Annotated in this window: 53 protein-coding genes (2 of these 53 only partly in view); 33 read left to right on the plus strand and 20 right to left on the minus strand. The window is 36.2% G+C overall.

What is annotated here, in order from left to right; all coding sequences use genetic code 11:
• On the plus strand, positions 1–184 hold the end of the coding sequence (locus ACNFU2_RS21445) for a family 20 glycosylhydrolase (protein WP_418123087.1). 2081 nt of this gene lie to the left of the window's left edge; only the last 184 of its 2265 coding nucleotides appear in the window; its start codon lies off the left edge, out of view; the stop codon is at positions 182–184.
• A gap of 6 nt (positions 185–190) precedes the next feature.
• Here the strand turns inward: ACNFU2_RS21445 and ACNFU2_RS21450 are convergent, their stop codons facing one another.
• Positions 191–1213 (minus strand): serine hydrolase domain-containing protein, encoded by a 1023-nt coding sequence (locus tag ACNFU2_RS21450; protein WP_418123089.1) that lies wholly within the window; start codon positions 1211–1213, stop codon positions 191–193.
• Positions 1214–1441: 228 nt separating this feature from the next.
• On the opposite strand from ACNFU2_RS21450, the gene ACNFU2_RS21455 reads away from it, so the two are divergent.
• From ACNFU2_RS21455 to ACNFU2_RS21470, 4 genes are all read left to right on the plus strand, one after another.
• Positions 1442–2434: an isoaspartyl peptidase/L-asparaginase family protein gene (locus ACNFU2_RS21455; protein ID WP_418123091.1), complete on the plus strand. Its 993-nt coding sequence runs from the start codon at positions 1442–1444 to the stop codon at positions 2432–2434.
• 48 nt (positions 2435–2482) lie between these two features.
• Positions 2483–3145 (plus strand): copper homeostasis protein CutC, encoded by a 663-nt coding sequence (locus ACNFU2_RS21460; RefSeq protein ID WP_418123093.1) that lies wholly within the window; start codon positions 2483–2485, stop codon positions 3143–3145.
• Between the two features lie 164 nt (positions 3146–3309).
• Positions 3310–5790 carry a beta-mannosidase gene (locus tag ACNFU2_RS21465; RefSeq protein ID WP_418123095.1) on the plus strand — a complete coding sequence of 827 codons (2481 nt, stop codon included), beginning with the start codon at positions 3310–3312 and terminating at the stop codon, positions 5788–5790.
• Positions 5791–5908: 118 nt separating this feature from the next.
• Positions 5909–6820, plus strand: a complete 912-nt coding sequence (locus ACNFU2_RS21470) for an AEC family transporter (protein ID WP_418123097.1) — start codon at positions 5909–5911, stop codon at positions 6818–6820.
• Here ACNFU2_RS21470 and ACNFU2_RS21475 read toward each other — a convergent pair.
• Positions 6817–7566: a sulfite exporter TauE/SafE family protein gene (locus ACNFU2_RS21475; RefSeq protein ID WP_418123099.1), complete on the minus strand. Its 750-nt coding sequence runs from the start codon at positions 7564–7566 to the stop codon at positions 6817–6819. The two genes, ACNFU2_RS21470 and ACNFU2_RS21475, sit on opposite strands and share 4 nt — an antisense overlap.
• 104 nt (positions 7567–7670) lie before the next feature.
• Here ACNFU2_RS21475 and priA point away from each other — a divergent pair, with 104 nt between their 5' ends.
• The 10 genes from priA (at position 7671) to ACNFU2_RS21525 (ending at position 25706) form a co-directional block, all read left to right on the plus strand.
• Positions 7671–10118, plus strand: coding sequence for a replication restart helicase PriA (gene priA / locus ACNFU2_RS21480; protein WP_418123101.1), 2448 nt, complete (start codon positions 7671–7673; stop codon positions 10116–10118).
• Positions 10119–10280: 162 nt separating this feature from the next.
• Entirely contained in the window at positions 10281–11753 is a 1473-nt protein-coding gene (gene dacB, locus ACNFU2_RS21485; protein WP_273647425.1) for a D-alanyl-D-alanine carboxypeptidase/D-alanyl-D-alanine-endopeptidase, read from the plus strand.
• 84 nt (positions 11754–11837) lie between these two features.
• On the plus strand, positions 11838–13766 hold the full coding sequence (locus ACNFU2_RS21490; protein WP_418123103.1) for a M1 family aminopeptidase: 1929 nt from the start codon (positions 11838–11840) through the stop codon (positions 13764–13766).
• Positions 13767–14008: 242 nt separating this feature from the next.
• Positions 14009–15634 carry a T9SS type A sorting domain-containing protein gene (locus tag ACNFU2_RS21495; RefSeq protein ID WP_418123104.1) on the plus strand — a complete coding sequence of 542 codons (1626 nt, stop codon included), beginning with the start codon at positions 14009–14011 and terminating at the stop codon, positions 15632–15634.
• An 8-nt stretch (positions 15635–15642) separates the two neighbouring features.
• Positions 15643–18906, plus strand: a complete 3264-nt coding sequence (locus ACNFU2_RS21500; protein WP_418123106.1) for a hypothetical protein — start codon at positions 15643–15645, stop codon at positions 18904–18906.
• Between the two features lie 6 nt (positions 18907–18912).
• Complete coding sequence (locus tag ACNFU2_RS21505; protein WP_418123107.1) at positions 18913–22383, plus strand: DUF6443 domain-containing protein; 3471 nt, start codon at positions 18913–18915, stop codon at positions 22381–22383.
• Positions 22380–22913, plus strand: a complete 534-nt coding sequence (locus ACNFU2_RS21510) for a hypothetical protein (protein ID WP_345987751.1) — start codon at positions 22380–22382, stop codon at positions 22911–22913. Before ACNFU2_RS21505 ends, ACNFU2_RS21510 begins: the two co-directional genes overlap by 4 nt.
• 269 nt (positions 22914–23182) lie before the next feature.
• Positions 23183–24262, plus strand: a complete 1080-nt coding sequence (locus ACNFU2_RS21515; protein WP_418123109.1) for an RHS repeat-associated core domain-containing protein — start codon at positions 23183–23185, stop codon at positions 24260–24262.
• Positions 24262–24654 (plus strand): hypothetical protein, encoded by a 393-nt coding sequence (locus tag ACNFU2_RS21520; protein WP_418123110.1) that lies wholly within the window; start codon positions 24262–24264, stop codon positions 24652–24654. Before ACNFU2_RS21515 ends, ACNFU2_RS21520 begins: the two co-directional genes overlap by 1 nt.
• A 476-nt stretch (positions 24655–25130) precedes the next feature.
• Positions 25131–25706 (plus strand): dihydrofolate reductase family protein, encoded by a 576-nt coding sequence (locus ACNFU2_RS21525; protein WP_418123112.1) that lies wholly within the window; start codon positions 25131–25133, stop codon positions 25704–25706.
• Positions 25707–25874: 168 nt separating this feature from the next.
• Here the strand turns inward: ACNFU2_RS21525 and ACNFU2_RS21530 are convergent, their stop codons facing one another.
• The gene (locus tag ACNFU2_RS21530; protein ID WP_418123114.1) at positions 25875–26744 is read right to left on the minus strand and encodes a cupin-like domain-containing protein; all 870 of its coding nucleotides are present in this window, start codon (positions 26742–26744) and stop codon (positions 25875–25877) included.
• 160 nt (positions 26745–26904) lie between these two features.
• Here ACNFU2_RS21530 and kbl point away from each other — a divergent pair, with 160 nt between their 5' ends.
• The 4 genes from kbl (at position 26905) to gldG (ending at position 31254) form a co-directional block, all read left to right on the plus strand.
• Positions 26905–28101 carry a glycine C-acetyltransferase gene (gene kbl, locus ACNFU2_RS21535; protein ID WP_172277525.1) on the plus strand — a complete coding sequence of 399 codons (1197 nt, stop codon included), beginning with the start codon at positions 26905–26907 and terminating at the stop codon, positions 28099–28101.
• Positions 28102–28242: 141 nt separating this feature from the next.
• Positions 28243–28797, plus strand: a complete 555-nt coding sequence (locus ACNFU2_RS21540; RefSeq protein ID WP_172277528.1) for a CopD family protein — start codon at positions 28243–28245, stop codon at positions 28795–28797.
• 56 nt (positions 28798–28853) lie between these two features.
• A complete protein-coding gene (locus ACNFU2_RS21545; RefSeq protein WP_172277531.1) occupies positions 28854–29582 on the plus strand; it encodes an ABC transporter permease in 729 nt (242 codons plus the stop codon).
• 4 nt (positions 29583–29586) lie between these two features.
• Entirely contained in the window at positions 29587–31254 is a 1668-nt protein-coding gene (gldG, locus tag ACNFU2_RS21550) for a gliding motility-associated ABC transporter substrate-binding protein GldG (RefSeq protein ID WP_273647434.1), read from the plus strand.
• Positions 31255–31316: 62 nt separating this feature from the next.
• Here gldG and ACNFU2_RS21555 read toward each other — a convergent pair whose 3' ends face one another.
• The 4 genes from ACNFU2_RS21555 to ACNFU2_RS21570 all read right to left on the minus strand — a co-directional run bounded on the left by ACNFU2_RS21555 (position 31317) and on the right by ACNFU2_RS21570 (position 33810).
• Positions 31317–31763, minus strand: coding sequence for a DUF1801 domain-containing protein (locus tag ACNFU2_RS21555; protein ID WP_273647435.1), 447 nt, complete (start codon positions 31761–31763; stop codon positions 31317–31319).
• Between the two features lie 56 nt (positions 31764–31819).
• Positions 31820–32311 carry a hypothetical protein gene (locus tag ACNFU2_RS21560; protein ID WP_273647436.1) on the minus strand — a complete coding sequence of 164 codons (492 nt, stop codon included), beginning with the start codon at positions 32309–32311 and terminating at the stop codon, positions 31820–31822.
• Between the two features lie 116 nt (positions 32312–32427).
• Positions 32428–33165: an SDR family oxidoreductase gene (locus ACNFU2_RS21565; RefSeq protein WP_273647437.1), complete on the minus strand. Its 738-nt coding sequence runs from the start codon at positions 33163–33165 to the stop codon at positions 32428–32430.
• 75 nt (positions 33166–33240) lie between these two features.
• Entirely contained in the window at positions 33241–33810 is a 570-nt protein-coding gene (locus ACNFU2_RS21570) for a Crp/Fnr family transcriptional regulator (RefSeq protein ID WP_172277549.1), read from the minus strand.
• Positions 33811–34041: 231 nt separating this feature from the next.
• Here ACNFU2_RS21570 and ACNFU2_RS21575 point away from each other — a divergent pair, with 231 nt between their 5' ends.
• Complete coding sequence (locus ACNFU2_RS21575; RefSeq protein ID WP_273647438.1) at positions 34042–34560, plus strand: thermonuclease family protein; 519 nt, start codon at positions 34042–34044, stop codon at positions 34558–34560.
• Between the two features lie 172 nt (positions 34561–34732).
• On the opposite strand, the gene ACNFU2_RS21580 is transcribed toward ACNFU2_RS21575, so the two are convergent.
• Positions 34733–35161, minus strand: coding sequence for a DUF4268 domain-containing protein (locus tag ACNFU2_RS21580; RefSeq protein WP_273647439.1), 429 nt, complete (start codon positions 35159–35161; stop codon positions 34733–34735).
• 314 nt (positions 35162–35475) lie between these two features.
• Between ACNFU2_RS21580 and ACNFU2_RS21585 the strand changes: the two genes are divergently transcribed.
• From ACNFU2_RS21585 to ACNFU2_RS21595, 3 genes are all read left to right on the plus strand, one after another.
• Positions 35476–35883, plus strand: a complete 408-nt coding sequence (locus tag ACNFU2_RS21585) for an RrF2 family transcriptional regulator (RefSeq protein WP_172277557.1) — start codon at positions 35476–35478, stop codon at positions 35881–35883.
• Positions 35884–36089: 206 nt separating this feature from the next.
• Entirely contained in the window at positions 36090–36977 is an 888-nt protein-coding gene (locus ACNFU2_RS21590) for a sulfite exporter TauE/SafE family protein (protein ID WP_273647440.1), read from the plus strand.
• 83 nt (positions 36978–37060) lie between these two features.
• Positions 37061–37351 carry a putative quinol monooxygenase gene (locus tag ACNFU2_RS21595; RefSeq protein WP_273647441.1) on the plus strand — a complete coding sequence of 97 codons (291 nt, stop codon included), beginning with the start codon at positions 37061–37063 and terminating at the stop codon, positions 37349–37351.
• Positions 37352–37432: 81 nt separating this feature from the next.
• Here the strand turns inward: ACNFU2_RS21595 and ACNFU2_RS21600 are convergent, their stop codons facing one another.
• A complete protein-coding gene (locus ACNFU2_RS21600) occupies positions 37433–38704 on the minus strand; it encodes a T9SS type A sorting domain-containing protein (RefSeq protein ID WP_273647442.1) in 1272 nt (423 codons plus the stop codon).
• A gap of 207 nt (positions 38705–38911) precedes the next feature.
• Positions 38912–39715, minus strand: coding sequence for a T9SS-dependent choice-of-anchor J family protein (locus tag ACNFU2_RS21605; RefSeq protein WP_306611465.1), 804 nt, complete (start codon positions 39713–39715; stop codon positions 38912–38914).
• Between the two features lie 93 nt (positions 39716–39808).
• On the opposite strand from ACNFU2_RS21605, the gene ACNFU2_RS21610 reads away from it, so the two are divergent.
• From ACNFU2_RS21610 to def, 9 genes are all read left to right on the plus strand, one after another.
• Entirely contained in the window at positions 39809–41911 is a 2103-nt protein-coding gene (locus tag ACNFU2_RS21610; protein WP_273647444.1) for a TonB-dependent receptor plug domain-containing protein, read from the plus strand.
• Between the two features lie 12 nt (positions 41912–41923).
• The gene (locus ACNFU2_RS21615; RefSeq protein WP_273647445.1) at positions 41924–43036 is read left to right on the plus strand and encodes an HmuY family protein; all 1113 of its coding nucleotides are present in this window, start codon (positions 41924–41926) and stop codon (positions 43034–43036) included.
• A 21-nt stretch (positions 43037–43057) separates the two neighbouring features.
• Positions 43058–43939 carry a heme/hemin ABC transporter substrate-binding protein gene (locus ACNFU2_RS21620; RefSeq protein ID WP_273647446.1) on the plus strand — a complete coding sequence of 294 codons (882 nt, stop codon included), beginning with the start codon at positions 43058–43060 and terminating at the stop codon, positions 43937–43939.
• On the plus strand, positions 43923–44963 hold the full coding sequence (locus ACNFU2_RS21625; RefSeq protein WP_172277579.1) for a FecCD family ABC transporter permease: 1041 nt from the start codon (positions 43923–43925) through the stop codon (positions 44961–44963). Before ACNFU2_RS21620 ends, ACNFU2_RS21625 begins: the two co-directional genes overlap by 17 nt.
• A complete protein-coding gene (locus ACNFU2_RS21630) occupies positions 44963–45736 on the plus strand; it encodes a heme ABC transporter ATP-binding protein (protein ID WP_273647447.1) in 774 nt (257 codons plus the stop codon). The genes ACNFU2_RS21625 and ACNFU2_RS21630 overlap by 1 nt, the downstream gene beginning before the upstream one ends.
• A gap of 2 nt (positions 45737–45738) precedes the next feature.
• Complete coding sequence (locus ACNFU2_RS21635; protein WP_273647448.1) at positions 45739–46389, plus strand: class I SAM-dependent methyltransferase; 651 nt, start codon at positions 45739–45741, stop codon at positions 46387–46389.
• A gap of 5 nt (positions 46390–46394) precedes the next feature.
• Positions 46395–47423 carry a hemin-degrading factor gene (locus tag ACNFU2_RS21640; protein ID WP_273647449.1) on the plus strand — a complete coding sequence of 343 codons (1029 nt, stop codon included), beginning with the start codon at positions 46395–46397 and terminating at the stop codon, positions 47421–47423.
• A 194-nt stretch (positions 47424–47617) separates the two neighbouring features.
• On the plus strand, positions 47618–48490 hold the full coding sequence (locus tag ACNFU2_RS21645) for a ChaN family lipoprotein (protein ID WP_273647450.1): 873 nt from the start codon (positions 47618–47620) through the stop codon (positions 48488–48490).
• Between the two features lie 248 nt (positions 48491–48738).
• A complete protein-coding gene (gene def, locus ACNFU2_RS21650; RefSeq protein ID WP_273647451.1) occupies positions 48739–49356 on the plus strand; it encodes a peptide deformylase in 618 nt (205 codons plus the stop codon).
• A gap of 32 nt (positions 49357–49388) precedes the next feature.
• Here def and ACNFU2_RS21655 read toward each other — a convergent pair whose 3' ends face one another.
• Both ACNFU2_RS21655 and ACNFU2_RS21660 read right to left on the minus strand, forming a co-directional pair.
• Positions 49389–49823, minus strand: coding sequence for a MarR family winged helix-turn-helix transcriptional regulator (locus ACNFU2_RS21655; RefSeq protein WP_172277597.1), 435 nt, complete (start codon positions 49821–49823; stop codon positions 49389–49391).
• 29 nt (positions 49824–49852) lie between these two features.
• Positions 49853–50485, minus strand: a complete 633-nt coding sequence (locus ACNFU2_RS21660) for an NAD(P)H-dependent oxidoreductase (protein WP_273647452.1) — start codon at positions 50483–50485, stop codon at positions 49853–49855.
• Positions 50486–50664: 179 nt separating this feature from the next.
• Between ACNFU2_RS21660 and ACNFU2_RS21665 the strand changes: the two genes are divergently transcribed.
• Positions 50665–51420, plus strand: coding sequence for an SDR family oxidoreductase (locus ACNFU2_RS21665; protein WP_273647453.1), 756 nt, complete (start codon positions 50665–50667; stop codon positions 51418–51420).
• An 8-nt stretch (positions 51421–51428) separates the two neighbouring features.
• Here the strand turns inward: ACNFU2_RS21665 and ACNFU2_RS21670 are convergent, their stop codons facing one another.
• The 8 genes from ACNFU2_RS21670 to ACNFU2_RS21705 all read right to left on the minus strand — a co-directional run.
• On the minus strand, positions 51429–51704 hold the full coding sequence (locus ACNFU2_RS21670; protein WP_273647454.1) for a hypothetical protein: 276 nt from the start codon (positions 51702–51704) through the stop codon (positions 51429–51431).
• A 105-nt stretch (positions 51705–51809) separates the two neighbouring features.
• A complete protein-coding gene (locus tag ACNFU2_RS21675; protein ID WP_273647455.1) occupies positions 51810–52772 on the minus strand; it encodes a protein-glutamine glutaminase in 963 nt (320 codons plus the stop codon).
• 273 nt (positions 52773–53045) lie between these two features.
• The gene (locus tag ACNFU2_RS21680; protein ID WP_273647456.1) at positions 53046–54080 is read right to left on the minus strand and encodes a serine hydrolase domain-containing protein; all 1035 of its coding nucleotides are present in this window, start codon (positions 54078–54080) and stop codon (positions 53046–53048) included.
• Positions 54081–54259: 179 nt separating this feature from the next.
• Positions 54260–54634, minus strand: a complete 375-nt coding sequence (locus ACNFU2_RS21685) for a hypothetical protein (RefSeq protein WP_273647457.1) — start codon at positions 54632–54634, stop codon at positions 54260–54262.
• 17 nt (positions 54635–54651) lie between these two features.
• On the minus strand, positions 54652–55380 hold the full coding sequence (gene lipB / locus ACNFU2_RS21690) for a lipoyl(octanoyl) transferase LipB (protein WP_273651040.1): 729 nt from the start codon (positions 55378–55380) through the stop codon (positions 54652–54654).
• A gap of 75 nt (positions 55381–55455) precedes the next feature.
• The gene (gene trpA / locus ACNFU2_RS21695) at positions 55456–56190 is read right to left on the minus strand and encodes a tryptophan synthase subunit alpha (protein ID WP_273647458.1); all 735 of its coding nucleotides are present in this window, start codon (positions 56188–56190) and stop codon (positions 55456–55458) included.
• Positions 56191–56312: 122 nt separating this feature from the next.
• The gene (trpB, locus tag ACNFU2_RS21700) at positions 56313–57491 is read right to left on the minus strand and encodes a tryptophan synthase subunit beta (RefSeq protein WP_273647459.1); all 1179 of its coding nucleotides are present in this window, start codon (positions 57489–57491) and stop codon (positions 56313–56315) included.
• Positions 57492–57502: 11 nt separating this feature from the next.
• Positions 57503–57671: the end of a hypothetical protein gene (locus tag ACNFU2_RS21705; RefSeq protein WP_273647460.1), read on the minus strand. It continues 371 nt past the right edge of the window; only the last 169 of its 540 coding nucleotides appear in the window; the start codon falls outside the window, past its right edge; its stop codon occupies positions 57503–57505.

The raw sequence follows: 57671 nt of genomic DNA on the forward strand, positions 1-57671 counted from the left end.
AATGATCAAAGAAATTGGAAAAGATGAAATTCAGAATGTAAAAGGAAAAGTAAAACTCAATGTTGGTAATCAGAACGCGGCATATATTAAAGTTAAAATTGAAAATGCAGGAATTATTCCTGCCGGAAATCCGGGAGCTGATTCTAAAGCCTGGCTTTTTGTAGATGAGATTGGGATGAATTAATCAAGATCAGAAAGCATTCTGTATCGACTTTTTCTCAGCTTCCAGAAATTGATACACCGGAAAGGCATCTCCCTGATTCGTCAAAGCAATAATACAGGTATTGTTGCTCAGGTCTCTCCAGATGATACTTCTGAACCCGTTGATTCCACCTGTATGCATTGCGGTATCGTCAGAAATGTACCATCCGAATGCATAATCACTCGTTTTTCCATTTTTTAAAACGGGCAGTTCATACATAATTTTTGTGTTTTCCTTAGTCAGTAACTGATGCTTTCTTAAAGCCTGGTCGAATTTATATAGATCCCATGTCGTAGAATAGATCCCGCCATCCCCCAATGTTAAAAGAAAATAATCATCCGGTTTTTTATCTATATCATACGCTTTGGCAATACCGGAAGGCGGTACCGTTTGAGCATCAAAAACAAATGAATTCTGCATATTCAAAGGAGCAAAAATTCTATTTTGAATAAAATTTTTATATGACTGTCCGGATACAGCCTCTATAATTTGTCCAAGTATGATATATCCACTATTACAATATTCGAATTGACTGCCGGAAGGAAATGTTAATCCGGGTTGCTTTTTTAGAAAGGCCAGGACATCTTCATTGGTGATCCTGTTGTCTGAGATCAAAACATTCTCATAATCCTTTAATCCTGAAGTGTGGTTAAGCAATTGTCTGATACTGATATTTTGTGCATATTCCGGAAGGTCCATTAGATATTGGCTTGCTTTATCATCAAACGACAACTTGTACTCCTGCTGTAAAAGCATAATCGCTGTTGCAGTAAAAGGTTTGGTTACAGACGCAATACAGAACGGCGTATCCTTGGTCAGAAGTTTTTTGTCTTCAAAATTTTTATATCCCAATGCTGTATCACATATTATTTTTCCTTTTTCAACTATGAGAACGGTACCATTAAATTTTCCTTTTTTGTAAAAATTTATAAGAATATCTTTTTCTGATTTTTTGTTGCAGGAAAATAAAATGAATAAAACACAACTTAAAATAACTGAAATTCTGATCATGGTTGAAAAAGTTTAACATACAATAGGTCAGTAATGTAAATGAAAAGTTACAGGGGTGAATTTCCATCTTGCTGATATGAATTCCGAAATATTCCGATCAATGATATGAAGATTGTTTTTAAGACTTTTTGTAATTAGGATTGCTAAACGCGATGAAATAGGATCTGTTGTTTTTTTACTTTTGTACCAGCAGGAAAATTGCTAATTTGTAAGCCTAATAAACCTGATATGCAAAGCAGACGAAACTTTATCAAAAAGACAGCAGTTGCTTCTTTGGCTCTTGCCGTAAATCCGCTAGATCTAATGGCCAGTCCATTACCTGAAAGTCATAAAACCATAAACAAACCGATCGTCCTGTCAACCTGGAATTTTGGTTTAAAGGCCAATGAGGAAGCATGGACGATTCTTGGCAAAAACGGAAGAGCGTTAGATGCTGTTGAAAAAGGAGTACGTTTGGTAGAGTTGGATCCCACGGAAAGAAGCGTGGGATATGGCGGACGCCCGGATAGAGATGGAAGAGTAACACTTGATGCCTGTATCATGGATGAAAACTACAACATCGGATCGGTTGCCTGTATTGAAAATATTAAAAATCCAATTTCTGTAGCCAGAGCCGTGATGGAAAAGACTCCGCACGTTATGCTGGTAGGAGATGGTGCTTTTCAGTTTGCCCTATCTCAGGGATTTAAAAAGGAAAACCTATTAACGCCCGAATCTGAAAAAGAATGGAAGGAATGGCTTAAAAACAGCAAGTACCAACCTATCGTAAATATTGAAAACCATGATACCATCGGAATGATTGCATTGGACGCTCAGGGAAATCTTTCCGGAGCTTGTACTACCAGCGGTATGGCCTTTAAAATGCACGGAAGGGTAGGAGATTCTCCCATTATCGGAGCCGGATTATTCGTAGATAACGAAGTGGGTGCCGCTACAGCAACGGGACATGGTGAAGAAGTAATAAGAACTGTTGGAACTCACCTGGTTGTGGAACTGATGAGACAAGGAAGAAATCCGCAGCAAGCCTGCAAAGAAGCAGTTGAAAGAATTGTAAAGATTACACAGAGAAGAAATAAAAATCTGAAAGATATTCAGGTAGGTTTTATTGCATTAAATAAAAACGGGGAATATGGATCTTATTGCATACAGGACGGGTTTAATTTTGCGGTACATGACCAAAAAGGAAACAGGCTGGAAACTCCTGAGTTTGCCTTGAAATAATAATCAGAAATCAGAAATTATTTTTACTAATTCCTAAAAAAATTAAAAATGTCAAAGATAGAAATAGCATGTTTTAATCCTCATTCTGCCATCGTTGCTTTTGAAAATGGGGCAGACAGAATAGAATTATGTGATGGTTTAAGTGAAGGAGGAACTACACCAGATTTTGAAACGACTAAAAAACTAAGAGAAAAGATAAACATTCCTGTTTTTGTCATGATCCGTCCCCGTGGAGGAAATTTCACTTATACAAATGAAGAATTTGAACAGATGAAAAGTGAGCTTACCCAGCTTAAATCTCTTAATGTCGACGGCTTTGTTTTCGGAATTTTAGATGAGAATGATGAGGTTAATATGGAACAAAATAAAACCCTGGTTGAAATAGCATATCCGTTACCTTGCACTTTTCACCGTGCCTTTGACAGGGCAAAAGGTTTAGAAAGCTCATTGGAAAAAGTGATCAGCTGTGGTTTTAAAACGATTCTTACTTCCGGACAGAAACCTAATGTTTCCGAGGGTAAAGAAAATCTGAAAAAATTGGTAGAGCTTTCAAATGGGAGAATAGAAATTCTTGTGGGTGGCGGACTAAGATCAACCAATATCCAGGATATCCGTGAATTTACAAACGCAGCCTATTTTCATTCTTCAGCTATTACGGATGGCGGACAGTTTGCCGATGCAGATGAGGTAATTGCTTTGAAGAATAAATAACAGAATCTGATACTGTCAACCACGGTTCCTGATAATGATCATTAAATTTTTAATATAAAGATTTAAAAACAATTAACAATCTGCCATTTAACCAGGCCTGCCCATTCATTCTGATGAACTCCTTATAAAAGACGGAATTCTTAGAATTGTAAATAAACTCATCAATGAATAAAACCATACTTTTTACGTTTTTTCTTATTCACAATTTTCTTAGTGCACAATTTTCCGAGCGCAGTTTATCATCCGAAAAATGGCAGTTTAAAAACTCAAAAGAAACTCAGTGGCTTTCTGCAAAAGTACCGGGAACCGTGCATCAGGATTTGATGGATAATAAATTGATCCCCGATCCATTTAAAGATGAAAATGAGAAAAAAGTCCAATGGGTAGAAAATGAAAACTGGGATTATCAGACCCGTTTTAAAATTTCATCACACGAGTTGAAAAACCAAAATATAGATCTTGTATTTGAAGGCCTGGATACCTTTTCTGAAATTTACCTTAATGGAAAACTTCTTCAGAAGACGGATAACATGTTTAGAAAATGGAGTATTCCTGTTAAAAATTATCTGAAACCGGGCGACAATATTCTAAAGATTTCATTCAGGTCTGCTGTAGAAGAAGGTAAAAAGCTGGCTCAAAAAGTTCCTTTCACGATGCCTGAAAGCCCTAGAAGCTTTGTAAGAAAGGCACAGTATCAGTTTGGTTGGGACTGGGGGCCGAGATTGGTTACGGCAGGAATATGGAAAGAGGTAAAACTGGACTTCTGGAATGATGCTAAGATTAAAAGCATAAAGGATTTACAAAATGTATCGGGGGAACCTAAGGATAATTTTAGCTTTGAAGTTGATATTGAAGTACAGACACCAGGTAATTATGCCTTAAAAATCAATAATTCCCAAAAGATCTTTTCTCTTGGAAAAGGTGAAAATAAAATAAGATTTCCCTATCAAATCGATGGATTGAAAATCTGGCAGCCAAATGGTTGGGGAGATGCCAACCTTTATGATTTTAAAATTAATCTTTTAAAAGGAGGAAAAGAGATTCATGCAAAAAGCCTGAGAACAGGATTCAGAACTATAGAACTGGTTCAGGAAAAGGATGAAAAAGGGAAGTCTTTCTATTTTAAGGTCAATAATCAACCGTTATACATTAAAGGGACGAACTGGATTCCGGGAGATAGCTTTTCACCAAGGATTACGAAAGAAAAATATCAGAAACTGATAAAAGATTGCAAAGAGGCAAATATCAACATGATCCGCGTTTGGGGTGGTGGGATTTATGAAGATGATGAGTTTTATAAGGCATGTGATGAGAATGGAATTCTCGTGTGGCAGGATTTTATGTTTGCGGGAAGTTTTTATCCCTCTGATGAAGATTTTCTGAACAATGTAAAAGAGGAGGTAAAAGATCAGGTAACCCGTTTGCAGAATCATCCTTCCATAGCTTTATGGTGTGGAAACAATGAAGTAGACGAAGCTATTGTCAACTGGGGATACCAGAAACAATTTAAATATTCGAAAGAAGATTCTTTGCAGGTTTGGAAAGATTACAGAAAGGTCTTTCATGAATTAATTCCCAATACATTAAAAGAAAAGCTGGCCTCTGATAAAAATATGTATTGGCCAAGCTCGCCATCGATCGGCTGGGGCCATATGGAAAGCCTTACAGAAGGTGACTCTCATTACTGGGGCGTGTGGTGGGGTGAACAGCCCTTTGAAGTGTATAATGAAAAAGTAGGGCGTTTCATGTCTGAATATGGATTTCAGGGAATGCCAAGTCTTGAGACCACGAAAACTATGTTTTCCGGAACTCCTCAACTCGATCTGAATAATGGTACTATAAAAGCACATGAAAAGCATGCAAGAGGTTGGGAAATCATCAATACATATATGGAACGGGATTATCCTGTACCTGCTGATTTTATAAAATACAATTACATCTCACAACTGCTGCAGGCACGTGGAATGCAAATCGCTATTGAAGCACATCGAAGAGCAAAACCTTATAATATGGGAACGTTATATTGGCAGCTTAACGATTGTTGGCCTGTGGTCTCGTGGTCTTCTATCGATTATTCCGGAAATTGGAAAGCTTTGCACTACCAGGTCAAAAGGAGTTTTGAGCAGCAGGTTATTCTGGCAGAAGAAAAGGACAATAAACTGAATTTATTTGCTGTTAACGATCTTATACAGGACTTGAACGATGTAAGTGCAACCATAGAAGTAACCACATTTAAAGGGGAGATTATTAAAAGGATTCATTCCGGGAACAGGAATTTAAAAGATATTATATCCTTTGATCCGATAGAAATTGAAAAGATACTTGGCCGGTTTTCTAGGAACGAGGTATTTCTAAATGTGGTTTTAAATGATAAAAGTAACAAAGAAGTAGCACAAAATACTTATTTCCTTGTAAAGCCTAAAGATCTGAAGCTCTCAAAACCTGCGGTACATATCAAAAAAATATCTTCTTCAGAGATCGAAATATCTACGGATGTTTTAACTAAAAATATTTATCTGATGGGAGATACTCATTTCAGTGATAACTTCTTTGATTTGCTTCCCAAAAAACCAAGACGTATTAAACTTTCAAAGCCATTGGATAAAATAGAAGTGATGAGTTTATGGGACGTCATTAATCCCTGATTATAGTAAAATCCAGAGAAAAAGATAGTCCATGCATAGTTTTCGGTTAAAAATCGATTCAATTTCTATGTCCGGCTGAAAAATCAATCTTACATTTGCAACATATTTAGACACAATTATGGTGAATTTTGTTTTGATAGCGGTATGTATTTTGGCTGGAATGGTATTCAGATCAACCAAGTCAATTCATCCGGATGCCCATAAAGGAATCAATACCTGGATTCTTTATCTCGCCCTGCCTGCCGTTTCATTTAAATATTTACCTAAAGTTCACTGGACACTGGAAATGCTTTTTCCTATTGTGGCGACATTTCTTATTGCGGTATTCAGTTTTGTGTTTATGTCGTTTTATAGCAAGAAAAAAGGTTATTCAAGGCGTTCACAAAGTACAATGGAGCTTATTAGCGGATACAGCAATACTTCCTTTATCGGTTTTCCCTTAATAAGTGCTTTTTATGGAGAAAGCCTTTTGAGCATTGCTATTATTTGTGATCAGACCATGTTTTTCAGTCTTTCTACCTTGGGAATTATTGCCGCAGTAAAAGGAGGTAGCAGGTCGGGGAAGGTAAGTGCTGTATTCATTTTGAAAAGACTGATCACATTTCCTCCGTTAATTGGATGTATCAGCGCGCTGATCCTCTCTCAGTTTATTGATTTTACAGCTGCTGAGCCCTTCTTTGATAAATTAGCTGCGACAGTAAGTCCATTAGCTTTGTTTTCCGTGGGGTTACAGTTGAAATTTAATGGCTGGAAAAAACTCATTCCCCAAATGTCTGTATCTATGCTGTATAAGCTGATTCTGGCACCGGTGATTGTTTTGGGACTGGCTTTGCTTTCAGGCATTAAAGGAGATATTGCTAGAATTACCATATTCGAAGCTGCAATGCCTACTCTTGTAACTTCAAGTATTATTGCCGAACAGTTCAGGCTGAATACCAAACTCACGAATTTAACCATCGGATTCAGTATTATCGTCGGATTCTTAACAACCGCTATCTGGTATAGAATAATTGAGATATTTTTTAATTAAAAGTAAGTTTTGACGAAAAAAACCGCAGTAATAAGGAAATTGAAGATAACTATTCCTGTACGCAGTTTTACAGGATCCAGCTTTTTTGTAAAATGAGCTCCAAAATAACCTCCTGAAATTGTGGCAACCATCATGGTGCAGGTTTCCGGCCAGTAAACCTTCCCTGCAAAAATAAAAAGTACAACAGCCACCGCATTGGCAATTCCTGTAAACAGGGTTTTATTGGCATTGATTACTTTAATATCCGATAAACCAAATAACGCCCAAACGGCCATCATCATTATTCCTACGGCTCCGCCAAAGTAACCGCCATATATTCCTAAAAGAAACTGAGCACCCAGTACTAATCCCGCTCCTATATGCATTTTCTTTCTCAACCAGTTACCGGCCTGCCTCCCAAATGCAAAAGCCATGGAACCTAACAGAAGCAACCATGGAACCACCAGATTGAATCCACTGGATGGTGTATATAGCAATAACAGACCTCCGGCACAACCTCCCAGCAGAGTCAGTATAATCATCGCTACGATTGAAATAGCAGGGAAAGGTTTAATATATTCTCTGAATTTCCATGCACTGGCTAAGCTTCCCGGAAACAGGGCAACGGTACTTGAAGCATTGGCCTGAATCGGGGGAACACCGGCATATACAAGTGCGGGAAATGTAATAAATGATCCACCGCCAGCTGCTGCATTAATCGCTCCGGCCAGGAGTCCAATAAAAAAAAGCAGGATATAATTTTCCATGAATCAAAATTGAATAACAAATATAGGTTACAAAATGGCGAACAACTCATAAAAAATTGCAGTTCTGTGAAGAATGATTTAATTTTACACTTTAATCATTTCTCTTGCGATACGCCCAAATTGTTTTACCATTAAATTTAAAAGGTTCTTTTACTTACAAAGTGCCTGAAGAACTAATGTCGTTACTACAAACCGGAATGAGGGTTTTAGTTCCGTTTCGTGGAAAAAAAATTTACACAGGAATTGTTTTTGAAATTCATGATACAGAACCGGAAGGGTTTATTCCAAGGGAAATCATTAGCATTCTGGACGAATCTCCTATTTTGCCTCAGGAGCAGATCGGTTTCTGGAACTGGCTTTCTGCCTATTACCTTTGTAATTTGGGTGAAATCTATCGTTTTGCATTTCCTTCCTCATTAAAGCTTGAAAGTGAAACATATCTGAAATTAAAGCCGAACGTAACAGTTAATTTTGAAAATCTGGATGTTAATGAAATGTATCTCATTCAGGCACTTGAAGTCCGGCAACTTATCAATCTTACAGATCTTGAAGCTTTTATTCCTAAAAAAGATATTATAAAAACAATCAATTCGTTGATTGATCTGCAATACATTGAAATTGATGAAAAGATTGGCGAAAAATACAAAGCGAAAGAAGTTGCTTACGTCAGGATCAACGAAGAACTTTTAAACAATGAAAGTCTTACTGTAATTCTCGGAAAACTGAACAAAGCACCTAAGCAAAAGGATCTTTTTCTTCTCATCTTATCACATCAGACTGAGAATCCGGATACTTTTATTAAAAAGTCAGATCTTTTTGAAGATGGAGTGTTTGGGCATTCCCATTTAAAGCCTCTGGTAGATAAAAACTTCATCGAAGAATATTATCTGCAAAAAGACAGGCTGGAAAGTTATGATGGGGAAATAGAAGAAATAGAAGCGCTTTCCGAGGCTCAGAAAGAAGCAAAAGAGGCAGTTGATGAAGCTTTTGAAGAAAGAAGAAATGTATTGCTTCATGGGGTGACTTCATCGGGAAAAACCCATATTTATTTAGAGAAGATAGAGGAGTGTGTTCAGCAGGGCAAAAATGTTTTGTTTTTGCTTCCTGAAATTTCTCTTACCAAACAAATTACGCAGAGGCTTGAAAAAAAATACGGTCGGAAATTGGGCTTCTATCACCAGAAGCTAACGGATTTTGAAAAAGTAGAGGTCTGGAGAAGAATCAAAAATAATGATATCCAAATCCTTATAGGAACAAGAAATGCACTGTTTCTGCCCTACCAGAATCTTGGGTTGGTCATTGTAGATGAAGAGCATGATTCTGCTTATAAAGCACGGGAGGTTTCCCCTTATTTTAATGCAAAAGATTCTGCCCTGGTATTTGGTAATTTTTATGATGCCCGTGTGATTTTAGGTTCTGCCACTCCTTCCGTGGAAAGCTATTATCTAGCCCGTAAGGAGAAGATGAAATATGTTTTCCTTAATGAAAGATTCGGAAATGTTCAGCTGCCGGAATTTGAACTTATAAATTTTAAAGAAGCTCAGGATTCTAAAAAAGTTTCAGGAAATTTTTCGTTACAACTGATCGATGAAATAAAAAAAGTACTGGAAGAGCGGAATCAGGCTATTATACTTCATAACCGCCGTGGTTATGCCAATGTTCTGGAATGTGAATCCTGTGGATATGTTAATTATTGTTCCAATTGTGATGTGGTAATGACATATCATAAGGCTGCGAATGAAATGAAATGCCATTATTGCGGACAACGGGCTTCCAGGCCTAAAGTATGCCCGAAATGCCATTCAGAGAATCTGAATGAAAGAGGAGTTGGTGTTGAACAGATTCATGAAGAAGTTTCCAAATTATTTCCTGAAAACGAGGTAGATCGTATGGATGTCGATTCCATGCGGAAAAAATTTGCCTATGAAAAACTTTATGAAAAGATTGAAGACAGGGAAACTGATATTGTAGTGGGCACACAGATGATTTCAAAAGGATTGGATTTCGATCATATTGAACTGGTCGCTATTCCTAAAGCGGATTCTTTATTATATGTACAGGACTTCAGAGCTGAAGAAAGGGCCTTCCAGCTGATTACCCAGGTTGCGGGAAGGGCAGGACGGGTGTCTGGAAAAGGAAAAATCTATATTCAAACATTTAATCCTGAACATTCAGTCTTTCAGCTGATCAAAATGAATAAGGTTTCCAAGATCTACTACTATTTTTTAAAAGAGCGCCAGAAATTCCATTATCCGCCTTTTACAAAGCTTATTATGATTGAGCTGAAACACAGGAGAGAAGATAAAGTAAACAGGGCTTCCCAGTTTCTGGGTTCTGTTCTAAGAAAATACCTTCCGGAAGAATGTGTTTTAGGTCCGGAAAGGTCTCAGATTGCAAGGATTAATAATCTGTATCAGTTCCAGATATTACTGAAACTTCCCCGTGGAAAAAACTATGAAAAATACAAAGAGCAGGTTTTGCTAAGTTTAAAAGATTTTGATGAAATAACTGCTTATCAGAGCATCAAAAAAGACGTTTTCGTTGATTTTTAACAATTTTTAACAAATTTTATAGCCTTTTATCAGACTATAATGGTCTGATTTCTAACAATATTTTCTACTTTTGGTCGTTGATTAATTGTTTGGTGCCTTTATTGGATGATTATTATGAATCGTTTTTTATGGTTTCCAGACATAGAAACAAAACTAAGATAGATGGTAAATTTCAGAAAATATATTTCAAGCGTGGCGGTACTGGCTTCTGGGTTTTTCCTTGCTCAATCTACCGTTTCTACCGTTCTTTACTCTCAGGCTTATGACAATCAGAAAACGAATTTAAACTTACCTTCTCCTATAACTTCTGTTGTGGAGAAAACAATCCTGTCGGCTAAAGAACTCGTAGATATTAATGTAAACACTCTGGTTTCCGATCCTGTGCTGAAAAATGCATCGTGGGGATTTGTAGTGTACGACCCGAAAACAAAGAAAGTAATTTCTTCATACAATGAAAACACTCCTTTGGTTCCTGCTTCTACAACAAAACTTTTGACCACAGAAACAGCTTTGAATCTGTTGGGAGAAAACTATCGTTGGATGACTCAGCTGGAATACTCAGGAAGTATAGATGAAAACGGGGTTTTAAATGGTAATCTTTATGTCGTAGGAAGCGGGGATCCATCGCTTGGAACAAACAAAGGCGGAGCGTTATCCTATAGAGAGATTGTTTCAGATTTTCTTAGTGGAATCTCTCACGAAGGAATCAAAAGGGTAAATGGTGATATTATCATCCAGACAGCGCTTTTCAAAGGTAATATTTCAAGACTTCCGGAAAATGTTGTTTGGTTGGAAAATAACAACTATTATTTACCGGTTGGAACCACCCGTGAGATTAATCCGGCTAATGAAAAACTGATTGTAAAGAAATCAGGTAATTTCTCTACTGAGAAAAAGTATTTTTATGTATCTCCTTATGCCAATCAGATGGTATATGCGGATAAATATGAAGGAGATGGTGTTCTTACCACTAAGCTACCTGATGCCCCGGCATATCTTGCCAATACTTTAAGGGCGACCATGGTGAAAAGTGGAATTGCAGTTAGTGGAAAAGTTACTCCGAAAATGACAGATCCTATGCCGGAGAGCAGAAAGCTGATTTCAGCATACAAATCTCCGACTTTGAGCGATATTATTTATTACACCAACCAGCATAGCGATAATTCTTTAGCAGAAGCACTGTTAAAAACAGTAGGATTCCAGAAACTGGGAGATCAGACTTCAGAATCAGGAAGAATTGTTGTAACAACTCACTTGAAAGAAAATGCTTTTGATATCAATGGTTTAAACTATATGGACGGAAGTGGGCTTTCAAGAAGCAATACCGTCACTCCTATTTCACAGGCGAAGTTTTTAACTTCATTAATGGATGAAAAGTATTATAAAGCTTACCTGACTTCACTTCCTGTAGGAGGACAATCGGGAACATTAAAGAGAATGTTTATCGGAACAGGAAACGGACAGATATTTGCTAAGACAGGAACTTTAAATAAAGTAAAAACTCTGGCAGGGTATATGAAGACCAATTCCGGGAAGACCCTTGTGTTCTCGCTGATGGTTAACAACTATGCAGGATCTGTGGATATGGTGAAGAAAAGAATGGAAAGGCTGCTGGAACCGGCATTAGACCTTTAAAAATATTTATTTAATATCATAAGAACCTTTTAATCAATGATTAGAAGGTTTTTTTTATCTTTGGTCATTATTATAAAAATAAAAATGAAAAAACTTTATCTTGTAGTTTTATGCATTATTTCATTTGGATCATTGCATAGTCAGAATCAAAATATTGAAATGAAGGGATTAATAGCAAAAGAGATGAAAGCTTTTGCCCAAAAGATGACGGCACCCAACATCAATCCCCATACATTAAACTATGATCTGCAATACCAAAGGATGGATGTAAGCCTGGATCCTGCAGTTTACAATATCTCCGGTTCGGTAACATCACATTTTAAACCTAATCAGAGTATGAGCAGTATCTATTTTGATTTGGCCAATACCTTAACGGTTTCACAAGTGAAATACCATGGAAATAATTTGACCTTTCAGCAATTACCGACGAAAGAAGTGAAAATAGACTTCCCATCTTCTCTTCCTGCGAATGTGCTTGATTCATTAACAATACAGTATGCAGGCCCGCCGGATACGGCAAATAATGCTTTTTCCACCGGTTCCCAAAACGGGGAGCTTATTCTCTCAACCCTTAGTGAACCTTATGGCGCGCAGGATTGGTTTCCGACAAAACAAAGTTTAAATGATAAAATTGACCGTTTTGATTTTAAAATTACAACACCAAATCAGTATAACGTAGCTGCCAATGGAAAGCTGATGTCTGAGACAGCACTTCCGAATAATAAAAAGCTGACATTCTGGAGAACAATGTACCCAACCAGTGCATATTTAGTAGCCCTTGCTATCACTAATTTTGTTAAGCTTAATGATACTATGGGAAATCCACCTTTCCCTTTTGTAAATTATGTATATCCTACAACTGTAAATAATACGGCAGTAATGTCCAATATAGAATGGACCAAACAGATCATGAACACTTTTGAAACTTATTTCGGTCTTTATCCTTTCCGTAATGAGAAGTATGGACATATGGAGTTTCAGTACGGAGGTGTGTGTATGGAGCATCAGACGATGTCTTCAATGAGTTCCTGGGGAAAAAGTGTAATAGCTCATGAGCTGGCTCACCAATGGTTTGGGGATAAAGTAACGTGTGGTTCGTGGAATGATATCTGGCTGAATGAAGGATTTGCCACATTCGGGGAGCATCTTGCCAATGAAAAGTTACTGATGACCCAACCTGAATTTATGAATTACTTATCAGGTCAGAAAGATTATATTACCAGTTCGCCAGGAGGAAGCACTTATGTTGCTGATGCTAACCTAGGGAATCAGGGGGCTATTTTCAGTGGAAGATTATCTTATGCGAAAGGAGGCTATATTCTGAGAATGCTAAAATGGATCTTAGGAGACGCTGCTTTTTATCAGGCAATTCAGGAATATCATTCCAGACCCAACTTAGCCTACAGCTACGCAAAAACAGCAGATCTTACGGCTTCTTTACTACAATCTACCGGTAAGGATTTTTCGGGATTTTTCAGTGATTGGGTGTATGGTGAAGGGTATCCTACCTATGATATCAGATGGAGGGAGTCTTCTAATCAAACCATTACGATTAAAGTTAGCCAGACTCAAAGTAATTCTTCCGTAAGCTTTTATGAAATGCCTCTTCCGATAAAGGTAAACGGAACAGCAGGACAGGTCGCTTATCTTACTTTAAACAATACCTCAAATAATCAATATTTTGTAGAACCGGTACCGTTCCCGATTGCCAATGTTCAGTTCAATTATGAATACCAGATTTTGGAAAGAAATTCTACTGTAGCAAAAGATAATAGCCTGAGCGTTGAAAATATTGAGAAAGATCAGTTTGCACTATATCCAAATCCGGCTAAAAATGAACTTTATCTCAAAGGAATGGAAAAATCAGCAGAATTTGTCATCTATTCCATAGACGGTAAATTGATAAGATCCGGAAAATATCAACCCGGAAAGTCTATCCATATTGCTGAGCTTATTCCCGGAGTATATATCTTTAAAATCGATGATAGAAATGTGAAATTTGTCAAAGAATAATTTTTTATATCAGCATTATCAAGAAACCGGTTTATTCTAAAATACTTGGAATAAACCGGTTTTTTATGTGGAATCAGATTATAAACTTTTTTAAGCGACGGGTTTTGTCGCAATTCAAAGCTAACTTTGTACAAATGAAAAAGATGAAGTCAAAAATTTTAGATAAGTCTTTTCGTTGTGAGATAAAAAAGATTACTTTTGCGGCAATTATAAAAAATGAATTTAACAATTAAACACAAGGCATGAAAAAACTCTACTTGAGTGTACTTTCTATGTGCATTATTTCCGGGTTATCAGCCCAGGAAGTGGTTTGGCAAAAAGATATCAAATCCTCAACCCAGGATTTCCTAAGCCAGGTAACCACAACAATCGATCAGCAGTATCTGATAACAGGAAGTGTCATACAAGCAGGAAACCAGAAGAAAGATGCAGGAAGCAATACCCAGCAAAACAATGGCTACGACTTTCATTTGGTGAAACTCAACCAACAGGGAGATCAGGTTTGGGAAAAGTATTTCTCAGGAAACAATCATGATTATTTGTCTTCTACCGTAGCAACCCAGGAAGGAGGCTTTCTAATTTCAGGAACCTCATATTCCGGAAAGGGAATAGATAAAAAAGATGACTCCAAAGGAGGATCAGATATATGGCTCATTAGAATTAATGAATTTGGAGATGAATTGTGGCAAAAGACTTTGGGAACAAGTGCTGATGAAGAAGCCAGATCAGTTATCCAAACCACAGATTTAGGACTTGTTGTAGCCGGAAATGTTCAGAATGCATCCAAAGGCTATGGTTCAAAAGATATCCTGGTGATCAGACTTGATAAAAACGGAAAAGAACTTTCACAACTTATTTTAGGGGGAAGAGGATTAGACGAAGTGGAAAAGATGATACCCACAAGAGACGGTGGAGCACTTCTGGGAATCTATTCAAGAAGCTCTGAGTTTCGTGTTTCCGATTCCGGGAATCAAAACTCAGCTACAGGAACCTCAGGTTCCGTATCCCGCTATGCAAAAACCACTGAAAACTTTGGTGAAGGAGATTACTGGATCGTAAAACTAAACAAAGAAGGAAAGGTAGAATGGGAAAAGAACCTGGGAGGAAAAGGAGATGATCATCTAAGAACACTGGCTTTAACGTCAAACGGGTATATCATCGGAGGAGAATCAAGAAGTGAGAGATCCGGAAACAAGACGGTAGGAATAGAAGAAGGAACAGATTTGTGGTTGGTTTCTTTAAATGAAAGAGGAGATGAACAGTGGCAAAAATCCTACAATTTCAAAAACAGGGATGTTTTGATGGGTATGACTGCCCTAAATCAGCTATCAACTGACAACTCTCAACCCTCAACTAAAGGAATATTGTTGGGTGGATATACTCAGGCAGAAGGAAGAATAGAAACAGATGATGAAACATTCTGGATACTGTATTTGGATGCTAATGGAAATGAACAGTGGAGAAAGCATGTGAAGGGAGAATCCAGAAAGAGAGAGGAGAGATTATCAGATATTAAACTGAACAGGGATGGCTCCATCATTTTAGCAGGAACCAGTGCAGAGGAACTAGGGAAGGAGAACTGGAAGATTGTGAAGCTGGGAGATAAACAACTGGATCAGTTAATTGAAAAACAGGATATCAAGATCTATCCGAATCCGGTATCAGATTATGCTTATGTAGAAATAGGCTTTGATTTCAGGGAAGCGGATATTACTATGTATGATATGGGAGGAAGACAGCTTCAGAATCTAAAAACCAAGAATAAGGTAACGAAGATTAATGCACAGCCGTTGATACAGGGAGCTTACCTAGTGGTGATCAAGACGGATACTAGTAAAACGGCTAATGCTAAATTAATTAAGAAATAAAGATTACAATGAGAAAGTATATATTAAGTTCATTACTGACTTTAATAATAATATCGGGATCTGCTCAATTATCAACATCCAATATAAATAAATTTGAAATTACTCAAAAAACACCTGATGCAAGCCAATTATCTAAATTTACAGATATTCCAAATGCGACTTTCACAGGTACAGCAGGAGTAGATATCCCAATTTATACAATAAATACTGGTGAATATCAGCTTCCAATTGATTTAAAATATCACATGTCAGGAATAAGGGTAAAAGAAATTTCTACAAAGGTAGGTTTAGGCTGGTCATTAAGTACGGGTGGGATTTCCCTTTCTAAACAGATATTTGGACAAGATGACCGAGGATGGATTCCATATATAAATCCATCTTCATTCGATCCTAACGGGAATGAAGCGGATAATAATATTGCCGCAAATATTACTGGCTTTGATCCTCTAAAACCAGATAATACAGCAAAAAAGAAATATGACTCTCAACCGGATATATATACTTATTCCATTGGTAAGTTTTCTGGTGAATTTTATTTAAGTAGTACCGGTCAGGTAATTCAGGTACCTTACAATAATATTAAAATTACATTACAAGGAGGCTTATTTGAAATTACAGATGATCAAGGTATAAAGTACTTATTTTCTCCTGCTAATCAAACCCGTAGTCTTGGCGGGTCAATTCCTGAAACAGAAGATTACAGACTAATAACCACAGATTATAAAGTTGATAAAATTCAGCTTCCATCGGGAAAAGAGATCAAATTTAATTATTCAAAAACTCAATATGATTATTTAAGCAACAATAATAAAAGGTTTGAAATTTCTGAGAATTGCCAAAACATAATTGAGAGTACTGTATACAGAGAATATGTAACCACTACTTATGTTTTTCGCGAAGATGTTTTAGACAATATCGAATTTGGAAATGAACGGGTAGAATTTATTTATTCTAGTGATAGACAGGACATTGTTAATGGACTGTCCTTAAATGAAATAATTGTCAAAAATGGAACTAATCTTGTTTCAAAATTCAATTTAATAAAGGAATACTTTACGGATAATGGAAACTGGGGATCCAATCCGCAGGATGCTTCCCTATCAAAAAGGCTAAAATTAAAAGAAGTCATAAACGCCAATGACGGATCAAAATATAAGCTATTCTATTATGAGCAGTATAATCTACCTAACAGATTTTCAGATGCAACAGATGATCTTGGATTTTATAATGGCAGCGAATCTAATAGAGGTGTCCCAAATACATATTATAAAGGATCTGTATATGGTTATCCGGATAATAAAGAACCTAATATTCAATATGCTATTTCAGGAAGCTTACAAAAGATCCAGTACCCTACTGGTGGAAGTATGGAAATTGAATATGAAAACGACGATTATTATGCTGAAAAACAAATTGTTAAATTTGATAAAAAAAATGGTGGAACATGGAGCGATGTGCCTGGATACGCTGAATTTCAGGTTGATTTAAGTAAAGTTGTAAGCCCTTTCGATAATAAAATCCTATTCGAAACTAATTTTGAAAGTGAGGTGAATCCACCCAATACTTCGGATATGCTCCCTCAAGGGTCTCACTTTGTGGCTGATCTTCTTGATGCAAATAATGTAGTTCTGACAAGTTTTACATTTACAGGTACAGGTACTGCTTTGGTAGACAAAAAACCATTGTATAGAGTAAGAATTAGAAAAGTCAAAAGACCAAGTGAGTTTCCAATTAATTTAGATAATTACATTGCTACTATTGTACTATCATGGTCTGAAAAAAGTACGGAAATAAAAAAAGGAAATGTTAGTGTAGGAGGCCTAAGAATAAAAAAAATCACAAAAAGAGATGAAAAAGGACTTGTAGCAAGTAGTGTTCAATATAAATATAAAGATGAAAACGGAAAGTCAACAGGTCTATATGTAGGGGATAATATTGATTACACCTATTCTTCACCAGTAAAAAGGAATGCAAATGATTTAAGTAGTACAGTTTGTTCTGTATCAATTATAAGCAACACGGGGAAATTTAACACAAGTACTATAAACGGTAAACCTGTAGTGTATAATAAAGTTGAAACTGAATATGTAGGAAAAGATGAAAGTTACAAAATTGTTGATACTTATTCAAACATCAATGGCCAAAATCCAATTAGTAACTCCGCTTCCATGTTTACCTACTTTGATAACAAATTTAAGTTGGGATTATTAAGCAAAAAAGAATATTATAATTCCTCCAACGTTCTTCTCAAAAGCATCGATACGGAATATGATTATGATACTTATTTTAATCAATTTTCTAATGATTATAGCCCCAATTATCCTGAAGTAGTTATCATGCCCTACATGATTTTAATTCAAAATTATATATTAACAATGGCCGTAACAGGTTATCCATCTACCTATAAAGCCAATTTTTTTACAGACCGTTATCAGATTACTTCAGCTTGGGTAAAACAAAAGAGTACATCATCAAAAACCTATTTTAATAATCAGATGCTTTCAGAACGTACCGATTTTTTTTATGATCCTACTTATAAACATTTAAGTCCAATAAAACAAAAAGTTACTTTTTCAGATGCAATAAATAATGAAACAAACTATCAATATGCCTACGAAAAAGGTAATCAGTTCATGATAGATAAAAATATGATAGGCATTCCGCTGGAAACGACTACGAGTAAAACCGTTGGAAATAATACTAAAATTATATCCAAAGTGGAAACGATTTATCCAAAAACACAGACTGAAGCGAATACTAAAACATCAGGATTAGCCTTACCCATGTCTGTACTTTCTTATGATATTTCCAATCTTTCGTCTCCAGGGCTTACAGAAGTCACTTACGATAGATACGATTCTAAAGGAAATATCCTGCAATACACCACCAAAGACGGAATTCCTACAGCTATCGTTTGGGGATATAATAATACCAAGCCTATTGCCAAAGTACAAGGGGCCACTTATGCTCAATTGGTAAGCTTAGGACTGATTGCAGCGATAGTAGATGCTTCGGATCAGGACGCTGCTAATCCAGCTAATGAACCTGCCTTAATCACAGCCTTGGATAATTTCAGAAAGAACTCCGGATTGTCTGCATATCAAATTTCCACGTATACTTACGATCCTTTAATCGGAGTTACCAGCATTACTCCTCCATCAGGAATCCGGGAAGTTTATATCTATGATACGGCCAATAGATTAAAGGAAATAAGACAGGATTCTAAAACAGGTAGTTTGGTAAAAGAATTCAAGTACAATTACAAAAACTAACACACGATGAAAAAAATAATAATTCCAATAGGAGCTTTGCTAATAACGGGTATGGTTCATGCCCAACTTTCTCCAACGGAAAACTATGTATATTCAAAGACCATTCTTGATTATAATACCAGCAATGTAGCCACCAAAACCTCAGAAACCGTTCAGTATTTTGATGGGCTTGGAAGACCCAAGCAGATTATAAATATAAAAGCATCTCCAATAGGAAAAGATGTAGTTACTCCTATTGAATACGATGGATTTGGGAGACAGGTAAAGGATTATTTACCTATCCCACAGGGACAGACCTTAAACGGAGGTATTGTTTCAAATCCTTTAGCCAATGTAATAAATACTCCTTACGGACAAGAGAAGATCTATGCTGAAAAGACATTGGAAAACTCTCCTTTGGACAGACTTCTTGAACAAAAACAAGTAGGAACAGCGTGGAATGATAAACCTGTAAGGTTTCAATATGATGCCAATATCCATGAGGATTATGTTAGAAAATATGAACCCACAACGATATGGGATCCTGCAGGAAAAATGACTGTAACAACTCTTGAGTTGCTTGAGTATTTTTTACCGAATACACTTTATAAAAATACTGTTACCGATGAGGATGGAAATAAGACCATAGAATTCAAAAATGGAAGGGGACAAGTTGTGTTGGTTCGAAAAGTCATTAGCTCTACTGAAAATGCAGATACTTATTATGTATATAATGAATACGATCAATTAGCATTTGTTATTCCTCCAGGCTCCCCAGCTACACCAGATGATACAGCATTAAATAATTTCTGTTACCAATATCGATATGATGGAAAAAGTAGGCTGGTTGAGAAAAAACTGCCGGGCAAAGGTTGGGAATTTATGGTCTATGATAAAGCAGACCGGTTAGTCATGACTCAAGATGCTAATATGAAGCCTTCAGGAAACTGGCTCTTTACTAAATATGATAAATTCTCAAGGGTTTTATATACAGGTATTGCTGCTATAGGCGCTCAATTTAGTAGAGGACAGGTTCAATATAGTACAGATTATTATATTGATCAAGGGCAACCTTCTAATGAAGAACGTAATACAACAGGCTTTACCAATAGTGGAATGACAATTTATTATGGTAATACCGTATATCCTACTACTTTAGATAAGGTTTTAAGTGTAAATTACTATGATACTTATCCATTATACAGTTTTAATCCTGCTTTTCCGGCTAATGTTTTTGCCCAACCAGTTCTAACGGATAATGCTACGGGAAGTAACATAAGTACAAAAGGTTTTCCTGTAATGAGTTTGGTGAAGAATATAGAAGACGACAACTGGACAAAGAACTATACCTATTATGACAATAAAGGGAGAGTAATCAGTACTCATTCAATTAATTATTTAGGTGGATTTACCAGGACCAGTTCGGATCTTAACTTTTCGGGAATAGCTAAGCAAACTTTAGTAAGGCATAAAAGGTTAGCCACAGATACGGAAAGATCGATAAGAGAAGTATTTACTTATGATAATCAAAACAGACTTTTAACCCACACCCATCAAGTAGGTACCGGAACCATTGAGTATTTGACCCAGAACAAATACAATGAGATTTCCCAGTTAGAATGGAAAAAGGTTGGAGGAGTAAATACTACAACTCCATTGCAGCAGGTGGATTATAAATACAATATCCGAGGTTGGATGACTAAAATTAACGATCCTTCAAATCTCAATGGAAAATTTTTTGGGTACGAGGTTAGGTATAATAATCCAGTTAATACGTTATTTGCTATTTCAAGATACAATGGAAATATTGCAGAAGTAGACTGGAAAACTTCTGTAGATAGCGTATTAAGACGATATTCTTATTCCTATGATACTTTAAACAGACTTAATTACGGACATTATTCTGAACCTAATAGTACAGTACCACAGGAAAATCATTTCGGGGAATCTTCGGAATATGATTTAAATGGAAATATTACACGATTATACAGAAATACAAAAAACACAACCAATGGCCTTGCCATGCAGATAGATAATCTTACGTATTCATACACTGGAAACAGATTATCAAAAGTCGCAGAAGCTTCTCAGAATTCATCAGGATATCCTTATTTTGCAACTCCAAATGAAATTACTTATGATAATAATGGGAATATGACAAGCCATAAGGATAAGGACATTACCAAGATTGGATATAATTATCTGAACTTACCCAATAGTATAACAAACGGAATAGGTAAATTCAGTACAACAAATAGTTATCTTTATCGAGCAGATGGAGTGAAACTTAAAAAGAGTTTGTCAGGGAGTTTGGTAATAGGAATAAACCAAACAGAATATTTAGATGGCTTTCAATATAACTTAGTAAACGGAGAAATATGTACGGGCTGTACTCCTCCTAGTCCTATACTACAGTTTATTCCCACTTCAGAAGGTTATTATGATTTTGTAAAAAATAAGTACATTTACAACTATACAGATCACTTAGGAAATATAAGATTGAGTTATCAGAAGGGTACAACAGGGATAGAGGTTATTGAAGAAAATAATTATTATCCGTTTGGGTTGAAACATGAAGGATATAATGGTTTAGCTGGAAATCCAGCTTATCAATATAAGTACAACGGCAAGGAGTTGCAGGAGACGGGGATGTATGACTATGGGGCAAGGATGTATATGCCGGAGATTGGTAGATGGGGTGTTATTGATCCGTTGGCGGAGAAATTTCACTCATATAGTCCTTATAATTATGTAATGAACGATCCTATTGCCAACTACGATCCGGATGGTATGGATGTGAAAAATGATTATAAATTATTACAAAATGGACAGGTTAGACTTATACGGGAAACAAATGATAACTCAGACACTTTATATGCTACAGATAAAAACGGAAAAGTTGATAACTCCAAGAGCGTTACTGTAGCAAAAGCAAAAGCGTCGGATAGTTCTATTATCGGAGACTTAGCAACAGGAGGTATCCCAGATAATACAATGCATTATACTGGAAGCCGAAAAGCTTTTCCTTTAGGAGTGAACAGAGCTCGTACTACTGATGCTTCTGATGCATCTAATGTATTTTTATTTGCTGCCAACAATTCTAATGTTGAATGGGGACTTGCGGGATACAATACGGGAAAAACTATGACTTATGCTCTTTGGACAGGGCACTCTGAAGATACGACACCTAACAGCGTTCTATATCAAGGTATATCTAAATTATCTTTCGAGATCCACACCCATCCTGGAAGTGTAACTTTTCCCACTCCTGTTAATAGTATGACAGAGGGTGACTATGGTTCTGCTGCCTGGATTGATTCTGAATTTGCAAAAAATAGAAATTATCCAAGACATTTTCTGTATTCACAGCAAGATAAACATCTTTGGGAATACAATTATTACAATGAAACATCGGCTAAATTTTATCCAGGTAGGCCTGGTGTAAATAAACCAATGCCCATTAATAGTAAAATTAATTTAAAGACATTAAGAAAATGAAAATAATAGTATTAATGCTAATGTCTGTATTATTATATTCTTGTAAAAAAGAAGTAAAAAATCCCTACTTTACATCTGACGAAGTTTATAATAAAGTTTTACAGAGTACTGATATTATCCATCAAGAAATCTCAAAAACTGACGGAATTTTTTATGTATTAAATAGATATGATACACTAATTATAATGTCTGTAAAATATGAGAATGTTATAAAGCCTTCTTTTATGATAAAAAAAGAAGGCACATTTTATACAAATTGCTGTAAAATAATTGTTACAAAACCCTATCATCCTATGTTTCAAATTATACAACAGCCTAATAGTTTGAAGAAGAATGATTTTGATAAAAATTTAAGTCATTATAATGGTAATGATTATCAAAAAGGAGTAATGTATAAGATAAAAGATTTAAACCATCTAGAATTGATTGCAAAAGGAGATTTAAGAAAGTATTTTTATCCCATTAAAGAATATAATTTACCAATTATAAAGCCTCCAAAAGAATATTTAGGAAAGCCCTATAAAAAATAACTTGCTCGCGGATACAAATCCGCGAGCAATAATAAAGAACCCACCGCTTTGCGGTGGGTTCTTTATTATAATGCCGCAATATTTTTAATTTTCAAAGCTTGAATAAACCCAGCTACAAAAGAGAGCAAATGCTTTTTATTTTCAGGGTCAAGTTTTTCGATGTCATTAAAACGGTGAGCATTGCAGGATCTTTAAAAATATTTACCTCTTCTATCTCTCCCAAAAGATACCGACAGTAGTGTCTACTGGAAACGAGCAAGGCTTTGGAAATGGAGGCTTATTCTGCAGAGACTTTAAATGTTGTTCCCGGTTTAGGGGCAAAGAATCCTGAGCTTCAGTTTTTCCCAACCGCAGAAGGATTTTATGATTATGGAAAAGATCAGTATATTTACCAGTATAAAGATCATTTAGGAAATGTACGGATAAGTTTCGCAAGAAACAGCACAGGCGCTCTTGAGACTACAGATGCTAATGATTATTATCCATTTGGAATGAACCATTTAAAAACGGGATTCTCTTTTTTTAGCCCAAGTGCCTATAAGAATTACAAGTACAATGGAAAGGAATTGCAAGAGACGGGAATGTATGATTACTGGGCAAGGTTTTATATGCCGGATATTGGAAGATGGGGTGTAATAGATCCACTGGCGGAGAAACATAGAAGACAAAGTCCGTATAATTATGCTGTTAATAATCCAATTCTTTTCATTGATCCGGATGGGAGAGATATTAGATTTGGTGATAATGTTTATTCATATCAAAAAGACCGAGATTATAGTAAAATTGAAAATGAGTTTGATAGAAATACTTATCAAGCATTGGATAAGTTATATTCTTCAGGTGCGCTTAATGTTACTATTGGCGAAGGTGATAATGCTAAGACAGTCAATCTTATGGATTCATTAATAAATGATTCTAAAAATACGGTAACCATAAACGAACAAACTGAAAGTGGAAAAAGTAATGAATTTAATCCTTCTACAAATTCAATAAATTTTAATCCATCTGAGGGCATATCCTTTAGAAAAGACGCCACAAAACCAACCACAGAAGATAATAAAGGGTACAATAGTCCTGCCTCTCGATTAGGACATGAGTTAATTCATGGATACAATAAATTTAACGACAGTGAATATTCTAATAGAAAAAAAGATGTATCAACCAAGGGAGATAAATCAATGATTACTCCGGATGGAAGAGATTTATCATTTAAAAATAAGGAGGAAGCATATACTACAGGTGTTGCAAATCAAATGAATGTTAAATTAGGTGAAGATAAAAGAACAAATTATGGTATAATACCTTATACCGTAGAAAGTGTAACATCAACTAAGAAAAAAACGCCATAATGAACAGAATATTTTTATTATTAGTTACAATGATAGTTTTATCTTGTACCTCTAAGGAAGTTCTTATATACAAACATGATAATACCAAAAATGATGATGGAGAAATTTTTGGTTCTAATTTAAAGCCTTTTTTTAATAAGAATCCTAATATATATACAGTTTCAATTAATTCTAAAAAAATCTCGAAGAAACTTTTACTGATAAAAGAAGAAATAGAAACTGTAAATAATAATGTTAATCCAGATGATAGCTATTATGAGTATGCATTTATAGTAAATAAAAATGATACTTTGTATACAGATTATAGGTTAGAATTTTGGAGATATGGCAACAATGGGATATCATACAAATTAGATGATGCGACAAAAGAAACAATAATAAGTAGTCATTGAAATGCCAAAGCCACTCAAACGAGTGGCTTTGGTTTTACATAATGCTTTGCAGCTTCGTTTGTTTTAAGAACGCATCCAGAAGAGCGAAGATATGTTGTCTTTCGTTCTCTTTTAGTTTTTGGATATCTTAAATTTTAGAGACAATATTTTTATCCAGTAAAATATCCGTATCCTACGAGATAATTTAGGGATACTTCCAGGGCTTCTGCCAGCTGCGTGGCCATCTCAATCGATGGTTTTACTTCCCGCGCTTATATCTACCAATGACAGCACCGTTAACACCTCCCAGCTTAGCTATGCCTTCCTGCGACATCTTTTTATTCTACCTCTTTAAGATGCTTAGCAAAATCTATGTTATTTAAAAAACTAATTTTATTACGTTTTAAAAATGACAACTCTCTTACTTCAGAAAAACACTAAATTTGTAATACATTGAATAACAACTTACACTAACACAATCACCATAAACAATTACTATGAGAAAATTAAAATTACAGATGCAGATGACTATCGATGGTTTTGTAGCCGGACCGGAGGGCGAGCAGGATTGGGTATGGCTAAGCCCGCCGGATGAGGTGGGATTTCAGAAAATCGTTGATCTTGCTGAGAGCAGTGACACACTTTTACTGGGAAGGAAAATGACACGACCATTCATTGATCACTGGGAAAACGTGGCAGATAATATGCCGGATCATCCTACCAACCATTTAGCAAAACTGATCGTTAATATGCGTAAAATTGCTTTTAGCCGGACAGAAAACAATATAGCCGGCAGAAATCTGGAAGTAGATAATAATGATCTTATAACTTCAGTAGAAGCTCTTAAAAAGGAGGAGGGAAAAGATATCCTTGTGTATGGAGGCGCTGATTTTGTAAGCTCGCTGATCGATCAGGATCTTGTTGATGAATATTATATTGTTGTGAATCCGGTGGCAATTGGAAAAGGTCTTCCTATTTTTAATGGCCGGAAAGTTTTAAAACTGGAAAGTTCTCTTGCTCTTAAAAGTGGAAAAATATTTAATAAATATCTTCCGGTTAGGGAAAATCAATAATTTATTGAAAAATAGAAAAGTTGGATACGGAAATAATAAAACTGTCTCAAAATTCAGATAATTATCTTTTCTCAATTTAAGCGTGACGGAAAATATCATAAGAACAAATATTTTATATCCTTCATCATATATTCGCTCAAAATGATATTTTGAGACAGTCTTTTTTTGTTATTTCAGAATCCTTGCAACTGCTCTTTTTGCTTTCCTGTGGGCTTTCCTTACTTTAAATTCGAACCATTTTTCTTTAAATAAATTTCGCATAGCGTTATCGAAATGCCTGATCATGACCAGATTTTTAAATCCTCTCCATTTTTCGAGCCAGCTGGAAGGAAGAGCTCTGACAGAGACGGAATATCCTTCTGTTTCATATTGGATATAGTGCCACCATCCGGAAGGGATGTAAAGTGTTTCTCCGGGATGGATAACGGCTTCGTAACCGTTTAGATACTTTAAAGCAGGAAATTCTTGATAATCGGGTTCCTTAATATTAGCTAAGCTGTGAAAGTTATAAGGTAATTTGTACATCAGACTGGATTGTTCCCAGGGAAATAGCCATATCTTTTTAATGCCTTGAAACTGGGTGATGAAAACATGGGACATATCAATATCAACGTGGCTTCTGGTAATGGAGCCTTTACCACCAAAAAACATAAAGGGAAGCCACTTTAGAATTTTTCCATTGGTAACATCATTATAGTGGATATCACTTTTCATTTCAGGTTTTATAGTGAGCAGGTTAAAAAGAAAAAGCCTGTGTTCTGTTGGTTTTGTGCTGATCAGGTCCAGATATTCAGAAAAATGGCTCTGAGCAATAGGTTTACTCGCAACCCTATCCAAAGATTCAAGGTCACTGCCATAAATATTGACCTTATGATTACCTGCTATTTCTTTAAAATAATCATAGCTCCACTTTTTAAAAGCCGGGCTTTCTGGATCTGCAAATTCTTCGATTATAACCGGAAGGCGAGGTTTCATGTAGAGATTCAGAAAATTTATTGATGGTATATTCCTAACTTTTTGTACAGATGATAACTTCATTTTTAGAATTTAAAGGACAAATATAAAATTATTATCCTACTAAATTAGTAGACTAGTTGTTAAAATGAATGTTTCTGCTCATTTTTTTAGAATAAGAATCATAAAAGAGGATAGTTTACCGCCTTTTTACTAAATTAGCGCATCTAAAAAATTACTAAAAATGATCTCTGAAAAATATCTTCAAAATTTACAGAACGAGCTTAAAAATATTGAAAACGACGGGCTTTATAAGAGAGAAAGAATCATTACTTCCCAACAGAGTGCGGAAATAGAAGCTAACGGTAAAAAGTTGCTGAACTTCTGTGCTAATAATTATCTGGGACTTTCCAATAATCCTGAAGTGATGAAAGCATCCCAGGATATGATCGCTTCTCACGGATATGGAATGTCATCCGTTCGTTTTATCTGTGGAACCCAGGATATTCATAAGCAGCTGGAAGAGAAGATCGCTCAGTTTTTAGGATTGGAAGATACGATCTTGTATGCAGCATGTTTTGATGCTAACGGTGGTGTTTTTGAACCGCTTTTCACCGAGGAGGATGCTATTATTTCAGATGAACTGAACCACGCATCAATTATTGACGGGGTTCGTCTTTGTAAAGCGGCAAGATACCGTTATAAAAACAATAATATGGAGGATCTCGAAGCTCAGCTGAAAGCAGCTTCTGAAAAAAATCACCGCTTTACGATCATTGTTACCGACGGGGTTTTCTCTATGGACGGTATTGTAGCTAACCTGAAGGGTGTATGTGATCTTGCGGATAAATATGGTGCTTTGGTAATGGTAGATGACTCTCACGCAACTGGTTTTATTGGAAAAACAGGTCGTGGAACACATGAAGCGAATGAAGTAATGGGTCGGGTAGATATTATCACCTCAACCTTAGGAAAGGCACTGGGTGGAGCTTTAGGAGGATTCACTTCGGGTAAAAAAGAGATTATCGATATGCTGAGACAACGTTCCCGCCCTTATCTGTTTTCCAATTCATTAGCTCCGGGTATTGTAGGTGCAGCATTGAAGGTGTTGGATATGATCTCTGCTGACACATCACTTCGTGATCAGGTGATGGAAAATGCAGAATACTTCAGAAGAGAAATGAAAGCTAAAGGTTTCGATATTCCTGACGGAGATGCTGCGATCGTTCCGGTAATGCTTTATGATGCGCCATTGGCTCAGAAAATGGCAGAGAAACTTATGGACGAGGGAATTTACGTAATTGGTTTCTTCTATCCTGTAGTTCCTAAAGGAAAGGCAAGAATCAGGGTTCAGCTTTCTGCTGCTCACACCAGAGAACATCTGGATAAAGCTATTGCTGCTTTTGAAAAAGTGGGGAAAGAGCTTAGTGTGATCTCTTAAAAATATTAAAAAATAAGAATTGAAAACTTGGGATTGTTCGGCTGTTTTTGTGGCTGATGATCCCAAAGTTATTTCAAAGGTTGAAGTGAGAGACGGAAGTATGGTATCGTATTGTTTTATAAAAAATAGAAAGTTTTTAAAATGCTTTACACAATAATCAAAGCGCTGCACATTATTTTTATGGTCAGTTATTTTGCAGGGATTTTTTACCTTGTCAGGATATTTGTTTACTATAAAGATACCGATGAATTCTCTGAAGAAAAGAAAAGTATCCTAAGAGAACAGTATACCTTCATGGCAAGAAGGCTTTGGAATATCATTACAGTTCCTGCAGGAGTGATCATGGCGGTTTGCGGACTGGTGATGATCTTTCTCAATACAGGATTGATGAAAATGCCTTGGTTTCATTTAAAACTAACATTTCTTGTCGGTCTGGCGATCTACCATTACTGGTGCTGGAAAAAAGTTCTTCAATTAAAAGCACTTCACGGAAATACATTACAGACAGCTAACATAAAACTGAGACAGGCGAATGAGATTGCCACATTCATTTTATTCCTCGTCGTTTTTACCGTTATTCTGAAATCTTCAGTAATTGAGTACTGGTGGCAATTAATTGCCGGATTTTTCGTTCTTGTATTTTTAATCATGATGACCGTGAAACTGGTCAATAAAAACAAAAAAAAGAAACAATAGAAAAAGGGTATCGTGTGTACATCAATACAATCCCTTTTACATTTTACTAAAAAACTATGATTGCAATTTTAAAAAAAGAACTTTGGAGTTACTTCGGGAACTGGAGTGCGTGGATCATTATCGCAGCTTTCAGTCTGATAGCGACTCTTTTTTTGTTTTTTTTCGACAACGACTCTAATATCTTTGAGATCGGAATGGCCTCATTACAAAGCTATTTTGTTTTGGTCCCATGGCTACTGATGTTCATTATTCCGGCGCTTTCCATGAAAACTTTTGCAGAGGAGCAGCAAACGGGAACTTTGTACTGGTTGTTTTCCCAGCCTTTAAAAATATCGGACCTAGTATTAGGAAAGTTTCTTTCCGTTTGGGTAGTCGGCATCTTATGCCTCATTCCTTCGTTGATCTATCTGTATACCGTTTATGTTTTAGGAGTTCCTGCAGGGAATATTGACCTGGGAATGACCTTTGGGAGTTATATCGGATTGATCATGCTTATCGCTGCTTTTTCGGGTGTAGGGATTTTAGCGTCATCGTTGTCTCAGAATCAGATCATGGCTTATCTGTTAGGTGTTTTCATGTGTTTTATCATGTATTTCGGAATCGAGCAGTTAGCAAGCTATAAATTGTTGGGTGGAGCAGATTTTATCTTACAGAATATAGGTTTTTATCAGCATTTCCTTGGATTTACAAGAGGGTTGATCGATTTCAAAGATGTAGCCTATTTTGTTCTGATCATCGGTGTTTCATTAGTGTTGTCCAATCATTTTATCAATAAAAAGAAGTAGAATTATGAAGAAGATACCTTTTAAATCTCCATTAGGGATTTTATTGTTTGTGATCCTGCCTTTAGTGATTATTCTTGCCGTTTCTGGGATCAGATTGGATTTAACGAAAGAAAAAAGATATACCCTTTCCGATAATACCATCAAAGTATTGGAATCGGTTAAAAAGCCTCTGACTGTGGAGGTATATCTGGAAGGAGATTTCCCGGCCAGCTTCAAACAATTGCAAAGTGAAACGAAGTTTATGCTGGAGGAATTCAGAAAGATCAATCCGAAAATTGATTTTAAATTTATTGATCCCATCAAAACCAAAATGTCCCAGGATACTTTGATGGCGATGGGAATGCAGCCTTCCGTTCTTCCGGATGTAAAAGACGGTAAAGTCTCCCAGATCGTATTATTTCCGTATGCGGTTCTTAAATACAACAAGGGCGGCGTTTCTATCCCGCTGGTGGTACAGCAGGCCAATATCAATGCCGATGAACAGCTGACGAAATCCATTGAAAATTTAGAATATAATCTTGTATCGAACATCAAGAATATTGCCACTGATAAAAGAAAGAAAATAGGAGTTTTGGTTAACCAGGATGAATTAAGTCCGGGAGAATTCCAGGGTTTTATGCATTTGGCATTAGAAAACTACGATGCCGGTCCTGTGATTCCTAAAAACCAGGTTGAGCTAACGGCTGCGGATGTTCCGTTGCTGAAACAAATGAGCGCTCTGGTCATTGCAAAGCCGAGAAAAGCATTTACAGATGGTGAAAAAGTGATCCTGGACCAGTATATTATGAACGGAGGAAAAACATTATGGATGATTGATGCCGTAAATGCTGAAATGGATACCTTAACCCGATCTAAAAAGGTAATGCCATTCCCGGTGGATATCAACATGACTGATTTCTTCTTCAACTATGGAATCAGGATCAATCCTGCTTTGGTTAAAGATGTAAAGAAATTTGCTTTGTTAAGGCTGGTAACGGGAGAGGTGAGTGGTAACCCGCAGTATACAAGTCTTCCATGGCCCTATTTCCCTTTGGGAATTGCTGAAAAGAACGAACCGATCACCAAGAATATCAATCCGGTAAAATTTGAATTTCCCACATCAATTGATACTTTAGGCAGAAAGAATATTAAAACCAAAGTTCTTTTTGAATCGAGTGAAAGGACTTTATTGAAACAGGTTCCGAATTATGTGGATCTGAAAGAAATTTCCAGCGTAGATAGTCTTGGGCAAATGGAAAAGCCAAGTACTCCGAAAATCTTTGCTGTAGCATTGGAAGGGAAATTTACCTCCGCTTATGCTTCGAGAATTGAAAGAAAATCCTATCCTGGTTTTAAAGGTCAGAGCCCGGAAAATAAAATGATCGTGATTGCAGATGGTGACGTAGGAAGAAATAAAGTGATCAAGGGAGAACCTTTGCCGTTAGGAGTAGATTTATTAACCAATGAACAATTTGGAAATGAACAGTTCCTGCGAAACGCTTTGGATTTCCTTTTAGATGACAGCAACCTGATGGAACTAAGAAACAGGAATATCGAAGAAAGGCTACTGGATAGACAGAGAATTACAGAAGAAAAGACCAACTGGCAATGGTTTAATTTGCTGCTTCCGCTAGTCATTATTGGGTTACTCGGAGGATTGTTCTTCTGGTTGAGAAAAAGAAAATTCAATTAAACGATAATGAATTGAAAAAGAGAAACTTTACGGTTTCTCTTTTTTATTGATCAGAATATATTTTACTGTATCAGGTTCTTACTAATACCGTCTCGTATCGCTTCTCCAAGCACTTCAATATCGATATCTTTCAATGCTTTGAACTTAATACAATAACCGGTCACACTGGCTTTTCCTATTTTTTCACCATAGGCTTGGGGTAAATAGTTTTTATCATCAATACCAAGAATGTAAATTGAAATACCTGTTGTATTAGCGCTGAGGCCAATCTGGTAAAAATCCCGGGTACTTCCATCAGCATATTTCATGACCCGGAAACCATATCCGATATTAGGATTGGAAACCGTTTTTCCTTCTTCATTTTTACCATTCATAAACCATAATTTACATTCTGGCATCACTTGCAGAATGTACTGATGCAGGGTTTCCATATCTCGGCGTTTCGTGTCTGATTGAGTGGAAATGTAATGGTTGATTTGTTTTTGTATGGTCATCGTGGTAAAGTACATATTTTCTTCGTACAGAGATGGTTATAAGCTTGAAGAGTAAACTTTATATTATAATTCTAAGTTTTGCTGAGTCTCATCTTATAACTTAAATAAAATAAAGATAGACTTATTACCAAAAATAAGCAACCACTAAAATAGACATAGATTTCAAATTGATTAAACCAATGTTCCAGATACAAAGGTTTAAAGGGAAATGATGCCTGTTTTAAAAATATAAGTAAAAAGCTGATCACAATAACAATTAAAGAATTGATCCAGCTTAATTTTCGTTTTGAGGTGATCCATATACAGATCAGACAGCCAATAATAAACCCTACAGTCTGGTAATTTCTGATCGTACTGATAAGGTCATTGAATCGAATGGAATCAATATTGTTTTTCTCAAACAGTTCAATTAAACTACCAGAGTTTTTAGCCGAATTTAAAAACAACTGCGAAAGGTGTATATCCGTTAAATAGGAAAATAACCTTGGCGGAATAAGAATAAAGTTAAAAGCAATAATCTGGATGACGATGTATTTGATTTCTGTTTTATTAAAAATATTCATGCTAGTATGTATGTAACAAAAATAGGAAAACAAAAAAGAGAAACCTTAAGGTCTCTCTAAAATCATTGATACATTTTTTACTTTTTACATTGTACAAAAAATCAAATTGTACAAATCTACCAAGGACTAATTCCAATCTCATCTTCAATATCATTACTGAAATACTGACCTGTTGGTCCGTTTTCATCAGTCAGAGTGTGCTTAATGATAAAAGAAGCAGCGCTTTCTACGGATCCCGGACCGCTGTGGGCATTGAAGTCTGTTGCCGTATAGCCGGGATCTATTACATTGACCTTAAAGGGAAGTTCCCTTAATTCATACGCCAAAACAATCGTGTATGCATTCAACGCTGATTTTGATGGCCCGTAAGCGGCTCCCTTTACATGATAATACTTCCAGCTGGGATCGCTATGTAAAGTCAGAGAACCGAGCCCGGATGTGATATTGCTGATTCTCGGGCTGTCTGACTTTTTAAGAAGATCTAAGAAAGCCTGTGTAACGCTGATGACTCCGAAGAAGTTGGTGTCGAAGACTTGCTGGATGTCCTTAATAGAAGTTTCTGAAGCCGTTTGCGGATTGATACCCAGAATTCCTGCGTTATTGATGAGAACATCCAGTTTTCCCTGTTCCCTTTCAATAGTATTCCTCGCTTCCGAAATAGAATCGGGGTTGGTAACGTCTATCTCAATTGCTTTGATATTCTGATATCCTTTTTCCTGAAGTTCTTTTACTACAGCTTCTCCTTTTTCAAGACTGCGGCTTCCAAGGTAGACCAATAGTCCTTTTGAAGAGAGTTGTTTTGCAGTTTCCAGGCCAATACTTCTGTTGGCACCTGTGATTAATACTGATTTCATTTTCTTGTTTTATTTAGTGATGTAAAGGTGAGGTATTAAAAAATGAGATCTTTTGTCATTTGGCAAAAAGTGATTTTAGCGTATATTTTTTCTTATCCTGCTCAGGGAAGACTGTGTGATACCAAGATATGAGGCGATATAGGAAAGAGGAATCCGGTTGACCACAGTAGGGTAGATTTCAAGAAATTTGAGATAACGGGTGGTCGCATCTTCTGAAACCAGAGGGCTTCTTCTTTCTACCTTCTGGATCAGTGCTCTTGAAATAATTTTATGAACAATAGCTTCCCATCCGACAATGGTCTGCAACAGTTCGAGCCAGTCTTTCCGTGAAAAAACGATCATCGTACAATCCGTAACTGCCTGAACGTATGTGCTGGAATGAATTTCGTTATCAAAACTTTCCAGATCCACGACCAGATTATTTTCCTCGATAAAGTATTTGGTAATTTCTTCTCCTTTATTATCATAATAGCAGACCCGTAGAATACCATCAACGATAAATCCTACCTGTCTGGCAATTTTTCCGGCTTCGGAAAAATATTCATCTCTGGAAAGATGAAGTTCGGTGGATTTACTTTTTATAAATTCGATCTGCTGTTCATTGAGATTCCCAAACCTTAAAACGAAATTGAATAATTCTTTCATGTCCGAAATTTAGCTAAAGAAAATGATACCGTATTTGCCTTTTGGCAAAAAATACTTTTAAAGCTATTATGGTTTGCTGTACAATTATTTATAAAGGAATTTCCTGAACAATAAACAATTTGTGGATAATATTCAGAGAAAAGTAAACGATATTATGTTTAAAATAGCTAAAATTGCCTCGCGAATTTTGTTTATACTAAAGAAGAAAAATACATGAAAAGGCTGGGGAAGATGTTTTTTGTACTATTGATAGGGACTTCAGGGTTAGTTTTGGCGCAAATCAAAGCAAAAGTAATCGGTATTAAGGACGGTGATACGATCCTGGTTCTTGATAAAAATAATAACCAGACCACATTACGTCTTGCTGAGGTAGATTGTCCTGAGAAAGGTCAGCCATTTGGAAAAAACGCCAAACAACTGACAAGTGATCTGGTATTTGGAAAAGAGATCCTATACTATAAAACCACTTCTGACCGGTACGGACGCATCATTGCCAAAGTATATTTCGATAAAGATCAGTACCTGTCCGAAGAGATTATAAAAAAAGGATTGGGATGGTGGTATTACCAATACTCCAATAATGAAAACCTTGGAGTACTTGAATCAAAAGCCAGAAGTCTTAAATTAGGATTATGGTCCGGAAGTGAAACAATTTCTCCATGGGAATGGAGGAAAAAAAAAAGAGAAGCTTCCCAACTTAGAGCAAAAGCTAAATTATCAGGAAATTCTCTAAGAGAAATAGCAAGGTAAATAATTTATCAGCTGTCAGGGTTGCTCATCAGAATAGTTTAAGAATATTCTTAATCTTTCGATATAGATATTTTATAACGCCATAAATTATTTGTTGAAAGAATATCTCCACAAGAATATGGAGTATTCCAAGAAATAACCGGATTAATAACTCAAGAATGATGGTCATTATTTACACGTCTTTGATAAAATCTTCATATTCATAGTAGAACCTTTCAAAGCCATCCATTTTTTCGACAAAAAATTCAAATATTTCGCTCCACGTATTTTTATTGAAAATTGAAACATGATGCTTTTCAATCCAGATCTTACTGATAACTTTTCCGTTTTCCAGTGTAAAAAACTCATCTTTATTAAAATCTCCCACATAATCTTTTAGAATGTCCTCCAAAGACCATATCTTTTCATAATACGCATTTCTGAAAATCTCATCCTTCATTTCAATATCCAGGGATACTTCGGCTTTTTTATTATCCGCATGGAATTTGAAAGAAAAATCTTTGATCTTGGTATCGTACAACATCCATTTTCTTGGAAAAGATTTCCCAAAGGCGGTCCAAAATTCTTTCTTTAGTTGCTGTGCTTCTTGTTTACTGAACATACCGCAAATTTAATGAATTATGAGGAAAAGGGAGGGGGAAGAGAGGAAAAGGCGAAAAAGCGGAGTTACTTATTGGTAAAATTGTGAATTCACTTAATCGATAAAAACGCCTTAAGGATGGAGAAAGATATAGTAAAGATTGAAATCTTAGAGTTTGATAAAAGAAAAAAAGAGCTATTTAAAAGCAATCTTGCACCTCAGTGATTTTGCTATTTTCTATTCCAACAGCTTCACAATTAGATGATTTCACCATTCGGTAAATTAGCAATTTCACGACTTCCCACATATGAAACTATTTTCTTAAATTTGCTGTAATGCTGTCAAAAAAATCTCAATATGCTTTTAAGGCACTTTCATATCTTGTAGAAAAAAGAAATGAAGGGCCAACCCTTATTTCTGAAATTGCGGAACATAAGAAGATTCCGCTTAAATTTCTGGAAAATATTCTGCTTGAACTCAAGAAATCTGATATCCTTGATAGCAAGAAAGGCAAGGGTGGTGGATACTTCTTTAAAGAAAATCCTGCCGATGTAAAACTGGCGAAGATCATTCGCCTGGTTAATGGTCCTATTGCAATGCTTCCTTGTGTAAGTCTTAATTTTTATGAAAAATGTGACGATTGCAACGAAGATCATTGTGGTTTGCACGATGTCCTCATTGAGGTTCGGGATGCTTCGCTTAAAATTTTAGAAGAAAAAACATTAATGGATCTGATCGACTGATCGGGTCCTTTTTTTTGAATTGTTAGTCTACTTTTTTGGTAGGATAATTATTTTGTTTGATATTTGCAGGATGCCAAATGAACAAACTATGATTTCAAAAAATGTTGCAGATACACTAATGTGGCTTTTGCAGAAGGAATGCAGAGGCCAGCTTACCAAAAATATGTTCTTACCTGAAAGTGTTGTTAAACTAATACTTGTATAGAATGGTCATCTCAAGAAAAATGCAGGTAAGGTTGAATGTATTACTGGTAACGGTTGCTATATTGGTTATTGTTGTTTTTTCCATGTACAGCATGGGGTATCTTGATGAACTGACCCATATCCTCGCAAAAGACAATTATATATTTTACTGGATGTTGTTGGTGGGGGTTTTTGCAGAAATTGTTGCCGGATCAATGGGAATGGGTTATGGTGTGATTTGTACAACAACACTTCTCTTTCTTAATATTCCGCCCCATATCGTAAGTGCAAGTATTCATTCTGCTGAAAGCTTTACAACTGCTGCGGGAAGCATCAGTCATATCAAATTGAAGAATGTAAGCAAGACATTGGTTAGAAAACTATCTATTCCGGCGGTTATAGGAGCCATCATCGGTGCATTATCTCTTACATATCTCGGAGAATACTATTCTAAAATTACCAAAACTATTATTGCATTTTATACTTTATATCTTGGTTTTCAAATCTTATCCAACGCCTTTAAGCCTAAACAAAATAAAGCTCTGAAAAGAAAAACGAATCTCACAAGCCTGGGGCTGATCGGAGGGTTCATAGATTCTTTTGCAGGGGGAGGATGGGGCCCCTTGGTTACAGGGACTTTAATTAAGAATGCTTTTACTCCCAGATTTGCAGTAGGAAGTTCTACTGTAGCCAAGTTTATTTTAACCATAACTGCTGCAATAACCTTCTTTTTTACCCTGGGAATTCAGCATTGGAATATTATTCTGGGTCTTTTGATCGGAGGAATTATAACAGCACCTTTTTCAGCAATGCTCACTGCCAGATTACCGGTGAAAAAGATGTTTTTATTCATAGGAAGTCTGGTTATTGTAATGAGTCTGATAACCATATACAAATCCATTTTCAAATAGTACGATTATTGTGGAAAAATAAAAGGCTCAAAACGATTTTCAGTTTTGAAAATATTTTACTTTTACAGCATAATAAATAGCATATGAATTTACATATTGTTGCGCTTTTTAAGTTTAATGAAAATTACTTGATGGAAGCGGTAGAATTGTTTCAGACCCTGGTAAGAGAAACAAGAAAAGAAGATGGCTGCCTGCAGTACGACCTTATTGAAGATAAGGATAATAAAGGAACTTTTTTTCTGATAGAATTATGGGAAACATCAGAACACCATAATAATCATCTGGGGCAGGATCATCTTCTCAATTTCCGTACGGATTCTTCCAGAATGATGGAAAGCTCAACGGAAGTATACAAAGGATTTAAAATCTATTAACAAACCCAATGTTAAAAGGCTGTTTACCATTGTAGACAGCCTTTTATTAGAAAAAATAGAAAGTATTAAAATTTAAGATTTTTATTTTACGATTAACTTTTTGGTTTCACTATTTCCACCATAAGTTATTTTAACAAGATAGGTTCCTGAAGTAAGCATAGATAAATTAAGGTCTTGCTTATAGAAACCGGTTTGATTGGTAAGCTCTGATTTATAGACTTGTTTTCCTGAAAGATCATATACTTCTACACTTCCTTTATTGTTTGCCTTTTCTTTTACATCAAAAAGTACGGTCACTTTTTTATCAGCTGTTGTAGGATTAGGATACAATCCAAAGGAAGCTTTGGTGCCAACCTCTTTGATTCCTAAAGTTGAGCTGATATTTTTATATTTAAAATACATATTTCCTGTAGACGCTCCACCGTTAGAAGTAAAATACATTCTGTAATATTCCGAACCTTGTTTTACATAGTAAACAACATCATTATAAATCCCGGATGTTGGCTTCCATGAATGGCCGATTGATGTAATATTCGAGGAAAAAGCGGTGGATACTGGAATGTTTGAAGTTGCAACTTCCTGTGTTTCCGGTTGAACTTTTGCAACCTTAGTAGTAGGACTCTGAATAACTCCAGACATTCTGTACATCATAATATTCATATAGAATGTCCAATATCTTGTAAACATCAAATCCCAGTTTGCCTTTGGTGGTTCAAGATTAGCTACTTTGTCTCCCGTAGTAAATGAGAAATAATTAAAGTAGGCATCATCTGTTCCGTTCGCAATTGTTTTGGTTTGCGTTGCTTCCCACGATGATCCGTTCCATTTAGAATACTTAAAAGTATAACCACCGAAGTAATCGGTAATCATAAATTTTACATAAGTATTGCTAGAAAGGTATTTTAAAACAAAAATTACTTTTCCATCGATATGATGGGTCCCTCCGTTATAGTCTCCCCATCCGTACGTAGCTGAACCTTGCTCAAATGCTCCTTCCTGAAGAGAAGTCGTCTGGTCCGGATTATATAATGGAGATCCCCATGATGCTATATTGGCGATGTTAATATTATCCCAATCCGCTGGTACTGCAGAGGCCTGGTAAACCTCTATATTTTGGGCGTCATTGATTCTTGTTCCAAAACTCATACTTGAATTTCTAAAAAATGCAATATCCCATGAATCTGCAGGTTGCGAAATAATATTATTTGTACTGAAGTCAAAGAATACCCGGTTTTGATAGTTGGGACCAGTGGTTAAATTGACCGTTGTATACCCATTAACATCTGTTTGGGCTAATACTGTTTGATGTACAGCCAGTGCAAGCATTGAAGTCAAAAGTAGTTTTGTTCTCATCTCTTATTGTTAGTTATTTAGAATTATTCTACAAAATTATATATTTATTTTTAATGATTCTAAATAAAAACATGACTTTTGTCGTGTTTTAAGATTAATTTTTTTTAAACTTTAGCGTGACAGTAGACCCTTTCATGGATTTTGAACATAAAAGGCTGACTTCAAAAAGCCAGCCTTAACAAAACATAAGTTAATATCTAATAGATCTTATTTTTTGATGAATTTTGATTTTGTGACTGAGCCGTCTTTTGTTTCAATAACAATGTAATAGATACCTGTTTGTAATGTGCTGATATCGAATCTTTGATTATTTAACTTTCCTTCAGCTACTTTTTGACCCGCTGAAGAATAAACCCCAATATTTTTAAGATCTTTTTTTGTTACAAATTGCAATGCTGTGTTTTCTGGGTTAACAGCAAATTGGATAGCATCTTTTGATTTGATAGGGTCAGATACAGCCAGACTTGATGTAGTATTATAGACCACATTATCAATTTGGATCGCCACGTGGCTTGCTGTTGGTGTAAATTTGAAAACAATGTAGGTAGAAGTGGATGCAGGAATATTTACATTCACATTCACATTAGTACCTACGGTTGATAACGTTACAGGATTTCCAACAGGTGTAAATGTAGACATATCTGTTGGATTGGAAGCCAGCCCAATTTGAATACTGCCCGGACCAGGCGAAGGAGATACTAAGCTGGTAGTAAATGATAACGATTTATCTCCTGCAGGAGCAACAATCTGAGGGGTAATTAAATACGAAGGCTCGCTTGTATTGTTTCCCGAGTAAGCCTGAACAGCCTTGTTTGCATCAGTTGTAACGATCATTAACGGCGCTGGGGGAAAGGGCATCGGATTGGGCGCTAGTTTAGCAGTCCATCCGTTTTGGGGGAAAGTTGTGCTGCCTGAAGTGAAATTATCAAAATTCTCATTTATTGTTGGTAACTGAGCATTAATTGCAATCGCAGAAAACATTAAAACTCCAGAAAGTAATTTTAGATTCATAATATTATTTTTATTTAGAATTATTCGACAAAAGTAATAAATTATTTTTATCTGTTCTAAATAAAGCATTATATTTGTCGAAAATTTGTGTCTATGAAGAAGAAGGTGCTTTCTATACTCTCATTATCCATAGTCTTTTGGATGAATGCACAGGAAAAAGATTCTCTTAATCAGAAAAAAATTGAAGAAGTTGTTATCACAGGACAGTATATGCAACAATCGATCAATAAATCGATTTATAAAGTTGAAGTTATTGATGCTGAACAAATAAAAAATATGGCGGCGACCAACGCTGCTGACGTTCTTAACCAAACACTTAACATACAAATCACTCCAGATACCAATTCCGGAAATTCAACTGCTAATATCATGGGATTAGGCGGGAGCTATGTCAAAATTTTGATAGATAATATTCCGGTTGTAGGAGATACGGGTTTAGGAAGTAATATAGACCTTACGAAGATCAGTTTAAGTAATATTGAGAGGATTGAAGTTGTAAAAGGAAGCATGGGCGTGGAATATGGTAATGGTGCACTGGCAGGCGTTATTAATATCATCACTAAAAAAAGCAGTCATAAAAAATTAAGTATAAGAGCGGCACTACAGGAGGAAACGGTGAGGGATGGCTATGATTTAAGGAAAAGAGGGAAAGGCAGACATATTCAGAATGTGAATGTAGGTTACAACTTTAACGATCACTGGTTTACCAATATAAGTTTTAACCATAATCAATTTATGGGATATCAGGGAAATAGTGAAGGATATAAGTATTTCGGACAAGATAATAAACGGGGTTATGAATGGAATCCAAAAGATCAGTATGAAGCAACAGGATTGATCAAGTACACCAAGAATAAAACTTCAGTTTTCTATAAAATATCTTACTTAAGCGAAAAATTTAATTTTTATAATCCTAAAGTTGACAGAATTTCACTTAATGACGGACAAGGTGGTGTAACCTATACAAGTACAGACAGGGAATATAATACGGAGCGTTGGCTTCATCAGTTGAATATTCAGACCAACCTGGGCCAGATCCGCTACACGGGAGATTTCTCTTATCAGAATCAGGATCGGAAGTACTTTGATTATGTATATGATATACCCAACAGAGCTAAAGATACCCATTATGATGAAAGATCTTATTACAAGACCGATGTATTTTATTCAAGAGGAATGTTCAGTAATTTTCTCGATAACAAGAAATTTGACTTCCAGTTAGGCTACGAATTAGACCATACCAACGGGTATGCTGCATTAATTGCAGGGGATTTTGACGGGCAAAATATCAGAAGAAAAATTTTTACCTATGGCAACTTTATTTCTGCAGAGTGGAATGTTTCGGATAAATTCTCAGTAAGACCCGGAGCAAGATTATCGCTCAGCAACAAATTTGATAATCAATTCAACTATTCGGTGTCTGCAAGGCTGAAAACATCTGAAAATTCCAATCTAAGAGGTATTTTCGGAACAGCCAATCGCTATCCTACCTATGATGAAATGTTCACTTATTTCGTTAACGTAAATCACGACATTCAGGGAAATCCTGATCTTACTCCTGAAAAAGGATATTCTGTCGGTGCATTCTGGGATCAGGGCTTCACCATAGGAAATGGATGGAAATTCAATTATAACCTGGAAGCTCTGTACGTTGATCTGAAAGATAAAATTGAAATGGTTATGATTAAAAGACCTTCCACTTATAAGTACATGAACATAGATACGTACAGAAGTCTTTTGTTTGGTGCCAATGCCAATATTGTCAAAGACCAGTTTACTTTAGGAGTAAGGACTTCCCTAAATGGTATTTCTGTGTCAAAACAAGATATGGATATTGCCTCACCAACGGACTTTCAGTATAATTTTCAGACAGGAGCTAATGTTTCCTATAAACTAAAAAATGCAGGAACTGCTTTTAATCTTTATTATAAGTATACGGGGCCGTCAAGGCTGTATGTATTAGAAGGTAATGCATTCCGCTTAGGGAAAAATGATGGATTCCACATGATGGATTTTATTGTAAGCCAGCCATTCTGGAAAAATCAGCTTGAACTTTCTGCAGGAGTTAAAAACATTTTTGATGTTACTACCATTAATTCCACTGCAAACGGAGGAAATGCACATACTGCAGGATCTGACCGTCTGAATTTGTACTATGGAAGAAGCTATTTCGCAAGATTAATGTATCAATTCTAAAAAAAATATATCATGAAGTATTTAAAGATATTTTCATTTCTATTCATTATTGCTGCTGTACAGTCTTGTCTTTCAGCTGATGAAGATCCTGTTCAGGTTCCCAAGATGACAGGTTCTGAAGTAAGCGCCGATGTAGGCGGACCCACAGAAGCCAATCAGGTTTGGATCGACTTAAGTGATGCAAAAAATCATACGATCAATAAAAGGACAGACTGGGATCTTGGATTTTATACAGGAGATGAATATAGGGTAATTTTAAACGGGTCTATTGCAATGGCTGTTGCGAAAATTCCTAATGCTACGAACATCAATACTGTAAAAGAATCTGATGTAGCCGATCTGAAAGAAAAAGTTCAGGTAGGTACATTTGATGCTGCTAATATGAAGTATGTGGATAATCCTGATGGTAATTTTTTAAACCAGTCTTCAGCGATAGAGCCTATCAAAGAGAACGATTCTGACAATCCTGTTTATTTGGTTAACCTGGGACGAAATTTAGCAGATCCAAACTCTAATATTGCTGCAGGATCTGTTTCACTATCATCCGATCCCAGAGGATGGAAAAAAATTCAGATTTTAAGAGCTCCTAACGGATATAAATTAAGATATGCCGACATCAATGCAACTACCTACCAGGAGTATATGATAACAAAAGATACAGAATACAATTTTAATTTCTTCAATCTTAAAACGGGTGCTCCGGCTACAATCCAGCCAAAGAAAAAGAATTGGGATTTAGCCTTTACCACATTTACCAATGAAGTTTTTATGGGTCCGGGAAATAGCGCAGGAAGCTATTTTTATGCTGATTTCATAATCACCAATACGGCCAGTGGAGTGAGTGCGTATCAGGTAACGGCTTCCGGAAACCTGGATCAGGCCTATAACTCATTTAAGTTAAGCAATGTAGATCAGGCGAAGCTTGTATCTACTGATCAAAGAGCAATTGGGGATAAATGGAGAACGACTACCGGAACAAGCGAAGTGCCGGGAGCATTCGTGTACGCTGACCGTTTCTTTGTATTAAAAGATGCTGAGGGCTTTTACTTCAAGCTTAGATTTAATAAAATGAAAGATCCTCAGGGAAATCGGGGGCATGCCAGTTTTGAATTTGAACCTTTATAATAAATCAATAAATAATATATCATGAAAAAGATAATTTTAGTAGCATCAATCCTTCTAGCAGTAGCTTCCTGCAAAAAAGCCGAAAGCGCAAAACAGGAAAATACAGCAGAAACAAATACCTCACAAACGCCGAAAACGAATAATAAAATTGTGACCTTAAATGGTGGCATCACAGAAATAGTGAGTGCTTTAGGTCATGAAAAAGAAATTGTAGGAACTGATGTTACCAGTACCTATCCTGAAACTTTAAAAGCAACAGCTAAAGATCTGGGACATGTAAGATCAATGACCATTGAGCCGATTATGGCCGTAAATCCTACATTAATTTTAGCGTCTGATAAAGATATAAACCCTGAGCTATTAGGAAAAATAAAGTCTTCAGGGATAAAAACTGAAATCTTCAAACAGGAATATTCAGTGGAAGGAACTAAAAAATTAATTGAGCAGGTAGCAAAAGCTATTGGCAACACAGATTATCAGAAACTGAATGATAAAATCGATGCGGATCTGAAACAGGTTCAGCCGATTGCTAAAAAACCTAAAGTACTGTTTATTTATGCAAGAGGAAATATGCTGATGGTTTCCGGTACGAAGACACCAATGGATGCTTTGATCGGTCTTGCAGGCGGACAAAATGCAGTTACGGAATTTGAAGATTTCAAACCGCTGACCCCTGAGGCTGTAGTAAAAGCGAATCCGGATGTATTATTCTTTTTCTCATCAGGCTTACAGGGTGCAGGAGGAAACGAAGGAGCGCTTAAAATGCCAGGTGTTTCTCAAACAAATGCCGGCAAGAATAAAAAGATCATTGCTATGGACGGAGGACTTGTTTCAGGATTCGGACCAAGATTAGGAGAGGCTGCAGTAGGATTAAATAAGTTATTAATTGAAAACACAAAGTAAACTATACTTTTATCTATCTATAAGTACCATACTGCTTGCTATCATAGCGGTATGGTCGCTTAGTACAGGAGTTTATAATTTTAACGGAGCTTCTCCGTATAAAGTTTTGTGGGAGGTTGTAAAAGGAAATGGAAATATATCGCCTAGCGATACATACGTGATATGGGATGTCCGTGCTGCGAGAATCGTTATGGCAATCTTAATTGGAAGCATGCTGGCGGTGTCCGGAACAGGATTGCAGGGACTTTTTAAGAATCCTTTGGCGACGGGGGATCTAATAGGACTTACTTCGGGAGCAACATTACTTGCAGCCATTGCTATTGTTTTAGGAGGACATTTCAAACAGTATCTTCCTGAGGTAGTACAATTTTCACTGGTGGGTATTTCTGCTTTTATCGGGGCTTTTCTATCTATGATGCTGGTATACAGGATTTCTACCAGCGGAGGTAAAACAAACGTGGTAATGATGTTGCTAACCGGTGTAGCTATTACGGCAATTGGCTTTTCAATTACCGGGTTTCTGATCTACATTTCAAAAGATGAACAATTGAGAGATCTTACTTTCTGGAATCTTGGGAGCTTGGCTGCAGCCACCTGGACAAAAAATATTGTTTTAGTCATTGTTTTGATTATCTCATATATCGTTTTAATCCCAAAAGGAAAAGCATTGAATGCCATGATGTTGGGTGAAAAAGACGCACAGCACTTAGGGATCAATGTAGAAAAACTTAAAAAAGAAATCATTATTGTCGTAGCATTAATGGTGGGAACTTCGGTGGCATTTTCGGGAACGATTGGTTTTGTAGGTCTTATTGTACCTTATATTTTAAGGCTTTTGTTCAAATCGGATTATACCTTTATATTACCATTGTCTGCTGTTTGCGGAAGTATTTTGCTGTTGACCGGCGATACATTCAGCAGAAGTATTGTGGAGCCTTCGGAATTGCCAATAGGTATCCTCACGGCATTAATGGGAGGGCCGATTTTTATAGCCATTTTAATTAAATTTAAAAAATCACTCTAATGATAAAGGCGCATCAGATCAGCTATAAACACAAAGAATTTCATATTCTGGATGGAGTGGACGTATCATTGGAATATGGTGAGTTTTTAGCTATTGTAGGACCCAATGGAGCTGGAAAATCAAGTTTATTAAGTGTTCTGGCCAACGAGGTGAAATCCAGAAAGCAAAAAGTTTTGTTTAAAAACAAACCTGTTAACGAGTGGAATGTGGTTGAGCTTTCCAGGCATAAGGCTAAATTCTCCCAGCACAACAGCAATGATATTCCTTTGGAAGTAAAAGATGTTGTCATGATGGGGCGTTATCCCTATTTTGATGCGCAGCCGAGAAAAGAGGATCTGGAAGCCATGAACAATATGATGTATGAAACAGATGTTTTTCATCTGAAAGACCGTGAATACAATACCCTGTCCGGAGGGGAAAAGCAGAGAGTACATCTTTCACGGGTACTGGCACAGCTACAGAATGATATTGCCCACAAACTACTGTTCCTTGATGAACCACTCAATAACCTTGATGTTAAACATCAATACAAGGCATTGGAGATCATGAAGAGTTTTACAAAACAAGCAAACAGTGCTGTTGTGGTTTTACATGATTTAAATCTGGCCGCTCAGTACGCCGATAAGATATTACTCATGAAATCGGGAAGGGTTTCAGCTTATGGAACACCACAGGAAGTTTTTACTGCCGAAAATATAACTAAGGCATACAACTTTCCCTGTACCATCTGCGAGCATCCTATTACTAATAACCCAATGATCATTTTTGGATAACCATGGAAAGAGATGAACTTAAAATACTCGCTCAAAACTTAGCCAATCCACAGGGAGAAAAAGGCATTGAGATAGGCGAGATGATGAATGCAACCAATATCAGCATGACTTTGGAAAGCATCAAAACACTTTTGATAGAAGATAATGAATCTATCCTTGAAATAGGACACGGAAATGCGGGGCATCTGAAAAATATCCTGAGTAGAGCTCAAAATCTGAAATATACAGGGGTTGACATTTCCGAAACAATGTATAATGAGGCCCGGAAAATAAATAAAGACTTTGAAGGTCAGGCGGATTTTATATTGTACGAGGGACAAAAGCTCCCTTTTGAAGATAGGGTTTTTGATAAGGTTTTCACTGTTAATACGGTTTATTTCTGGGAAGAGCCGGTGGCATTCCTGAATGAAATTTACAGGGTTTTGAAGGATGACGGGACTTTCGTACTCACCTTCGGGCAGCGAAGATTCATGGAAACCTTACCGTTTACAGAATACAACTTTACCATGTACAGCAATAATGAAATGGAAGAACTTATCTCAAGGAGCCATTTCAAAAGAATGAAAATTTCGGAGAAAGAGGAGGATATCCCAAGTAAGTCCGGAGCTGAAACCATACATAGAATTTATACAGTTTTAACCATAAAAAAATAAATAAAATGAGCACATTAGTTAACGAATTAAGAGAAAAGTGGGACGCTCTAAAAGAAGAAAATCCACATTTAAGAATAAGAAATGCAGCTTTACAGTTAGGTGTAAGCGAAGCTGATTTATTAGTAACTAATATCGGTGAAGGGGTAACCGTTCTGAAACCGGAATTTCAAAATATTTTAACTGATGTTGAGCAATTGGGTAAGGTGATGGCTCTTACCCGTAATGACGAATGTGTACACGAGAGAAAAGGAATTTACCAGAACGGTGACTTCAGCAGCCCTCATGCACAGCTTTTCGTGGGAGAAGATATTGATCTCAGGATCTTCCTGAACTCCTGGAAGTTTGCTTTTGCAGTTGTGGAAGGAGATAAAAAAAGCCTTCAGTTTTTCGGAAAAGATGGCTTAGCTCTTCACAAGATCTACCTGACAAAAGATAGCAACGAAAAGGCTTTTGATGCAATCGTTGAAAAATATAAGGCCGAAGATCAGAACGGAGTGTTCTCTTTCGAAGCTATTGCTCCGAAGCCGGCAGAAAAACCGGATTCTGAAATTGATGCCGAAGCTTTCAAAAAAGCATGGGTTGAATTGAAAGATACCCATGATTTTTTTATGATGACAAGAAAATTCGGAGTGAGCAGAACTCAGGCTCTAAGACTGGCTCCGGAAGGTTATGCGAAGAAAATAGATAATGCTAAAGTGGTAAACGTCCTGGAGGATGCTTCCGAGAAGAATGTTCCGATTATGGTTTTCGTTGGAAACAGAGGAATTATTCAGATCCATACCGGTCATGTGAAAAAGACGCTTTGGCACCAGCAGTGGTTCAACGTAATGGATCCTGATTTTAACCTGCATCTGGATGTTACCAAGATTGAAGAAGCATGGATCGTAAAAAAGCCAACTGAAGACGGTGAAGTAACGGCTATTGAAATTTTCAATAAGGAAGGTGATTTTATCGTTCAGTTTTTTGGAAAAAGAAAACCTGGAATTCCTGAACTGCAAGAGTGGAAAGACCTTGTAGCAGAATTAGAAAAGTAATAGTTAGATGATTTGATTTGGACCGTTTTGTTTTTAAGATCAGAGCGGTCTTTTTTTAGATGTTACATCGCAAAAAGACTAAATTGCAAAAGGATTGAAAGGCAAAAAGATGACAGTAAAAAGGCTCATTTGCTATTAAATAGTTCAGCGATCCAGCCTTTAAGTCCTTTCACCCTTAACCAAAAATAATTACAATGAAAAATATTTTCGTATCAATATTACTGATTATGTTTTGTGCATTAAATGCCCAAAATTTCAGAGCTTATCGGTTTTATGATAAAGAAGGAAAAGAAATAGAAACAGAGCGTTTGGTGAAAGAACTTGCCAGTTATGATGTTATTTTTTTTGGTGAAAATCACAACAGCTCCATCAATCATTGGCTTCAGCTGAAAGTGACCGAAGCATTATACCAGAAGAAAAACGGACAGATTATTTTAGGAGCGGAAATGTTCGAGAGAGATAATCAAGCTCAGTTAAATGATTATTTAAATGGGAAATTCGATGCCAAAACACTAAAGGACTCTGCACGCTTGTGGAATAATTATGCAACGGACTATAAGCCACTGGTTGACTTTGCTAAAGAAAAAAAGCTAGGTTTCATTGCAACAAATATTCCCAGAAGGTACGCTTCCCAGACGGCAAAAGAAGGTCTGGAATCTTTGAATAGATTGTCTGCCAAAGAAAAAACATACATTGCCCAGTTGCCTATCAAAGTGAGCTTGGATACACCTGGATATCCTGAAATGAAAAAAATGATGGGAGACCATGCAGAAGGAACAAAAGTGATGAACTTCATTTCAGCTCAGGCAACCAAAGATGCTACGATGGCAGAATCCATCCTCAAAAATATTCAGCCCGGTAAAACTTTTATCCATTACAATGGTAATTATCATAGCAAGGAATTCGGTGGAACCTATTGGTATGTTAAACAAAAGAACCCCAATCTTAAAATGGCGGTGATCTCAGTTTTTGAATCGGACGATCCTGAATTGAAAGTTCCCGGGAAAGAATATATCCCAACAGATTTTAATTTGATTATTCCAGCCGATATGACGAAAACTTTTTAATTTTGAATGTTAAAAAAGTTGTACAATGTAAAAAGTATTCATGTATAATGATTTTGGAGGTCAGCTGAGAAATTGTATTCTTTTAATAAATGCAGGAGGAATATGTAATTTAATATACATTAATATAATTATTTAAAAAGATTTCTCATTACACTTTGTTTCATTCGAAATGACAACAATAAAAAAGGCAGCTTAGATAATCATGAATACATTTTACATCAATACATGAATACATTAATAATTAAAAAATGAAAAAATTATCTTTCCTGCTGCTTTGCTTCCTTAGCCTGGCTAATGCGCAAAAGCTGACCTCAAATGAAATTACAATAATTAATCAGGGAGATATTGGTTCTCCGCTTCCGATTTATCAGACAACAAATGCTGATCAGCATAAAACATTACTGAGCATTTCCAGTGAGGCTGATCCTGTTGATCCTAATACGGCGACACTGGTTAAAAGGATGAAGGAATCTCTTCTTTCTACCGATGGAGGAGTAGGAATAGCAGCTCCGCAGGTGGGTATTAACAGGAAAATAATCTGGGTTCAGCGTTTTGATAAAAAAGATAATCCTTTGGAGTATTTTATAAATCCTGTGATCATCTGGAGATCCGAGCTTCAAAACCTGGGACCCGAAGGAGATCTGTCCATTCCTGAATTCAGGGATCAGTTTTACAGGAGTAAAGTTATACAACTCGAATATGTTGATTTGAAAGGTCAGAAATACTCTGAGATTGTAGAAGGTTTTACAGCCGTTATTTTTCAGCATGAGATAGACCACCTTTTTGGAATTTTGATTTCTGATAAAAAAGAAAAAGAAAAAAATGATGCTTATCTGAAAGTAGATGCTTTTCAGAAAGTTAAATAAAAAACAGGCAGCCAAAATGGCTACCTGTTTTTTTATTTTTCAATTTTACTTAAAATAATATTGATGGAATTTTTAAGTTGCAACAGATCTTCAGGTTGAACATTGATCTTTTTCATAATCTTTTCAGGGACACCACACGCATTTTCCTTTAAATTTTTCCCCTGTTCAGTCAGAAATACCTGTACCACTCTTTCATCTTCTTTTTTACGGTTTCTCGAAATAAAGCCTTTGCCTTCTAATCTTTTGAGTAAAGGCGTTAATGTACCACTATCCAGCAGGAGTTTGTCACCGATCTGAGTAACTGGCAGCCCATCCTGTTCCCACAATACCATCATCACGAGATATTGAGGATAGGTAATATCCAGTTCATCAAGAAAAGGACGGTACAAACCTGTGATCTCCTTTGCGATTGCATATAAAGGAAAGCAGATCTGATTTTCCAGTTTTAGGTTTTCCGAATTTTCCATAACAATAGAATATGAATTGGGAATTGATATTATTTTCTAATGATAAATTCATCCATAGGAATACGTACTTTTTTCATAGAAGCCAGCCAGTCTTTTTCTTCATCGCGGTATCCTAAATATAGCAAACTTACACTTTTTAATCCTAATTCTTTCAAACCAAGAATTTCATCTACCACCTCATTACTGAATCCTTCTGCCGGTGTACTGTCGATTTTTAATTCTGCTGCCTGAGCCAAAGCTAAGCCTAAGGAGATGTAAGTCTGACGGGCGGTATGTAAAAAATGCTGTTCAGGAGTCTGCGCACCGTAAATTTCTTTCAATTTATCTGTATAGCTGTTGAAACGGCCTTTCGGAAGATCTCTTACATCAGTATGGTAGTCATACACTTTATCAATTTTCTCATTGGAATAATTATCCCACGCTGCAAATACAAGCACATGAGAAGAATCTCTCATCACTTCAGGGTTTAAAGCACCCTGAACCATTTTTTCCTTTAATTCCTGATTCTCTACTACAATGATACGGAAAGGCTGTAAGCCGGATGAAGTAGGAGCCAACCTTGCAGCTTCTAAAATCGTATTTAAATCTTTTTCCGATACTTTTTTTGTTGGATCATATGCTTTCACAGCATGTCTCCAGTTTAAATTTTCTATTAATGACATTGTTTTATTTTTTGTGAAATAATTTTATGGGACAAAGTTATGACAAAATTAAATTGCTTGCAATTTAATTTTAAATAATGTATTTTAGATAAAATCGATAATAGAAATATCACAAGTTTCGGATTTCGTAAAATAGACCATATTCCAATCTTTGCTGTACAATTTTAAAACAAAATACAATGCAAAGATTTATCAATCAGTATGCGCTGATAACGGGAGGAACGAATGGAATGGGGTATGCAGTTGCTGAGCAGTTTATCGGAGAAGGCGGAACTGCTATAATTACCGGAAGATCCGAAGAAACCGTGCTTAAAGCAACTGAAAAGTTAGGAAGAAAAGCAGTAGGGATAGTGTCCGATGCAGGTAATATGAAAGACCTGATGCATTTACAAAACGAAATAAAACAATACACTGAAAATATTGATCTCGTTTTTGCCAATGCAGGGTACGGGAAATTTAAGCCGATTGAAAATGTGAACCCTGAGGATTTCGATGAACTGTTTAATATTCTGGTAAAAGGACCTTTCTTTACCGTTCAGCAAATGTTACCATTAATGAAAAAGGGAAGTTCGGTTATTTTTAATACTTCAGTAGCTACAGAGATTTCAATGCCTAATTTCTCTGTCTACTCGGCTGCAAAATCAGCTGTGCAATCTTTTGTAAAGACTTTTGCCACTGAGCTGTTGGAAAGGGGAATCCGGGTAAACGCTATTAGTCCCGGACATATTAAAACCAATATCTTCAATAATACCGGATTGAATAAAGAGCAGATTGAGGATGCCGTTCAGCATATTATTCCTACAATCCCGTTTAAACGGCAGGGAGATCCATCGGAAATAGCAAATACAGTGCTTTTCCTTGCTTCAAGGGAAGCGTCTTATATCCATGGAGCCGAAATAAAAGTAGATGCCGGAATTTCTGTGATAAGATCCTAGGGAAAAAATTATTGGATGTCATTAACCTGTTTAATAATATTGGTTTTGTTCTCAATACCGATATTATAGGCCTTACCTTTTTTCAGGCTTTGGTTTAACTTTTCCAGAAGAGTTTTGTAGGAAGAATCTTTTTTTGACACATAAAAAACCTGCGCGCTAATTCCAATAGAGATGCGCATAAAATCCCCGGGATGATCGGGGTCTTCCGTAATCTGACTGATTGTTGCATTTTTGTACCAGGTTAAATTCTGTGAACCCGAACTACCGGAGCAGGATGTTATCATACAAAAAAATAATAGTAATGTCCATACTTTCATAAAAATAGTATTATTATATAACAGCACCTGCCCATTTACAGAATCAGCAGGTGCTGTAAAATTATCAATTAATTAAAATCCACAGCTGGATACATCCGGTGCAGGTGAAGGAGAACATCCGGAAAGCAGTGAAAATTTAGTCAGTACACAATTGGTATTGATCAGATTGTTGTCATACAGGTAAGAATTACTCGGACTTCTGTAATAAACATTTCCTGCAGTATTAGCATAAGAGGAAACGGATGCAGATCCGCAAGAGGTGTTAACGCAAGCGTTTCTCCATGCTGTATCTGTTACAGGACCGCTTGAAAATAGTGAAGGATCAATAATTCTTTTTTCCGTTACTCCGGAAGCATTTTTATAGCTTACCAATATTGCAACGTGGTAGCTCCACGCCACACAGCAAGTTCCTGTTGATGCCTTTAGGTTTCCGTATACAAATTGTTTTTCACAGTCATAGCCGTTGTTCATTAAGATTTGTCTCATCTTATGGGCTCTTGCATAACATCCGTCTACAGGATATCTGAATGTGATGCATGGTGAGGACGCCGTAGAGGTACCGCAAGACTGATTCTTTATTTGATTGAATAAAGAATTTAATGTAGCTACATCAGGAATTACACTCGCCAATTTATTGGTTTGCCCTTTTACTTCTTTTGTTAGGATCGTTTTAAAATATCTTACGTCTTCCGGGCTTGCAGACTCCACTTTTCCTATTTCATTGCTATTAGGCTTTAAGAAAATGTGTACAGGAGATTCATTCTTAACAGCCTGTCTAAGCATTCCGATATACTGCTCATTTTCTTTGGTCGGCTTAATTTCATAGAATTGCGCAGTTAACATAAATGACACCTTTATCATTCCGTTTTCTTCGTCTATCCCTACCGGTACAGTCTTTCCGAAATCTTTCAGCTTAGAATCATTTACACTTAGTTTTTCCTTTCCGTTGATTTCCTGATTCCCGTTGGAATCGGCACAGGAATTAAAAGTTAAGACGGTCACAAAGGCCATCATTGATAAAAAAAGATTTTTCATAATAATTGTAATTTGTAGTTTAATGGTGAGTTTTTGTTAAGTTGGTTGGTTATTTTAACTCTTATTTACTTCACTTTTTGGTGAAAATAAAATTAATAAAAAAAATAACATAAGCAAGTTATTTTTATAAAAACCAAAATTTTTAGTAATAATTAAAGTGTTTTGTTCATTAAAAACTATCGTTTTAATAAGTGTTAATAATGGCTCTGTGAATTTTACGATGAAAAAAATCCGGTTTACCTATTTTATTCGTGCAGGTTGCCAGCAGATTGGTTATTTCTTAATTAAGCTGCTTTGCAATACAATATCTCTGATTAATTTTTCAAAATAATAGTACAGCGTATTTATCTCGCTCATCTGATTTTCCAGGATAACAATACTCACATCAGAAGAGGGCACACAAACATTCAATGAAGTAAAGCCATCTCCTAGACCGGTATGACCAAAATAGCTCACTCCGCGGTCCTTTACAATACGAATAGCATATCCGTAACCCATCTTACCGATTCCGAATACATCATGTTCGGACAATACCGATGGGCTTATTAATAATTGATAGGTGTCTGCGTTTAGGATTTTGCCTTTATGAAGAAGATCATTCCAGAGAGATAAATCCTTTGCTGTGCTTATTACTCCATCTGCTGGCATATTTTCATCATTGATAAAAGAGTCATTGGAAACAGTTAATCCTTTTTCATTACTCATATGCCCCGAAACCAGCTTCTTCAGATCCGATTTCGCATAGCAGAAAGTATCTTTCATTTTAAGCTGCTTGAACAGTTCATTAGCCAATTGCGTGTAAGATTGATGGCTGACATTTTCGATGATTTTCCCTAACAAGATATAGGAAAGGTTACCGTATTTGAAATCAGAGCCCGGTCTAAATGCCAAAGGTTTCTCGAGATCAACAATCCCATGGGTATGGTTAAGCAACTGATGAACCGTTACTGAATCAGCCCAGGGCTGAGATAGTGATGGAAGGTACTTTTTTATAGGAGAATGTAAATCAACTTTTCCTTTTTCAACCTCTTTTAATAATAAAACGGCGGTGATCTGTTTGGTGTTGGACATGATTTCAAACTGATCATTTGGTTTTAAAGGAATTCGTGTCTTAGCATTTTTTATACCGTAAGCCCTGGAGTATTCAACCTTTCCGTTTCTGGTAACGAGAACAACCCCATTGAAAGTTCTAGGGCTCTTAACCTGAATTAGGCTATCGATCTTTTGTTTGTATTTATCCTTTTGTGCAAAACATATAGAAGAAATGGATAATAACAGATAGCAAAAGAACCGGGTTAATAGTTTCATTGGACTTTCAGATTTTATTAATTGCGCTAAAAATACAATGCAAAATACTAAATATGTAGGAGATTTTTCGATTTTTTATCCATATGATTCAGCCAAAAGTATATTTAAATACTATTTTTTAATAAGGCAAATCATATATGATCAAAGACTCTGTGGAATAGCCGAATGATAAATAGTTTTTAATTTTTCCCACCATTTCTCCTATATTCATCAAATAAATTGTTTTCAATTATTTTTCCATTTCTGAAAATATACTCAATGGAATCTCCTTTATTTTTTGATATGGAATCACCAATTTTATAGTTAAACTCTAAAATATTTTTTCTGCCATTAGAATACTTTACAAATAAGAAATTATGTTCTTTTTGGTTATTGTAAATATCAATAACCCTAGAATGATTCTCTATGTGTAAAAGTTGCTTTTTTACATTTTCTTCCCCGTAAAAATATTGATATATAATGATGACACGTATAATAAATCCAAAGAAAACAGCAAAGGAAATTTTAATCTTCCTTTCCATTCCAGGCTCTAATTCAATATTATTACTTTTCAAAGGTCTGCGGAAAAGTATTATCTATTGGTAAGCTGAGCTCCAAAAACATCTGCAAAATGTTTTGTAATTTTAGATTTGATATCTTCCATTTCCTGAGGGGAAAGTTCTCTTTCAAGTTCTCTTTTCAGAGAGGTCACCTGTTTATCTTTGATACCACAAGGAATGATATATTCAAAATAGCGCATATCGGTGTTTACATTAAGGGCAAAACCATGTAAAGTTACCCAACGGGAAGCTTTCACACCCATTGCACAAATTTTTCGGGCATACGGTTTTCCCACATCCAGCCAGACCCCGGTCTCTCCCTGGGAACGCTCGCCCTTAAGGCCATATTCGCCAATGGTTCTGATGATCACTTCTTCCAGGTTTCTCATGTATAAATGAATATCTGTAAAGAAATTTTCAAGATCTAAGATCGGATAACCTACAACCTGCCCGTATCCATGATAGGTAATATCTCCGCCACGGTTTACTTTTACAAAAGTAGCATCAATCTCTTTGAGTTTATCAATTCCCGCCAGCATATTTTCTTCATGTCCGCTTTTTCCTAAAGTATAAACATGGGGATGCTCCACCAAAAGCAAATGATTGGGTGTGGTAATATGTTCTTCAGCAGGTAAATCGCGGTTTTTTATTTTGGTATCAATGATATCTTTCATCAGTTTTTCCTGATAGTCCCATGAGGACTGATAATCTCTTGTACCCAGATCTTCGAATTCTACTACTTTATTTTGATGTGTATTCATAATGAGCGTCTGTCTTTTTTTATGGTCCTGTGGAAAGACTTGTACCATTTTTTAGACATACAAATTTAGTGATTTTTAATTCTTTATTGAATTTATAAAATCTATGGCATTATTCTTCCAATCTTTATCCTGTAATAGAACATTAACGAATGCTGTTCCTATGATTCCGCCGTCTGCCTTTTCCGTTACACTTTCAAAATCTTTTTTCGATTTTATACCAAAACCGATCATTACTGGATTTTTTAACTGAAGAAGAGATATCCTGGAAAGATAATCTTCATTTTTTAATACGGCATTTTCATTTCCTGTTGTGGATGAAGAACTTACCGCATACAGGAACCCTGAGCTTAAAGAATCAAGATATAAGATTCTTTCATCTGAGGTTTCAGGTGTGATCAGAAATGTGAAGTTGAGATGATATTTCTTCAGGATTTGCTGATAATTCTTTTCAAATTCAATAGGAGGGAGATCAGGGATAATGAGTCCGGTAACGCCACTTTCCGAGCATTCTTTGCAGAAATTTTCAAAACCAAAACTTAAAACCGGATTGATATATCCCATTAAAATAATAGGAATTTTAATTTCAGTTTTAATGGATTTCAGTTGTGATAGTAATTTCTCAATGGTCATTCCATTTTTCAATGCAAGTTCATGTGCTTTCTGTATAACGGGACCGTCGGCAACCGGATCCGAATAAGGCATTCCGATTTCCATCATGTCCGCACCGGCATCCTGTATGAGTTTTATAATATCTGCAGTATCTTCCAATTTAGGAATCCCTGCTGTGAAGTATATATTGAGTTTTTTCATTGGGTTTATTGTATTTATGTATTCATGTAAAATGTATTTATGATAAAAAGACGCATAATTTTCTTTAACAACTGTCAGAATCATTTTACATGAATACTTTTTACATTTTACAGATTAAAAATTTAAAGATTAGCTAAATAAGTTTCCATATCCTTATCACCACGTCCGCTCAGGCAGATCACCACGATGTCATTTTCGTCGAATTTCTTTTTATCCAGGACGGCCAGAGCATGTGAGCTTTCAAGGGCAGGAATAATTCCTTCCAGTTTTGTGAGCTCAAAAGCTGATTTCAGGGCTTCATCATCATTGATGCTGAAAAATTCCGCACGCTTTTCCTTAAATAAATGAGCATGGAAAGGCCCGATCCCGGGATAATCCAAACCGGCAGAAATTGAATGGGGTTCGATTACCTGACCGTCGCGGGTCTGCATGACAAGACTTTTGCTTCCGTGTAAAACGCCTAAAGTTCCAAGAAAAGTGGTGGCCGCAGATTTTCCGGATTCCACACCGAAGCCTCCTGCTTCTGCCGCAATAATTTTTACATTTTCTTCTTCCACAAAATGGTAAAAAGTTCCTGCTGCGTTACTGCCACCTCCTACGCAAGCAATCACATAGTCAGGATTCTCTCTTCCTGTTTGTTCATGAAGCTGTTCCCTGATCTCTTTTGATATGACGCTTTGAAATCTTGCAACCAAATCGGGAAAGGGATGAGGTCCCACAACGCTGCCTATAACATAATGAGTTGTCACGGGATTATTGATCCAATCTCTTAAAGCCTCATTTACAGCGTCTTTTAATGTTTTTGATCCCGAAATTGCCGGAACTACTTCTGCACCCAGCATTTTCATTCTTGCTACATTTGGAGCCTGCCTCTGAATGTCAATTTCACCCATATAAACAATACATTTCAAACCAAGCAATGCGCAGGCGGTAGCAGTAGCAACGCCGTGTTGTCCGGCTCCGGTTTCTGCAATAATTCTGGTTTTTCCCAATCGTTTTGCCAGTAAAACCTGGCCTAGTGCGTTATTGATCTTGTGGGCACCGGTATGGTTAAGATCTTCTCTTTTCAGATAAATGTTCGTTTTGTACTGGTTGCTCAGATTTTTGGCAAAATAAAGAGGAGTAGCACGCCCCACATAATTTTTCAGTAAATCCTGATATTCTGCCTGAAACTCCTCAGATTCTATAATTTCAAGATAGTTTTTTTGAAGCTCTTCTACATTTGGATAAAGCATTTCAGGGATAAAAGCTCCTCCGAATTCTCCATAATATCCATTTTGATCAGGGTTTTTATAATTCATTTTCATTGTTGTTATTGTATTAAATAAGCAGTTTTTTCTGAATCAAGCTGCTTGAAAAGATTTCTATTTTCTTCAGACAAATGGATGATCAGGATATCATCATCTTCAGAACTGATCCAGTGATCATCTTCCTGCTCCAGAATTTTTTTTGCTTTATCGTATAATATATCAATTTTGCAC

The sequence above is a fragment of the Chryseobacterium sp. PTM-20240506 genome, from assembly GCF_048296755.1.
Taxonomy (GTDB): Bacteria; Bacteroidota; Bacteroidia; order Flavobacteriales; family Weeksellaceae; genus Chryseobacterium; species Chryseobacterium proteolyticum.

Coding starts and splice junctions, on each gene's coding strand:
- ACNFU2_RS21620 (WP_273647446.1), top strand. CDS start 43,058: ATGAAAAAGATAATTTTAGTAGCATCAATCCTTCTAGCAGTAGCTTCC.
- ACNFU2_RS21515 (WP_418123109.1), top strand. CDS start 23,183: ATGGAGGCTTATTCTGCAGAGACTTTAAATGTTGTTCCCGGTTTAGGG.
- gldG (WP_273647434.1), top strand. CDS start 29,587: ATGAAGAAGATACCTTTTAAATCTCCATTAGGGATTTTATTGTTTGTG.
- ACNFU2_RS21540 (WP_172277528.1), top strand. CDS start 28,243: ATGCTTTACACAATAATCAAAGCGCTGCACATTATTTTTATGGTCAGT.
- ACNFU2_RS21595 (WP_273647441.1), top strand. CDS start 37,061: ATGAATTTACATATTGTTGCGCTTTTTAAGTTTAATGAAAATTACTTG.
- dacB (WP_273647425.1), top strand. CDS start 10,281: ATGGTAAATTTCAGAAAATATATTTCAAGCGTGGCGGTACTGGCTTCT.
- ACNFU2_RS21635 (WP_273647448.1), top strand. CDS start 45,739: ATGGAAAGAGATGAACTTAAAATACTCGCTCAAAACTTAGCCAATCCA.
- ACNFU2_RS21460 (WP_418123093.1), top strand. CDS start 2,483: ATGTCAAAGATAGAAATAGCATGTTTTAATCCTCATTCTGCCATCGTT.
- ACNFU2_RS21645 (WP_273647450.1), top strand. CDS start 47,618: ATGAAAAATATTTTCGTATCAATATTACTGATTATGTTTTGTGCATTA.
- ACNFU2_RS21530 (WP_418123114.1), bottom strand. CDS start 26,744: ATGAAGTTATCATCTGTACAAAAAGTTAGGAATATACCATCAATAAAT.
- ACNFU2_RS21675 (WP_273647455.1), bottom strand. CDS start 52,772: ATGAAAAATCTTTTTTTATCAATGATGGCCTTTGTGACCGTCTTAACT.
- kbl (WP_172277525.1), top strand. CDS start 26,905: ATGATCTCTGAAAAATATCTTCAAAATTTACAGAACGAGCTTAAAAAT.
- ACNFU2_RS21660 (WP_273647452.1), bottom strand. CDS start 50,485: ATGTCATTAATAGAAAATTTAAACTGGAGACATGCTGTGAAAGCATAT.
- def (WP_273647451.1), top strand. CDS start 48,739: ATGAAAAAATTATCTTTCCTGCTGCTTTGCTTCCTTAGCCTGGCTAAT.
- ACNFU2_RS21570 (WP_172277549.1), bottom strand. CDS start 33,810: ATGAAAGAATTATTCAATTTCGTTTTAAGGTTTGGGAATCTCAATGAA.
- ACNFU2_RS21470 (WP_418123097.1), top strand. CDS start 5,909: ATGGTGAATTTTGTTTTGATAGCGGTATGTATTTTGGCTGGAATGGTA.
- ACNFU2_RS21580 (WP_273647439.1), bottom strand. CDS start 35,161: ATGTTCAGTAAACAAGAAGCACAGCAACTAAAGAAAGAATTTTGGACC.
- ACNFU2_RS21500 (WP_418123106.1), top strand. CDS start 15,643: ATGAGAAAGTATATATTAAGTTCATTACTGACTTTAATAATAATATCG.
- ACNFU2_RS21610 (WP_273647444.1), top strand. CDS start 39,809: ATGAAGAAGAAGGTGCTTTCTATACTCTCATTATCCATAGTCTTTTGG.
- ACNFU2_RS21505 (WP_418123107.1), top strand. CDS start 18,913: ATGAAAAAAATAATAATTCCAATAGGAGCTTTGCTAATAACGGGTATG.
- ACNFU2_RS21525 (WP_418123112.1), top strand. CDS start 25,131: ATGAGAAAATTAAAATTACAGATGCAGATGACTATCGATGGTTTTGTA.
- ACNFU2_RS21565 (WP_273647437.1), bottom strand. CDS start 33,165: ATGAAATCAGTATTAATCACAGGTGCCAACAGAAGTATTGGCCTGGAA.
- ACNFU2_RS21665 (WP_273647453.1), top strand. CDS start 50,665: ATGCAAAGATTTATCAATCAGTATGCGCTGATAACGGGAGGAACGAAT.
- ACNFU2_RS21575 (WP_273647438.1), top strand. CDS start 34,042: ATGTTTTTTGTACTATTGATAGGGACTTCAGGGTTAGTTTTGGCGCAA.
- ACNFU2_RS21600 (WP_273647442.1), bottom strand. CDS start 38,704: ATGAGAACAAAACTACTTTTGACTTCAATGCTTGCACTGGCTGTACAT.
- ACNFU2_RS21455 (WP_418123091.1), top strand. CDS start 1,442: ATGCAAAGCAGACGAAACTTTATCAAAAAGACAGCAGTTGCTTCTTTG.
- ACNFU2_RS21590 (WP_273647440.1), top strand. CDS start 36,090: ATGGTCATCTCAAGAAAAATGCAGGTAAGGTTGAATGTATTACTGGTA.
- ACNFU2_RS21585 (WP_172277557.1), top strand. CDS start 35,476: ATGCTGTCAAAAAAATCTCAATATGCTTTTAAGGCACTTTCATATCTT.
- ACNFU2_RS21475 (WP_418123099.1), bottom strand. CDS start 7,566: ATGGAAAATTATATCCTGCTTTTTTTTATTGGACTCCTGGCCGGAGCG.
- ACNFU2_RS21495 (WP_418123104.1), top strand. CDS start 14,009: ATGAAAAAACTCTACTTGAGTGTACTTTCTATGTGCATTATTTCCGGG.
- ACNFU2_RS21605 (WP_306611465.1), bottom strand. CDS start 39,715: ATGAATCTAAAATTACTTTCTGGAGTTTTAATGTTTTCTGCGATTGCA.
- ACNFU2_RS21490 (WP_418123103.1), top strand. CDS start 11,838: ATGAAAAAACTTTATCTTGTAGTTTTATGCATTATTTCATTTGGATCA.
- trpB (WP_273647459.1), bottom strand. CDS start 57,491: ATGAATTATAAAAACCCTGATCAAAATGGATATTATGGAGAATTCGGA.
- trpA (WP_273647458.1), bottom strand. CDS start 56,190: ATGAAAAAACTCAATATATACTTCACAGCAGGGATTCCTAAATTGGAA.
- ACNFU2_RS21545 (WP_172277531.1), top strand. CDS start 28,854: ATGATTGCAATTTTAAAAAAAGAACTTTGGAGTTACTTCGGGAACTGG.
- ACNFU2_RS21670 (WP_273647454.1), bottom strand. CDS start 51,704: ATGATAACATCCTGCTCCGGTAGTTCGGGTTCACAGAATTTAACCTGG.
- ACNFU2_RS21560 (WP_273647436.1), bottom strand. CDS start 32,311: ATGAATATTTTTAATAAAACAGAAATCAAATACATCGTCATCCAGATT.
- ACNFU2_RS21655 (WP_172277597.1), bottom strand. CDS start 49,823: ATGGAAAATTCGGAAAACCTAAAACTGGAAAATCAGATCTGCTTTCCT.
- ACNFU2_RS21630 (WP_273647447.1), top strand. CDS start 44,963: ATGATAAAGGCGCATCAGATCAGCTATAAACACAAAGAATTTCATATT.
- ACNFU2_RS21640 (WP_273647449.1), top strand. CDS start 46,395: ATGAGCACATTAGTTAACGAATTAAGAGAAAAGTGGGACGCTCTAAAA.
- ACNFU2_RS21465 (WP_418123095.1), top strand. CDS start 3,310: ATGAATAAAACCATACTTTTTACGTTTTTTCTTATTCACAATTTTCTT.
- ACNFU2_RS21680 (WP_273647456.1), bottom strand. CDS start 54,080: ATGAAACTATTAACCCGGTTCTTTTGCTATCTGTTATTATCCATTTCT.
- ACNFU2_RS21510 (WP_345987751.1), top strand. CDS start 22,380: ATGAAAATAATAGTATTAATGCTAATGTCTGTATTATTATATTCTTGT.
- ACNFU2_RS21615 (WP_273647445.1), top strand. CDS start 41,924: ATGAAGTATTTAAAGATATTTTCATTTCTATTCATTATTGCTGCTGTA.
- ACNFU2_RS21450 (WP_418123089.1), bottom strand. CDS start 1,213: ATGATCAGAATTTCAGTTATTTTAAGTTGTGTTTTATTCATTTTATTT.
- lipB (WP_273651040.1), bottom strand. CDS start 55,380: ATGAATACACATCAAAATAAAGTAGTAGAATTCGAAGATCTGGGTACA.
- ACNFU2_RS21555 (WP_273647435.1), bottom strand. CDS start 31,763: ATGTACTTTACCACGATGACCATACAAAAACAAATCAACCATTACATT.
- ACNFU2_RS21520 (WP_418123110.1), top strand. CDS start 24,262: ATGAACAGAATATTTTTATTATTAGTTACAATGATAGTTTTATCTTGT.